39 protein-coding genes (2 of these 39 cut by a window edge) are annotated in these 57,671 nt (G+C 35.9%); 5 read left to right on the top strand and 34 right to left on the bottom strand.

Features of this window, described 5'->3' with window-relative positions; all coding sequences use genetic code 11:
* From K412_RS0115615 to K412_RS0115510, 20 genes are all read right to left on the bottom strand, one after another.
* A protein-coding gene (locus K412_RS0115615; RefSeq protein ID WP_024833971.1) for a DUF6382 domain-containing protein crosses the window boundary here: on the bottom strand, positions 1 to 769 show its 5' portion. 632 nt of this gene lie to the left of the window's left edge; only the first 769 of its 1,401 coding nucleotides appear in the window; the start codon lies at positions 767 to 769; its stop codon lies off the left edge, out of view.
* 35 nt (positions 770 to 804) lie between these two features.
* Positions 805 to 1,350: a prepilin peptidase gene (locus tag K412_RS0115610; protein ID WP_024833970.1), complete on the bottom strand. Its 546-nt coding sequence runs from the start codon at positions 1,348 to 1,350 to the stop codon at positions 805 to 807.
* Positions 1,334 to 2,356 (bottom strand): endonuclease toxin domain-containing protein, encoded by a 1,023-nt coding sequence (locus tag K412_RS0115605; protein ID WP_242835647.1) that lies wholly within the window; start codon positions 2,354 to 2,356, stop codon positions 1,334 to 1,336. The genes K412_RS0115610 and K412_RS0115605 overlap by 17 nt, the downstream gene beginning before the upstream one ends.
* A 51-nt stretch (positions 2,357 to 2,407) precedes the next feature.
* Positions 2,408 to 4,555, bottom strand: coding sequence for a DUF5702 domain-containing protein (locus K412_RS0115600; RefSeq protein WP_024833968.1), 2,148 nt, complete (start codon positions 4,553 to 4,555; stop codon positions 2,408 to 2,410).
* 10 nt (positions 4,556 to 4,565) lie between these two features.
* Positions 4,566 to 5,162 (bottom strand): TadE/TadG family type IV pilus assembly protein, encoded by a 597-nt coding sequence (locus K412_RS0115595; protein ID WP_024833967.1) that lies wholly within the window; start codon positions 5,160 to 5,162, stop codon positions 4,566 to 4,568.
* A gap of 10 nt (positions 5,163 to 5,172) precedes the next feature.
* Positions 5,173 to 5,382 (bottom strand): Flp1 family type IVb pilin, encoded by a 210-nt coding sequence (locus K412_RS0115590; RefSeq protein ID WP_024833966.1) that lies wholly within the window; start codon positions 5,380 to 5,382, stop codon positions 5,173 to 5,175.
* Positions 5,383 to 5,423: 41 nt separating this feature from the next.
* Positions 5,424 to 6,131 carry a type II secretion system F family protein gene (locus K412_RS0115585; protein WP_024833965.1) on the bottom strand — a complete coding sequence of 236 codons (708 nt, stop codon included), beginning with the start codon at positions 6,129 to 6,131 and terminating at the stop codon, positions 5,424 to 5,426.
* A gap of 53 nt (positions 6,132 to 6,184) precedes the next feature.
* Positions 6,185 to 6,943, bottom strand: coding sequence for an IS21-like element ISCth9 family helper ATPase IstB (gene istB / locus K412_RS0115580; protein WP_024831344.1), 759 nt, complete (start codon positions 6,941 to 6,943; stop codon positions 6,185 to 6,187).
* Positions 6,943 to 8,427 (bottom strand): IS21 family transposase, encoded by a 1,485-nt coding sequence (gene istA, locus K412_RS0115575; protein WP_024831343.1) that lies wholly within the window; start codon positions 8,425 to 8,427, stop codon positions 6,943 to 6,945. Before istA ends, istB begins: the two co-directional genes overlap by 1 nt.
* A 103-nt stretch (positions 8,428 to 8,530) precedes the next feature.
* Positions 8,531 to 8,737 (bottom strand): hypothetical protein, encoded by a 207-nt coding sequence (locus tag K412_RS0115570; RefSeq protein ID WP_024833964.1) that lies wholly within the window; start codon positions 8,735 to 8,737, stop codon positions 8,531 to 8,533.
* 6 nt (positions 8,738 to 8,743) lie between these two features.
* Positions 8,744 to 9,487, bottom strand: a complete 744-nt coding sequence (locus tag K412_RS0115565) for a type II secretion system F family protein (protein ID WP_024833963.1) — start codon at positions 9,485 to 9,487, stop codon at positions 8,744 to 8,746.
* An 11-nt stretch (positions 9,488 to 9,498) separates the two neighbouring features.
* Complete coding sequence (locus K412_RS0115560) at positions 9,499 to 10,734, bottom strand: TadA family conjugal transfer-associated ATPase (protein WP_024833962.1); 1,236 nt, start codon at positions 10,732 to 10,734, stop codon at positions 9,499 to 9,501.
* Complete coding sequence (locus tag K412_RS0115555) at positions 10,731 to 11,849, bottom strand: P-loop NTPase family protein (RefSeq protein ID WP_024833961.1); 1,119 nt, start codon at positions 11,847 to 11,849, stop codon at positions 10,731 to 10,733. The genes K412_RS0115560 and K412_RS0115555 overlap by 4 nt, the downstream gene beginning before the upstream one ends.
* 189 nt (positions 11,850 to 12,038) lie before the next feature.
* On the bottom strand, positions 12,039 to 13,523 hold the full coding sequence (locus K412_RS0115550; protein WP_242835645.1) for a dockerin type I repeat-containing protein: 1,485 nt from the start codon (positions 13,521 to 13,523) through the stop codon (positions 12,039 to 12,041).
* A gap of 506 nt (positions 13,524 to 14,029) precedes the next feature.
* Complete coding sequence (locus K412_RS0115535) at positions 14,030 to 14,830, bottom strand: DUF4097 family beta strand repeat-containing protein (RefSeq protein ID WP_024833959.1); 801 nt, start codon at positions 14,828 to 14,830, stop codon at positions 14,030 to 14,032.
* 250 nt (positions 14,831 to 15,080) lie between these two features.
* The gene (locus tag K412_RS21450; protein ID WP_024833958.1) at positions 15,081 to 25,664 is read right to left on the bottom strand and encodes an alpha/beta fold hydrolase; all 10,584 of its coding nucleotides are present in this window, start codon (positions 25,662 to 25,664) and stop codon (positions 15,081 to 15,083) included.
* Between the two features lie 65 nt (positions 25,665 to 25,729).
* Positions 25,730 to 27,085: a B12-binding domain-containing radical SAM protein gene (locus K412_RS0115525; RefSeq protein WP_024833957.1), complete on the bottom strand. Its 1,356-nt coding sequence runs from the start codon at positions 27,083 to 27,085 to the stop codon at positions 25,730 to 25,732.
* Positions 27,086 to 27,180: 95 nt separating this feature from the next.
* On the bottom strand, positions 27,181 to 27,603 hold the full coding sequence (locus K412_RS0115520; protein WP_024833956.1) for a YiiD C-terminal domain-containing protein: 423 nt from the start codon (positions 27,601 to 27,603) through the stop codon (positions 27,181 to 27,183).
* Between the two features lie 367 nt (positions 27,604 to 27,970).
* A complete protein-coding gene (locus K412_RS0115515; RefSeq protein ID WP_024833955.1) occupies positions 27,971 to 28,771 on the bottom strand; it encodes a sugar phosphate isomerase/epimerase family protein in 801 nt (266 codons plus the stop codon).
* A gap of 104 nt (positions 28,772 to 28,875) precedes the next feature.
* A complete protein-coding gene (locus K412_RS0115510) occupies positions 28,876 to 32,646 on the bottom strand; it encodes a phosphoribosylformylglycinamidine synthase (RefSeq protein ID WP_024833954.1) in 3,771 nt (1,256 codons plus the stop codon).
* A gap of 120 nt (positions 32,647 to 32,766) precedes the next feature.
* Between K412_RS0115510 and K412_RS0115505 the strand changes: the two genes are divergently transcribed.
* Positions 32,767 to 33,645, top strand: a complete 879-nt coding sequence (locus K412_RS0115505; RefSeq protein WP_024833953.1) for a LysR family transcriptional regulator — start codon at positions 32,767 to 32,769, stop codon at positions 33,643 to 33,645.
* Here the strand turns inward: K412_RS0115505 and K412_RS0115500 are convergent, their stop codons facing one another.
* Both K412_RS0115500 and K412_RS0115495 read right to left on the bottom strand, forming a co-directional pair.
* Positions 33,646 to 34,695: an HD-GYP domain-containing protein gene (locus K412_RS0115500; RefSeq protein ID WP_024833952.1), complete on the bottom strand. Its 1,050-nt coding sequence runs from the start codon at positions 34,693 to 34,695 to the stop codon at positions 33,646 to 33,648.
* A gap of 220 nt (positions 34,696 to 34,915) precedes the next feature.
* Entirely contained in the window at positions 34,916 to 36,160 is a 1,245-nt protein-coding gene (locus K412_RS0115495) for a methyl-accepting chemotaxis protein (protein WP_024833951.1), read from the bottom strand.
* Between the two features lie 346 nt (positions 36,161 to 36,506).
* Between K412_RS0115495 and K412_RS0115490 the strand changes: the two genes are divergently transcribed.
* Both K412_RS0115490 and K412_RS0115485 read left to right on the top strand, forming a co-directional pair.
* Positions 36,507 to 37,061, top strand: coding sequence for a helix-turn-helix domain-containing protein (locus K412_RS0115490; protein WP_024833950.1), 555 nt, complete (start codon positions 36,507 to 36,509; stop codon positions 37,059 to 37,061).
* Between the two features lie 19 nt (positions 37,062 to 37,080).
* A complete protein-coding gene (locus tag K412_RS0115485) occupies positions 37,081 to 38,742 on the top strand; it encodes an AMP-binding protein (protein ID WP_024833949.1) in 1,662 nt (553 codons plus the stop codon).
* Between the two features lie 66 nt (positions 38,743 to 38,808).
* Here K412_RS0115485 and htpG read toward each other — a convergent pair whose 3' ends face one another.
* From htpG to K412_RS0115455, 6 genes are all read right to left on the bottom strand, one after another.
* On the bottom strand, positions 38,809 to 40,701 hold the full coding sequence (gene htpG, locus K412_RS0115480) for a molecular chaperone HtpG (protein WP_024833948.1): 1,893 nt from the start codon (positions 40,699 to 40,701) through the stop codon (positions 38,809 to 38,811).
* Positions 40,702 to 40,826: 125 nt separating this feature from the next.
* Positions 40,827 to 42,215: a SpoVR family protein gene (locus tag K412_RS0115475; protein ID WP_024833947.1), complete on the bottom strand. Its 1,389-nt coding sequence runs from the start codon at positions 42,213 to 42,215 to the stop codon at positions 40,827 to 40,829.
* 34 nt (positions 42,216 to 42,249) lie between these two features.
* Positions 42,250 to 43,446: a sporulation protein YhbH gene (gene yhbH / locus K412_RS0115470; protein WP_024833946.1), complete on the bottom strand. Its 1,197-nt coding sequence runs from the start codon at positions 43,444 to 43,446 to the stop codon at positions 42,250 to 42,252.
* Between the two features lie 13 nt (positions 43,447 to 43,459).
* Positions 43,460 to 45,394, bottom strand: a complete 1,935-nt coding sequence (locus K412_RS0115465) for a PrkA family serine protein kinase (protein WP_024833945.1) — start codon at positions 45,392 to 45,394, stop codon at positions 43,460 to 43,462.
* 191 nt (positions 45,395 to 45,585) lie between these two features.
* Positions 45,586 to 47,313, bottom strand: a complete 1,728-nt coding sequence (locus K412_RS0115460) for a B12-binding domain-containing radical SAM protein (protein WP_024833944.1) — start codon at positions 47,311 to 47,313, stop codon at positions 45,586 to 45,588.
* A gap of 53 nt (positions 47,314 to 47,366) precedes the next feature.
* Positions 47,367 to 48,578, bottom strand: coding sequence for a D-alanyl-D-alanine carboxypeptidase family protein (locus K412_RS0115455; protein WP_479691918.1), 1,212 nt, complete (start codon positions 48,576 to 48,578; stop codon positions 47,367 to 47,369).
* A 233-nt stretch (positions 48,579 to 48,811) separates the two neighbouring features.
* Between K412_RS0115455 and K412_RS0115450 the strand changes: the two genes are divergently transcribed.
* Entirely contained in the window at positions 48,812 to 50,002 is a 1,191-nt protein-coding gene (locus K412_RS0115450) for an MGDG synthase family glycosyltransferase (RefSeq protein ID WP_024833942.1), read from the top strand.
* Between the two features lie 82 nt (positions 50,003 to 50,084).
* Here K412_RS0115450 and uraA read toward each other — a convergent pair whose 3' ends face one another.
* Positions 50,085 to 51,461: a uracil permease gene (gene uraA, locus K412_RS0115445; protein WP_024833941.1), complete on the bottom strand. Its 1,377-nt coding sequence runs from the start codon at positions 51,459 to 51,461 to the stop codon at positions 50,085 to 50,087.
* Positions 51,462 to 51,803: 342 nt separating this feature from the next.
* Here uraA and K412_RS0115440 point away from each other — a divergent pair, with 342 nt between their 5' ends.
* Positions 51,804 to 51,998: an alpha/beta-type small acid-soluble spore protein gene (locus K412_RS0115440; protein WP_012634928.1), complete on the top strand. Its 195-nt coding sequence runs from the start codon at positions 51,804 to 51,806 to the stop codon at positions 51,996 to 51,998.
* A 38-nt stretch (positions 51,999 to 52,036) separates the two neighbouring features.
* On the opposite strand, the gene murG is transcribed toward K412_RS0115440, so the two are convergent.
* From murG to K412_RS0115415, 5 genes are all read right to left on the bottom strand, one after another.
* Positions 52,037 to 53,131 carry an undecaprenyldiphospho-muramoylpentapeptide beta-N-acetylglucosaminyltransferase gene (gene murG, locus K412_RS0115435; protein ID WP_024833940.1) on the bottom strand — a complete coding sequence of 365 codons (1,095 nt, stop codon included), beginning with the start codon at positions 53,129 to 53,131 and terminating at the stop codon, positions 52,037 to 52,039.
* An 11-nt stretch (positions 53,132 to 53,142) separates the two neighbouring features.
* Complete coding sequence (ftsW, locus tag K412_RS0115430; protein ID WP_024833939.1) at positions 53,143 to 54,255, bottom strand: putative lipid II flippase FtsW; 1,113 nt, start codon at positions 54,253 to 54,255, stop codon at positions 53,143 to 53,145.
* A gap of 69 nt (positions 54,256 to 54,324) precedes the next feature.
* A complete protein-coding gene (mraY, locus tag K412_RS0115425; protein WP_024833938.1) occupies positions 54,325 to 55,308 on the bottom strand; it encodes a phospho-N-acetylmuramoyl-pentapeptide-transferase in 984 nt (327 codons plus the stop codon).
* A 31-nt stretch (positions 55,309 to 55,339) separates the two neighbouring features.
* Complete coding sequence (locus K412_RS0115420) at positions 55,340 to 56,719, bottom strand: UDP-N-acetylmuramoyl-tripeptide--D-alanyl-D-alanine ligase (protein ID WP_024833937.1); 1,380 nt, start codon at positions 56,717 to 56,719, stop codon at positions 55,340 to 55,342.
* Between the two features lies 1 nt (position 56,720).
* Positions 56,721 to 57,671: the 3' portion of a UDP-N-acetylmuramoyl-L-alanyl-D-glutamate--2,6-diaminopimelate ligase gene (locus tag K412_RS0115415; protein WP_024833936.1), read on the bottom strand. Its footprint extends 513 nt past the window's final position; only the last 951 of its 1,464 coding nucleotides appear in the window; its start codon lies off the right edge, out of view; the stop codon is at positions 56,721 to 56,723.

Raw genomic sequence — 57,671 nt, 5'->3', positions numbered from 1 at the left:
TTATTATTGAGGTAAGGTTTATTTTACTGAATAATTTCAATGGAGCTTTAGATTTTATGTTTACATCTACATTGGAAAATTCTTTGGTAGGTAAATTCGGTATTTTGACCTCACCTCTTTTAATTGGGGATTTTGGCTTTTCAACTGCTGTCTTATCTGCAATATCTGATATATCTATAATTTCATTTGATGTATTTTTTTTAATATCCTGACCCAGTAGGTTTTCCAATAATTCTTTCAGACGGATTATATTAAACATTTCACTTTTTATGTTTTCCAAAATTCTTTGTATATAATTATCGCAGTCTTCTTCTTGAAACTTAACTAGTTTTATAATCATATTTAGTAAAAACGTTTTAACATCATTTGTGTTATTTTCAAAAGGTAAATATGCAAAAAATAAGTTCATTGTTTCAGGGTCTACATAAATGTAATTTTCATCCAAAAGTATGTTATCAGTATTTAATAAATAATTCTTAATTCCTATTATACTTTTTGTAATCATTAGCATTGTTATCAAAAATTCGTAGCGGTTATACCTTTTACGGTTCATTATGTTAACAAGAGTACATTTTGAAGTAATATCATAAAAACAATTTGTTTGATTGCCAACAGAGTTTATATGAAAGTCCAAAAGTCCATGAATCCTGTTATTCAGTAGCATTTGGACCTGATAGTCTATTAATTTACTATTGTTTACAGAACTTAAAACCAGGTAATTAGCCGTTGAATCGTTATCATAATGAATGCCGTAATTTTGTTCAATCATATCAATCAATTTATATCACCCCGACAGTTTTTTATTTATAAATATTTTACATAACCTATTAAAATCAATAATACTGTTGCAGAAAGTATAAACGGAGCAAAAGGTATCTCCATTTTCTTATGAGCTTTACGACTTACAATAAAAATTGCAGAAAATATTCCTGCTAAAGTTACAGATGTAAAAAGTATGGAAATTAAAGTGCTTATTCCGGTATACAGTCCTGTTACAGTCATGATTGCAACATCTCCACCACCAATCTGATTTCGGGATATGACAGCCAAAAGCTTCATGATTATAAATGAAATAGTTAAAGCTGCCATTCCTTCTAAAATTCGCCCTGTCAAAGCCATAATACCAACACCTGTTAAAATTGCCGGAACAGTAATTTTAACAGGAATTGTCATGCTGTTTATATCCCAGAGTGCTGCCAAAAGCTGAACAACCAATAGTACTTCTATGGCAACTGCCACCTTGGACTTATTAATAAAGAATACTGTTACAATAGTCCCTAATATCCATATTACTGTGCAAATTATAGATGCTGCTAATTTTAATTTTTTTGTCTCAATTTGCCTTTCCATTATCCACCCCATTTTTTGAATTATTTTGTTTACCATATGCCTTTACAATTTTTAATCTTATCCCATTCTCTTCGGCAATATCTATACATTTATTCAAAGTTTGCAATTGAGCACTAGTAATATTTGTTTCTGGCACCACCAATATCAGTTCTTTCTTATATATTTGGCTACCGTCTATTGTGACAGAACCTCTTTTTCCTCCATTAAACTCTTGAAGTTTTTTGATATACCCCTTTACCTTACTTTGAAGATTATCTGTGTTATGGTAATATAGTTCATCAAGATTAAGGCTTTTAATACTAGTAGCTATTCCATTATCATATTTTGATATTACAGGAAAATTAAAAGGCAGATTTGCTCCTTGAAGTCTGCGTATTTCTCGACCTCTTTTGATATTTTCCAAATCCCATACGCATTGTTCATTTTCTTCACTATCACCTTTTAATGAACTTACGCCATCTTCCCCTGCCCAAACACAAGCAGAGGCAGTCTGAGTTATTTTAATCCCGGGCAGTAATTGTGTAAGAAACGGAAATTCCAACTCATATTCAGCAACAATATCTATACTTCTACCATCATCAAGGAATTTACTTTGAGTAAAGTCAATTCCCTCTAACCCATCAGTAAGATTTAAATTTTTAAGTTTTATATCTGCTCTATCTGACGAAGTACCAAGATATTCCCTTACAAGAATTTTAGTTATGGGAACCAGTACAGCCTGTGCCCGGAGGTAATCCTTCACATCCTTTCCAAATTCTCTGATATAATGTAAAAGCTCTGTATTTTCAAGTTCATCACTTACTTTTTCGGAATTAATGAATTTTTCTACTCCTCCAATCAAATCCTCTGCATTTGTACTATAATATATGAGGCTGTATACACTCATTTCATTACAAGCCCCTGATATAGCATGCTGAATTATCTCATGTGCAAAATATGCCTTTATTAAGAAAACAAATAAAATTACGACCATTATAAAAAATGGCAAACAAATAGCAGCTTCCACTGTAATGGCCCCTCTGTCCCCTATCCCTTTCCTCTTCAGACAAAGCCCCCCTTAGTATCCAAGATACATACTTTCACTAATATAAGTTCTACTAATATTTCTTCTGGTATCAGCAGTAAACATTGGAAATGCTAAAAATAGATTTTTTATTGAAACTTTAGTATCAGCTTTTATGAAAACTTTGCAATCATTTAAAAGAAAACCCGGATTTTTAACACTTGTGTTTAGCTTAACAATATCCTGTACTCTTGAAAGCTTTTTATCCTTATTCATAGCCACAAGAAATATTTTTAAGTAATCATGATAACTAAGGCACAAGGTATCATTGTCAGCTTTATTCACTTCTTTTTTTATAACAGCTCCGGAAATGTCCGTTATCCATTGATTATTTGTCTTAAACAATGGAACTTTTCCTCCTTTTTCAAGTAAGTTAATATCATACAAAGACTCAAAAGTAGCCCATGACAGAGTAAGCATTGTTTGAATAAACGGTGTTGACAGACCGGCACACCAAGAGCTTAATGCTGCTGCAAGAGCTGTAACCCTTGTAGATTTTGAATTGTCAGTATATATATGCAAGACATTTGCAATTAATCTTATTGCCATTATTTCTGATTTTGTTAACATTGAATTTACAGCTTCATCTCTATGACCGTTTATTATGTACTCTACCTCAAAAATTCTAAAAAATGATGTTCTTTTTGATTTATCTTTTGATCTTAAATTATAAGCATCTTTCTCAGTCTGACCTTTTAATATGGGTACACCATGTTTAAATGTTCCCATAATGTATTCGTTCAAGAAAAGTTCTTCAGATATTTTACTAACTATGTTACTAAAAAAATTATCTTTATCTGTAATATAGTTTAAATTATCTACTCCACAGCTTTCATCTTCAAAGTCCATGCTGTCCCATGTCCGAGCTTGCCCTTCTTCTTTGAAACCGGATTTTTGGGATGGAAGGTACTCTAGTTGGTCATATGGTATTTTTTTGAAATCTTTATCTATTTCAAATGCAACCTTTAGTGCTTTAGAAGCTATTTCTCGGTTGTCTTCATCTTTTGAATAAGCAGCTTGTTCTTTACCATATGTGTATTTTGCAATGTTTATTGTTGAGAATTTATCAAGGGATTTTAGAAGTTCATCCTCTTTATTCGTAGAGTTTATTATTTTATTGCAATTTTCAATATTTTGATAGAAACTCTCCAGCAGCATCTCTGAATTATCTTGTTCAACCATTCTTTTTATATAGTCAATGCTGTTTTTATAGGAATTTTGTAGTTCAAGTACTTCATCCTCACTTTTTTCCAGTTGTTTTGATTCCTGGTTAATCCTGTCCACAAGTACTTTTTTCTTAGTTATAATAGCATCCGCTTCTGAAACGGCATCTGAATTTAATGTTTTGAATTCACTAATACACTTAAGAATACTGTTTTTTATATTATCCTTTGCAATACTTATACTTTGGATTTCCTCCCGTATATTTTTGATTAAATTTTCTATATCTTGTTTTTGCTTTTTATCTGTTTCAACATTAAAAGCAATTTGGAGATTTTGTAAACTTTTATTTTTTTCATTTAGAAGTGTATTTTGACTTTCTAAATCATTTTTATAAATTGATAATTGGTTCGGTAAATTTAATTCATTTATTCTCTTTGTTTTGCTCTCAAGTAAAAGCTGAATTTCTCCTATTTCTGCTGCTTGCTTGTCTGTCTTTATTTTCTGAGTGTATATTTTTGAGCCTTTTGAAATATTGTCGATTCCCTTTACCTTTTCAATAAGTTCAGTGGCCAGTTTGTATGGTGCCCTGTACTTCATGAACTCAAGTATTTGCTTTTCAAACACGTCTTTATCCTCAAGACTGTATGTACTATCAAGATTAATATCATCTATAATAAAGTCGTACATAGAGTTACCTTCACCAACAATTCCAAGGTTTTTACTGAAATACTCTTCAAAAGTTTCCTCTAGTGAATCCTCATCAATATAAACTCCAAAAAGTCCATACTCATCTTTTAATTCATTCTTATAATTTGCAAGCACTGAGGAAAGGGCAGATTTATTTGACCTTTGCACATGTGAATGAGCAAGCCTGAGTCTGGCTCCATCAGTAAAAGTTCCAATAACCAGAAATACAGCAGACAAAACTATGCTTAAGAATATTGTTATTGTACCTTTAGTTTTATGATGTCCCACCATAACTTCTCCTTTAATTTTTCTTCAACAGTTTTTCGATTATATCTTCTATCTGTGAATCCTCTCCAATCCATTTGGTATCCCTGTTTTGAACACAATTATAGATATCTTTCACAATATCCATGTTTCTTATAAATTCTGCATTTTCATCCAATGGTGAATTAGACATAGCTTTAATATTTAGTACCGGAGATAACCCAAAAATATCAAACATATTACCTACTGGAAGCGGATATTTCTCATGAACTTCTATTTTTAGTTTTTTCATAAGAATTTTGTTATATATATTTACGGAAACTTTATTTTCAGTGGGAAAAATAGACTTGTCTAATATTTTGGTTACATAAGCACTAATGTCTGATACTTTTTTGTTCTTATTCGAATCATAAATTCTCCAATAAAGTTCATTTAATTTATATGAGCAGTAATTTTCTTCTGTCTGATTTACATAATACCTAGCTCCCTTTACTGCAGCTTCATCAGCTACACTTTGCACCTCCACATATTTATACATAATAACAAATATGTACACAAATGCAGCTAACATTAGAAAAACTACAGAAAAAATCAATGAAGTTTCAACAGTAATACTGCCTTTAGTATTTTTCATAATAATATACCTAACCTACAAGCTTAATATCAGCGCCATTCCTATTATTCTCAAGCTTGCTTGCATCCGGAAAAAGATTTTTTATTATACCATTTACAAAAGTAATCAGCTGCTTTCTAAAAAGCAGAGCAACACCCACAAGAACAGCGATTATAATAATAACTTCAACCGTTCCCATACCGTCTTCTTCTTTTATAAACCTTTTTAATTCTGCAATCATAGTAATCCTCCTTATTCGCAAATACAGTTTTAATTGATTTTCTAGAAATTTGATATACCCTGCATAGATATTAATGAAGGCGTAACTACAATGATAATTATTGCAAAAAACATAATCATCATTGGAAAAAGAAGCTTTGTAGAGGCCTCTTCACCAAGTCTTCTTACTGCATTTTTTCGTATTTCCCAGCTTTCATTTGACTGAAGCTTTAATGTCAATACAAGATCCTTCCCTCCTTTTTTAGTATTCTGAATAATTGTCGACATAACTCTAGATATTTCAGGTGCTTTTAGTCTTTTTGCAAATTCTCCAAACGCTTCTGATTCGCTTACACCTGTTTTAAGCTGGGAAACAGTTTTTTCTACTTCCTTATAAAAAGTGCAATCCTTTTTGCTGTCCAAAGAAATTTTTTCCCAGGCTTTTGATATTGTCAGTCCTGCATTAAGTAATAATGTAAGTTTATTTATGAAATTAGGAAACTCCAGCTGTATTTCCAGACGGCGTTTTTTTACCTGACGGCTAAGTCTGATATCATCCAGAAATATCAATATTCCGAATAAAAGAATTATGTATACATTAAATACAGCCTGATAATCAGATAAAATTCCTACAAGTAATTCACCGGGAACAATCAAAGTCAAAAGTACAACTTTCTTTGCGTGAAATATTCGTATATAAAATGCAGAATATTCCTGCCCATAAATTTCACTAATACTTCCTATTGTCCTTCTGTCATATGTTAATGTCAATCAAAATTTAGGCCACTTACCGGAGTAAAATCAGGCCACCATTTCATAAAAAATCAGTCATTATTTGCCTGCTTGGAAAGAGCCTGCTTAAACCTGTAGCTTTCACCATTGATGTTCAGTATGTGTGCATTATGGGTCAGGCGGTCAAGCAGGGCAGCTGTCATTTGTTCATCGCCTAACACCTCCGTCCATTTTGGAAATTCTAAGTTTGTAGTTATGATCAGGCTGCCTCTCTCATATCGGGAGGAGCAGAACTGGAACAATAATTCAGCTCCGACTTTATTGAAGGGCACATAGCCCAATTCGTCAAGGATCACTAATTGCGGCGCCAGCCATTGCTTTTCTAACTTGTTAAGACGATATTCCTGCTGTGCTGCAAGCAATTCATTTATCAAACCAGCTGCCGTATAGAATTTGACCTTCATACCCTGCCGACAAGCCTCGTAACCGAGCGCAGTTGCAATATGGGTTTTCCCTACTCCGGAGTTGCCTATCAAAATGACATTTTCTCTTCTTCGGATATATTCTCCCTGCATGAGTTTCAATACCCGTGGTTTGTTCAAAGAAGGTATGGCAAGGAAGTCAAAGCTTTCAATCGTTTTGATTACGGGGAAGCCCGCTTGTCGTATCCCTCTCTGAATCCGGTTGTTCTCCCGCTGGTGTACTTCCTGCTCCAGCACACACAGCAGATATTCTTCATAATCCAGATTGTTGTCTGCGGCTTCTCTTGCCAGGGATTCATAGGTTTTTGCCACCTGAGGCATTTTTAGCTTCTTCAAGTAAGTTTCAATAAGCATTTTATTGACCGGCATTATTGCCCACCTCCTGACATGAGAGCGCTGTATTTGCTGAGATCAGGAGGTATTACAACAACCTCGGGGATGCCCTGAAGCTTGTCTTTGCTGACAGGAGCCGTCTTAGGATTGCCTGAGACCAGCAGCTGTCCTAATATGTTAAATAAACCGTCATAACTGTATACATTGTATGCCATAGCTATTTCAATAGCTTCTGTCACCAGTGCCGTAGGGTAATCCCTGTGCAGCATAAGTATCTTTACGAATTCCCTGTTGCCTCTCGGACTTCTTGCATTTAAGCTTCGACGATACTGCTCATAAACGGGTGCCAGCATCTGAGGTTTATATACTTTTGTGTTGCCCAGGGCGCGTGATTTTTGCAGCAGCAGTTCCAGATAGTGATCAAGCTTTATCTGCTCCTGGTATCGTCCGTATATCCTTGGATGGCTTGCTATCATTGTCCCTTTGTATAGTATTTTTACTTCATCTGCTGTAGCTTTAACAGTGACTTTCTCTCCCACATATATCGTGGGAACAGAGTATCGGTTAGTTTCAAACTGTACCATAGAATAGCGGTTGACCTTTGCTTCTTTATACCTCGCGCCATCAAACCTTACTGTCGGTAATGGCCTCAAAGCAGCCCTTTCCGCCTCCCATTTCGGATTACTTTCCAAAATCTTTATGCATTCGTTGTGCAGATATTCATTCAACTCCTCAAAGGAATCAACCTCAGGGTAGGGTACGAAGAACCTTCGCACAGCCTCTTTGCCTGCATTCTCCACACCGCCTTTATCGCTTCCCTTTGCTGGCCGGCAGAATGAAGATTCATAAAGGTAATGGGTACGTAAGGCGATAAATTGCTCCTGTTCTTCTCTGTTGCTGCCTTCGAGTATCTTCTTCACTGCCGTTTTTAGATTGTCATATGCTATCTTGTATGGTACACCGTTCATAAACTCAAAGCATTTGATATGCCCATCAAAAAATGCTTCCTGTTTCTCAAAAGGGTATGCTCTTACGTAGAATCCGCCTGATCCTCTCAACTTCATTACAAACAAATGTGCCTTGGTTTCTTTGCCTTTCAGATAAAAGTATGCTTCTGTCCAGTCCACTTCTGCATAGGCCCCCAGTTCGAACTCCAATGGCAGGAAAGCTTCCTTTTGCTTTCTGTATTCCTTCCTCAGGTAATCCATTACAGTATTGTATCCGCCCAAGAAGCCTTCTTTTTTAAGTGTCTCAAATATTTTAGTCCCTGTGTGACGCTGCTTACGATGCCTTGTTTTATCGTCTTCTATTATTTGCTTGATCATTGGTATGTATGGGCCTAATACCGGATGGCTACGTTCTTTTGTCAACTTATATTTCGGCGGTTTTGGTTCATCCATGGAAATATATTTTGAGATCGTATCCCTGTGCATTCCAGTTCTGCGGCTTATTTCCCTGATACTTAGGTCTTCCATGAAGTACATTTTTCTGATATCCTCTAATTGTGCCATCTTAATCATATCCTTTCCTCCTGTACGATGATGCTGTCAACATAATCATACAGGAAATTTGATTAAGGTGGCCTAATTTTTTACCGGTATGTGGTACAATTTTAGAGTAGCACTAACAGTCATAAGCTGAATTAAATGAATATCTAAATCTATCTAATATATATAACCCAAAAGGCAGTAAACTTTTTAAAGGATGCTCCTTTGAATTTAAAACACCACAATATTTAGAATACTCTGAATAATTTTTAAATAATATTATGATAAACGCTATTATGTAAACAACTAAGGCAATTCCGCTTAAAATCCATAAAACTACCATAATACCTCACAATTTTATATTCATTATTTTATTTGAAATCAAATATGCAGATATAAGAAGAATCAAGCACAATGTTACTGATATCCGGCCTGTAACAGTAGTAAATACTGGCTTTATATACTCTGTTGCAGTTATTGACAAAACAAAAATCATTGCAATTGGCATAATATTTAGAATTTTCTGTTCAAATTTTCTGGATGAAAGTAATGTTTCAATTTCCTGTTTCATTTCAATTTTTTCACTTATTATTCTTGATGAATTCTTAATTGCTTCAATCAGATTTCCACCAGTCCGTTTACATATTATAATTACATCCGAGAAATTTTTTATGTCATCTATGTCAGAGCGGTCTGCAAAATCTGAAATTGCATCTTCGATACTCACATTCAGTGACAGTTTATTAATAATAATTTTTGATTCCTGGACTATATATGCATCATCGCTGGGATATAAAACATAGAGGTCTGAAAGAGCTCCTACAAAAGACTTTTCCAAGGGTTTTCCCGCTGACAAAGAAGATGATAGGGATATGAGTAAATCTTTGAATTGTAAATTAAGTTCTCTTTTTCTTTTATGTATTATCTGTTTTCTTTTGTATTTTAAATAAAATATACCTAATGGGCTTATTATAATTGAAATGATAACACTCCTGTAAAACATATAAGAAATAGCAAATACAACAGCTACAGCTGATAGTGCATATAATAATTTCATTTTCAATGGAATCGAATATTCATTATAGTTAACCAATTAAATTCCTCCTAAAAATCATCATAAATCCCCGAATTTATCATTTTATGTTTATTTATTAATGGATTTAATGTTCTTTTTAAGCTTCCAAACACATTATTAAGGTTTTGCTGCTCTTTTTGAATTGTTTCTTCAAATATAAAAAGCGGATTTAATTTTATCAATCCATCTTCTATTTCCAATACTTCTGAAATCTCCATTGTACGTCTGGAGCCGTCCCTTAGCCTTGAAAGAAATATGATTATATCTATCGCCGAAGCTATCTGTTTTCTCACAGCCTCAAGTGGCAAAGTTGCAGTACTTAGAATCATTGTTTCCAGTCGTGAAAACATATCTTGAGTAGAATTAGCATGCCCTGTGCTAAGTGATCCGTCATGTCCCGTATTCATTGCAGCTAGCATATCTATTGCTTCTTCACCCCTGACCTCTCCAACAATTATTCGATTTGGCCTCATTCTTAAGGCTGTTTTTATAAGGTTTTTGATGGTTATTTCTCCTCTTCCTTCTACATTGGCATTTCTGGTTTCAAGACTTACAAGATTTGCTATATTTGTTATTTGAAGTTCTGCAGAATCTTCTATAGTTATTATTCTTTCATCTGTGGGAATAAAGTTTGAAAGTGCATTGAGGAAGGTTGTCTTTCCCGAACCAGTACCACCTGCTACAAATATATTATATTTTGCCATAACCAGCATTTTTAGTGCCTCTGCAGCCTCACGAGTCAAGGATTCTAATTCAATCAGTCTTTCCATGTCAATGGGTTTCCCCGGGAATTTTCTTATAGTTACAATAGGGCCATTCAATGCAATAGGAGGAAGCACTACGTTAAGCCTTGAGCCATCCTTTAATCTTGCATCAACAATAGGATTTGATTCGTTAACTGTTCTGTTTACCGCTGTCACCATTATCTGTATAATGTCTTCCAACTTTTGCTGAGATTCAAAGGCAATTTCAAGACGTTTGATTTTTCCTTCCTTTTCAACAAATATATTGTTAGGACCATTAATCATTATTTCTGTTACCTGATTGTCCTCTAGAATGGGCTGTAATATATCAAGTCTGCGAAGAGAGTTAAAAACAGATTCTATTATTTGCTTTTTTTCAACGTTATTAAGAAAAACTTGTTTTGATTTATCCAATACAGTACGAACTACCAACTCATTAATTTCGTGATCTGTGAAATTCCTATTTAAGTCAATATTTTCATTAATTGTAGCTTTTATTTCATTGATGAGTTCCTGCTTCACACCGTACCCTCCATGTTATTTTTAATATATCTACCCGCTATTTCACTGTACGAGTTAAGTATCATTGCAGACCCCCCATTAAATTTGGAAAGATCATTTAGAGAAGGAAAATTGGAATCATAGACAATTTGAGACATGAGCTCCTGCTCAAGATAGAATTTGTCAGACAGGAGAGCCTGTTGAGATACTTTGTTTGCTATATATTTTATTTTATTTTTCAAATAAGCTTTATTTTTAAAGCTCTTTGAAAGTAAATCTATGCTGTCAATAAACAATCTTGTTTTATGTAAACAACTTTCTTCATTTGTTATAACATACAAAATTTCATCGGATTTTTCAAAAACTTTCATTGTATTTTCATTAAGTTGTGAATCCATATCTATCATGACAATGTCATAATATCCACAGTCCATAATAGCAGTAACAATAAAGTCAATATCTTCCGGCAGCATTTCTTTTATGTCAAATACATTATTTGTCTGACTAAAATAATGAACACCCGAATCATTTTCTTTGGAACAGATAACAGGAATTTTTGTTACAAGGTTTTTATCTTTTTCCTTTGCAAAATATATAATATCAGAAAATGAATATTGATTATTATTGTTAAAAAAGATACTGGTTGATTGGAATTGCTCCAGATTCAGATAAAAGACTGATAAACCGGTGAATGAACATATACTGCTAACTGCTAATGCCAATGAAGTTTTGCCTACATTTCCGGCAGCTGAAAAAACCGAAACCACTTTGGTATTCTTTCCTTGGTTACTATATGTCTTATTTCCTGTTGCTGTATGTATATTTATTACTTCAGCAGCAATTTGATTGACATCTTTGTATTTGAATATGTAATCGGTTTTTATTGTTGTTTCGGGATTTTTCAAAGAAGATAATAGAATTAAATTAATATTAGTATATTTTTTTATCTCACTGTAGTATTTTTCTGAAGAAAGTATAATATTGGGCTCAGTCTTTTTTATACTATTATTAATGTCGCTGAGGTCTTTACAGTAATATACCGCAAAGGTTTCTGAGTAACTATGAGTAAGAAAATTACATAAACTAATTGAATACTCATGGTCCTCATCAATAATTAAGATTTTTATGAGTGGCATGAAATATCTCCAAGATTTTAAATTTTTTAAAAGAAAATATAAAGACAAAAACTAATTAGAATTTACTAATATAACCATTATATAACATATTTTTCATTTGTCAATATTTTATTTTTTATTATTTAGAATATAAAAGACATGAAGAATATTCTAATCCTCATGTCTTTTATTTAAACTTAAATTATATAATTATTGGAGATTTGGTACAGTCCAATCAATCCATCTTGCCTTGTCAAAAGTATAAGTTTTGTCTGACCTGAATACATTAGTACTTACATTCTGTCCCAGCAGAAATTTCTGAATAAATGCGGTTACTTCTGGTTGCTGTGATGCAGGTAATACACAATGGCCATGTCCTCCTATTGATGAGTAACCCATATTATCCTGCACCCCGAGTGCCTGATAAATCATGCGTCCTGCTGTTGCCGTATTCCAGCAGCTTTGATTGCCCAACCACTCAAAATCAGGATTTTCTATTATTAGCAATCCACGCGGAGCACACAAAGCTTCTATTTCATGATGGTCATAAGGAAGTTTTGTTGTATTGTTAACAAATTGATTTAAAGCCTTTGCAAACCAAACGTTTTCACCGACAATTTGTGAAAGTGTCTGAACGTTCTGTCCAGCTGCCTTCTGAGCATCAGCTGTTCTCCAACCCGAAGCTCCCCCATTTCCTGATTCCTGAGGAATTGTGAGAGCTATTCTTTCATCAAATGCACCAATTGCAAGAGCGCCCTTTCCATTACGTGACCCTCCTGTTACACCTAATTTGGTCGGGTCTATATTTGCTGCAGGTGTTATTTCAAGTGCATCAATAAGGCGGTCAACACCCCAAGCCCATGCAATCAATGCTCCTGCATCATATGTACTTCCGTAAAGGTCAAAAAACTTTCCTTTTCCTCTTGAGCTTCCGTCAACCTGCTGTGCAATTTCATCAGCGGGGAAAGTAATTAACGCAACTCCCAGTTTAAGTATTTCACTGGTATTCAGATTATTCATGTTTACACCTATCATTGCTGGATACGGTGCCTTTCCTGTAGTAGGATACTGTATTGAGCATGCAAAGGATATTGTTTTTCCCCCTTGTTTGCATGTTATAGTAATCTTGTTGCTGCTATAGGAAGCAGTAACTGATTCTGGCTTATCTGGTTTTACTCCGTATTCATAAGCCTGAGCCAATTGACTTATTTCATATCGGCGCTGTTCCCACTGACTCTTTGAGGTAATACGAGTACCTTTTTTTAATCCGGTCTTATACATAAATGGATCTGGCAGTTTTGCATTGGCCTGCAGAGATGAAAATGCTGGAATTGTTATGGGTTCAAGAACAGGAGGATCTTCAACATCATGATCAGGCAAAGTTCCTTGACCCAACAAGTATTTTTTTATCATTGATAAATCAATTGAATCTACAGAGCCACTCATATCAACATCAGCAGCGTTTTTTCCCTGGTCACTCGGGAAAGTAGTGATTGTTCCAAGTAAGTACATTTTCAATAATGAAAGGTCTAAAGCATCAACAGTTCTATCTCCATTTACATCACCGTAAATAAAAGCCGGTGTAATAGCAGCTGATGTGTTTCTGATTCCTGCAGCTGCAAAAATACAAGCAAAAACTGATATACATACTAAAAGAGAAATTCCCTTTTTAATATTTTCACTACTAAACTTCATATCTTTTCCCCTCTTAAATTATATTTTTGATTTTCTATATATAAGTTTTTTCCGGAGTAACGTTTACAGCACTTTTTCATGAGTTACCTCCTCAAGGGTAATTTTAATTGAATAATTCAAATAAAATTTTTATTTACACTTTGTAGAATTAGGATGTCCGCGCCTGTATGTTGGCTGTCAAAAGAGAGCTTTTTGATTGTAATGAATGCTTAAATATTAGAATTTATATAATAATTACTGTAATTTGCTGTCTGTGTTTGTGATTTATTTACGAAGTGATTTTTTAGAATTTGAATACATCTTATAGATTGTTCTAGTCCCTTAAAATTTAATCCGCTTGTGAAAGGCCAGTAAATAAATTGCAGCGGCTTTCTTAGTTCTTCTTTTTTTCACCTCCTTATCCTTATATTTTGTTATCATGTAATAAACGTTCCTCCATTCCTTATTATACAATATTTAGGATTTTTTAGTAAATACTTTTTTAATTATTTTTACAAAAGGCTATATTAGTATCCCGTGACAGATATCTTTCCCATATCTGTTGCTGCTTTAACTTTTATGTTACCGTCAATTCCGGTAAACTGATTATTTTGCAGTGTACCATAGCTGTCTACTGTAACATCCTTATCCTTAGGAAAGCTTAATTCTACATTACCCACACCTGTCTTAACTACATACTCTGAATTATCCTGACACTCAGCCTTTGCTGATATATTGCCAGTTGTTATGTTTACTGTAGAATCTCCCAAAAGTTTTCCTGAACCAAGTCGAAAGTTCCCCGTATCACATTTCCAAATGAGCTTTCCATTCATTGCCTTGATTTCGGTATTAACAGAATCCACGTTACCTGTGATATTTCCCTCAAATTTGTCCCCTATTAAGATAGAGCCTATGTCTTGCTTAATTGATATATTTTTTATACTACGGGGAACAGTTAACTTTATTTCCGTATAAAAATCCTGAGGTTTTTTTATTTTTTCAGCGTAAGATACTGTAATAAATGTTGTTTTTTCTTCTTGACTTGAGTTAATAGAATATTTCTTCAAAAGTTTTTGAAGATCTTCATCGGATTTATTTCCGCGGACAACATGTTTTGCTTCATACTTAATTTCATTTTTATTCCAGCAGTATATTTGCAAATTACCTGAATCTAAATTTATATCAAGTGTTTTTATTGATTTATTTACTTTTACTGAGCCATTATTATAGCTATATGTAGTATGTTTAGGAAACACTTTATGCTCACTGCCACAGCTGCTTAAAATAATAAATGCAGCCATTACTAAACTTAAGGATATCCTTTTCATGTTATCACTCCTGCAAGTCATAGTGTTGCAAGAATCATAACATATTGCCATGCTTTAAAACAATTATTTCCTATTATTCTATTATATGGTATATAGATGAAAACTCAATTTCACCATGTTAACCTTTAGCAAATTTAAGTAAAGCTTCAATCAATACCAAACATAATACGATTTTGATAATCTGTATTAAGTGCAACTATTGATTGAAGCTTTTTCATAAATACATACAGTAATAAGTTGGTTTTACCTTTTATTCGCACTCAAGGTAATCCATAATTATCTTGTTAAATGACTTGTATAGCGTTATATGTGGAAAATGTCCTGCATTATCCAAGACCACGCGTTTTGATTCCTGTATATTTTTTGCGATAAAGTCCGCTTCACCGCTGTTAAATATAAGTCCTTGGAACTTATCATGAGCCCCGGTAATAATCAAGGTTGGAATCTTTATGTTTTTTATTGTATCGGTGGTTGAAAGCCGCTGAAGTGCATTCATATATGATATAGAAGCACTTGGATTCATATGCTGGCTTTTATAATAAATCCTGTTACACTCCTCTTCAGAAGACTCATTAATAACTTCCGCATACTTCATATCCTCTTTTCCTGATTGATTGAATACGCGTCTTGCTTCATCCATTGTCATATTTCTAAAGTCTTCTGACGTTCGGCTAAAACTGCTCACTAATATCATCTTTGAAAATTTATCTGGATAACGTACTGTAACATCCTGTGCCAACATTCCTCCAAAAGACGCACCTATAATCGGAATGGGATTTTTTATTTTGAGCTTTTCCAGTACATCCTTTAGTATAAGCGACAGTTTCTCCAGAGAAACATCTTCAATAGGTTTACTTTTCCCATGTCCAGGAATATTTACAATAATCAGTCTATATTTATTCCTAAGCTCCCTGATTTGATAGTACCACATGGCGCCTGTCATTCCGAAGGCAGATAGTAATAGAAGTGGCCTGCCTTCTCCAGTTTGAATCACTTCAACAGCCGAAGAAATCCCAGTATCCAAAAGCCGGCAGTCAATACTCTCGTCAAGCTCTTTTAAGAGATTATAATAGGCTTCCTTTCGTTTATGTACTTGATTTGAGCTGTTAGACTTTTGCGGCTTAATTAGCTTTTCAAAATTCTGTCTATCAGCCTGTACCGCAATTATATTAGCAGATGAAGCACCTAATACTGAGCTAAATATGTCCATGCCTGTTTCATTCTCCAGAGGTTTCATACCATAAACATTCGTAAACATTTCTTTTGTCTGCTGATCTACCTGCATACCTCCACTATCCCATAATGGCCAGTTTACAGACAATGTTCTGCCACTTCTTTGGCCTTTTTTGCAAAGTGACTCCCTCCACAATGCGAAACTATCAAGAAAGCTGTTTGCATAAGCATAGTCTGCCTGCCCGATATTTCCTACAACTGCTGATAGTGATGAAAAAAGTATGAAGTAATCAAGCTCAAGGCTTTCAGAAGCCTCATCCAGACAAATTGCTCCCTTTACTTTTGAGTCCAGTACTGTTTTGATTTCTTTAATACTTTTATTTTCAATAAGGTTGTCAACATTTACTCCGGCACAATGAAAAATCCCATGTATTGCCCCCCATCTATCAAGGGTTTCTTTGAAAACAAACTGCACCTGCTTAAAATCAGTAATATCTACTTTTCTATAAATAACCTCCGAGCCCGAAGCAATCATCTCGTTAACAGCACTTTCTTTTTCCCTGTCAAGCTCTGAACGTCCCAGTAAAACCAAGCGAACCTTCTTATTCCGTGTCAGATACCTAGCAAGTATCAAACCGATACCACCCACTCCTCCTGGGATTATATATACACCGTTTTCCCTGATACCCACTTTGCCGTTATCCTCATTAAGGTTGATTTCCCTGAAATCTTCCGTATAACGTTTTCCTTCAAGATACTCTACTTTTACACTGTCAAAATCGTTATACGCCAGTTCCTCACGAATAAGATTTTTAAGCCTTTGTATTGTATTTTCTTCACTGCCAGCCCATAATTCAGTATCCGTTTGAATTAATTTTATTCCAATCTTGCCGTTCTCCAGCCGCATACTTCTGAAAAGTCCAGAAAGTGCTGAATAGTATAATGCACTGTCAGTATTAGCTTTATAAATAGCAAGTATTGTAAAATGCTTTTTCATTTTAAGTGATTGCAAAGCTTTGCATAAGTAAAACAGAGGATAAACTCCCTGTAAATGTTTTTCTATCTTTTCCTCAGGCTTATTAAACAGTCCTACGTTTTCTTCCGAAAGTATATAGCAAAATGTATCCGGTAGGGTTTTATTACTTGCCTTTTCTTTAAGAAGCCTAATAAATTGTTCTTCGTCCTGAAAGTCCATGGTATTTATCCCATTATCATTCTGTATAAAGTCTTGGCCCTGTTTCACAATTTCAAAATGATTTTTTGGTAGATGTTCAAAATGAAAACTATCTGTGCAGTCAAAAATCAAAACATCATTGGTACCATCCTGCTTCTCTTCCAGTCTTTGCTCAGTCTTTTCCAAAGTTCTCTCAAAATACATAATTTCATATGTATCATTTATTTGCTGTATTTTACCTTCATCAGCTCTTTCAGTACTCAGTTGGTAATTGTTTTCCTCAAGAAAGGAACATAATTCCTCAATACTTGAATATTCAAACAGCAAAGTAGGATACAGGTTTTTCCCTATCCTCTTTTCAATATCATGCACCATTTGAAGCAAATCTGTAGAATCTAGTCCTAAATCATAGAAACTGGCTTTGGTATCCATACCTGATACAGGAATACCTGTGACAACTGAAACCATCTGCTTTATTTGATCTTTTATATTATCCGATATAGCAGTCACCTTCTCTTCCTGTGGAGCTGCAACACATGTAGAATCCGTGGTGGTATCAGGTTTCTCCAGTTTTATTATCAAATCCTTTTCACGAATTTTTTTAGTGGTGAACCCTTTGAAGGCTGCTATAATACGGCCTGTTTCATCGGCTATTTTCATTGCGGAATACATCAGGTCGTCGGAACTTTGCCTTGTATTACTCTTTTCAACATATACGTAACAGTTATTTTTTGTTTTGTCGTATCCCCTGAAGCCTTCAATGAAAACAGGTATATAGGTCTGCCTGCTATCACTAGGCATTTCCTCATACTGAAACATAAAGGATAAAATTGATGAAGCATCCAAAAATGCAGGGTGATAGTAGGACATGCTTGTATATTTTTGTGCCCGTGTATCTAATTCCAGTTCTGCAAGCAAATAGCCCTGCCCCATATATATCTTACCCAACGGCTTCATAAACTCAAAATGATTTATTCCTACGCTTCTCGTATGTTTGTAAGCTTCATCCACATCCAGAATCTCAATTGCTCCTGACTTCAAAGTATCAAGACTTATGCTTTCCATATTATCAGACAGCCTGAAAGACACATCACAAGTCAGATTCTCTTCCCACTCACCTTTTTCTCTGTCCAGCAGAAATATTCTTCTGCTTTTGGCTGTGACATTGAAGGAATCCTTCTTTTTAGTCAACTTTATTCTGATTTCCCGTTCAAACAATTCCGAGGTCGAAACCGGACTTTTAAACAGTATATTTTGAAGCTCCGCACCTGCAATATCCACTCCTTCAATCTCAAGGGCTCTATAAATAAAGTCTATAAATGTGACCCCAGGAAGGATTCTTACCCCATGAACACGATGGTCCCTTACAATATAATTATCTCTGTCTATAATTACTTCAAACTCTGATGAGTTATCTGTTCTGGTTTTCAGAGTCACCGTACACAGCCCATTAAGCTCCTGGGATACACCACACTGTTTTTTAGGCTTATCTATCCACAATTTCTCCTTTACATAAGTGACAGTATTGGTTTTACGCCATCTATCCGTCTTCTGATAATCATTTTCTGGATACATGTCACTTACGATAATGTGTGCATTTGTGCCTCCGAATCCAAAAGAGCTTATACCAGCTCTCCTGACACCGTCAACAGGAGACCACTGCTTTAGCTTGTCTGCAATATAAAACGGAGAATCTTCAAAATTAAATCTTGGATTAGGCACATTACAATTTATAGACGGAGCTATCTGCTTGTTCCATATGCACAGTATTACCTTAATAAAACCCGCAATTCCTGCCGCACTCAACAAATGTCCAATATTTGTTTTTACACTTCCTATTCCACAGAACTGTTTCTTCTGAGTGTATTTTCTAAAAACGGAAGTTAACGCCTTCAATTCAATGGGATCACCTATCATAGTTCCCGTTCCATGTGCTTCGATATAGGATATTGTTTCAGGGTCTACCCCGGCCTTTTTAATAGCAGCATCAATTACTTCCATCTGGGCCTCAAAATTCGGTGTAGTAATCCCCATTGTATTTCCGTCATTATTCACCGACGCTGCATCAATAACGGCATAAATCCTATCTCTGTTAGCAAGGGCTTTCTCAAGGGGTTTAAGCAGTACTGCTCCGCAGCCCTCTCCCAGAACAAAACCATTTGCATCCTTGTCAAATGTATGGCATTTTCCATCGGGAGAAAGGGCTCCTGCCTGACTTAGTGAAATAAATACTCTTTCGTCAAGTAAAATGTCAACTCCCCCTGCAATACACATATCAGTTTCACCCGATAAAAGGCTCTGACATGCAAGATAAATGCTTACAAGTGAAGATGAGCAAGCAGTATCAACAACCATACTGGGCCCTTTAAGGTTCATAAAGTGAGAAACATGTGCTGCAATGAAATTTTGTCCCACAGCAACTACGGTGTCTTTGGTGGGTTTCTCAATTCTATTGCCATAGTTGGAAATCCTCGATCCTACAAAAACACCCACATTTTTGTCCGAAAGCTCCTTTTTTTCGTATCCTGCGTCCAGTACAACCTCAACACTTGCTTCTAGAAAAAGCCTTATAAGCGGATCGGTTTGCCTTGCAGCATCTTTGTTAATGCCAAAATACGTAGAATCAAACTCCTCTATTTTGTCGATAAATCCGCCCCATTTACTGTTGCTTTTTCCTTCGCGACTCTCTTCTCTGAAATTCTCATCTATGTCCCATCTATCGGGTGGAATTTCGGTGATACTGTCCTTTCCCGATTTTAAATTACTCCAGAACTCATCCTTGTTTTCGGCTCCCGGAAAGCGGCATGAAACCCCCACAACTGCAATTTTTTTGGGACTAGCCCCACTAAGGTTCTCATCAGTGTATTCCTCCAGACTACAACAAGCTTCCTCCACAAACTCTGTGCTCGCTTCAGCCTTAGAGAACTCAGGGTTTTCAGCACATATATTATTCAAATAACCGGCCATTGCATTTATGCTGGGATATTCCCAAAATACCGAAGGCTCAAGGATAATATCAAACCTTTTTTCAATTTTTTTAACCAATTCTGCCAATATAATGGAATCAACACCTAATTGTGCAAAATCCTCATGCTCCCCAAGCTTCTCAGGGGGTATTTTCAGTTCTTCCGAAAACAATGTCTTTAACAGGGAAACCCATGTATCTGAGCTTTCCTTAATATGTACAATCTTGTTATTTTCCTTCTTTTCTTGAGGTATACTTTTTTTAGCATATAGTAAAGTTTCCTGTTCAAATTTATCGCTGTTGACCCTCATTACGACAGTTGACCACTGTCTGGAATCCTCAAGTAATAAATCCCATATCTTTACTCCCATATCAGGGGATATCCTGGACAGTCCGTAACTTTCATACTTCTCCATGCCCCGGGCACCCATACCTATCTCACTCCATCCCGGCCAATTAATGGATTTATAGTAGTGATATCCCTCTCTAATCCGGCAATTTACAAAAGTATCCATATAATAATTAGCAGCTGAATAATCACTTATTCCTGTAGCTAAGCCTGGAATAACTGCCGATACCGATGAAAATACAACAAAGAAACTTGGCTTATCTTCTTTGAATTCATTGTGTAAAATCTTCAATGCATCAACCTTAGGTTCAAGCACCTCTTGAATGTCAACTGCACTTTTATGAATAAAAGCAGGGTGATCGTTAATGGTGAGTCCTGCACAATGAATGATTCCTCCGACACTTCCCCACTGGCTTCGAACTTGTTCAAAATATTCTCTGATTTTGTCTGCCTCTGTTAAAGAGCCAGAATACACCTTGATTTCAGCACCTTTTTTTTCAAGTTCTGTTATTTCTTTTATTTTACTGATTAATTCTCTGTCCGCTTCTTGTGAAGTAAGTATTTTTTCCCATTGATTCCTCTCAGGAATTTGTTTTCTTCCCATTAAAACAAGCTTTCGTATGCCGTTTCTAACCAAATGTGAGGCCAATACCAATCCTATTCCACCCGTTCCGCCGGTTATTACAACGGCTCTATCCGTGTCATATTTGTAATTGGAATGCTTCACCGATAATTCAGAATTGGAATATTTTCCCACCGTCTTTAAAAAAGGAATCCTCCTTTTTCCTTCACGATAACATACTTCACTTATGTTATCAGTGAAATCCACTTCTCTCAAGTATACCTCGTTGAGGCGTGGCAAATACCCAGGAGTCAAATCTATGGTCTTGGCATATACTTTTCCGTATTCTGCTGACAACATTTTTATGAAGCCTGAAACAAGAGTACCATTAATGCATATACCATCCTGCTGCACCTGCTGCCTGTTCATAGTAAAATGTAATATTTTCAGTACTATATTAGAATATTTTCCTAATATGGCTTGGTAAAGAGCTATTCTCTTAAGTTCTTTTTCGGTATTTTCAGGATAATCGCCAATATCGGATAAGTCTACGATAACAGCATGTTCATCCAGCGAAATTTGCTCAATACTTCTTATAGAATCGTCCTGATGTATGAATGTAATTTTGCTATTACGTATAGAAGTAATTTTCTGTATCCATGGCATTGAAGTATCATTAATAATAAATAGTACGTGCCTTATTTCTGTATTATATGCGGTAATATTTTTCTCTGTTTCCTTCCATACCTTTTTCAGCAGCAAAATATCTTTCTTCTCCTTTTCAGGCCTTGCTTTTATTTTGCTATCCTCAATCCAATAGCGTTCTCTCCTGAAAGGATAGGTTGGTAAAGCAACCTTACTTGGATGTTCTTCAGCATACAATCCCAACCAGTCCATATCCATTCCAGAAACCCATAGCTGCAAAATAGCTTTAAAATTTCTATTTTTCACAAGAAGTTTTATGTACTCTTTCCCTTCCTCATGAATAAGAAAATGATCCCGGGATAAGTTATTTCCTGAGCAATTTCCTGTAAACAATCTATTAAAAGTTTCCCCTAGTAAATATTTATTCAGAGAAATATATAAATCCTGAATGTCATAAGCGATAATTCCTAATCTCTCAGGCATATGTACTCTTCCGACTTTCAGAGTATATGCGATTTCTGAAAGGCCTATTTCAAAGTTTGTGTTTTTTACAAGCATTCGGAGATAGTCCCGTAAAGCACTAGCATAAGCAATTAGGCTTTCTCTGTCGTTTGCTGAAAGAAGCACAATTTCACCTTCAGCTGATAAAACACCTCTCGGTTTAGCAACTCCCCTATATTCCTCAAGTACAACATGTGCATTGCTTCCCCCAAAACCAAAGGAGCTTACACCTGCTATTCTTTTTTTTGCAGGATTCCAATCTATAACATCTGTCGGTATGACAAAGTCAGTATTTTCCAAACTAATTAATGGATTTATCTCCTTTAGATGTAAATGGGGCGGAATTTTTTCATAATGCAGTGACAAGGTTGTCTTTATTAAACCTGCAATTCCCGCCGCTGCTTCAAGATGCCCAATGTTGGTTTTTACAGAGCCGATATAGCAAGCCTCTCTATTTTTATCTTCAACGGCAAGTACGTTTTTAAGCGCCTGAAATTCAATTGGGTCACCTAAGGCTGTGCCTGTCCCATGTGCCTCAATATAATTCACATCGCCAGGCAGTACCCCTGCATTATCCAACGCCTTTCTAATAACCTTTTGCTGAACCGGACCATTAGGAACGGTAAGTCCGCTGCTTTTACCATTGTGGTTAATTGCTGTCCCTTTTATAACAGCATATATTGTATCATTATCTTTTACAGCCTTTTCCAAAGGCTTCAATATAACTACGCCACAGCCTTCTCCCCTAACATACCCGTTTGCACTTTTATCAAAGGTTTTGCATCTTCCATCCTCAGATAACATTCCCGCCTGCTGAAAAGCAATATTGACGGCATCCGTCAGAATCAGGTTTACCCCCCCTGCAACAGCTACATCACATTCACCATCCCGCAGGCTCCTGCAGGCATAATGAACTGCCACAAGAGAAGATGAACATGCCGTATCAATAGCAAGACTCGGTCCAGTAAAATTAAACATATATGATATTCTGTTTGCAGCCACAGAGAATGCATTTCCTGTCCCATAATAAGCGTTCAGGCTTTCCACTGATTTCTCCTGAATCTCAGCATATTCAGAATTGGATATACCAATGAAAACCCCTGTACAATCATCTTTCAAATTCTTAATATTTATCCCTGCATGTTCAAATGCTTCCCAACATACCTCCAGAAGAATCCTTTGCTGGGGATCCATACTTTCTGCTTCCCTTGGTGAAATCCCGAAAAAAAGTGGATCAAACATATCAATGTTTTCGATAAAACCTCCCCATTTAGGTAAACTTAACGAAGAAGTTCCATGGGTATACTCTATAACTCTTTGGCTTGGCACTTCGGTTATAGCATCAGTACCGTTTACAAGCATATTCCAGAATTCACCAGGGCTGGACGCTCCAGGAAAACGACATCCCATCCCCACAATTGCAATATCCTGCCTTCTTACCAGGAGGCTGTCAGCTATACGTGGTTCATCCTTTTCTACCTCCGAATTATCTTGGACCAAATGAATAGACAAACTTTTTATGTTTCCATAATCATATATTAAAGTCGGTGTTATTTCCTTTCCCAGCCACTCAGATAAATCTGAAGCTATCTTCACTATATTGATGGAGTCCAATTCAAAACTCGAAAATGGGTCATCCAATCCAATTCGCTTTTTATCCAGATTCCTCTCTTCCGCTATTCTATTGACTAGCCAATCTTGTATACTTTCAGGGCTTTTGACTGAAATATCATTTTCAGGTTTGGAGCTATTTCCTGCAATAATATTTTCAATCAGATTTATATTCTCTGTAAATGCACCTTCTTTAAACTGCTCAGCCAGCTTATACCTTTGAAACTTACCGCTTGTCGTTTTTGGAATCTCTCGTACAGGAACAACATACTTTACAACAAGGCCTATTTTTTCATTAACGATTCTTTTAACCTGCTTAGCAATAACTGCAAAGTCCTCAATTTTCTTTTTATACCAAATACATATTAGTATTTCTTCACTGTTGCTGTTATTATCATAAACTCCACATGCAGCTACCTTCCCAATATCAACTCCTGGAACCATCATGGCGATTCTCTCGATATCGTGAGGATAATAGTTCTGCCCTCTAATAAAAATAATATCTTTTGCCCTTCCTGTAATTACAAGCTGTCCACGTTCATCCATAAAGCCCAAATCACCGGTATTCACCCAACCGTCTTCTGTAATAAGAGAATTGGTTGCTTTTTGGTTATTATAATAACCACCGGTAACATTTTTCCCGCTTATATGTACATTACCCACTGTCATTGGCTCTAGCTGTTTATTCTGATCGTCACAGATTCGAATAAAGCAATGCTTAATACTGTATCCCTCTATAGCCAGTTCTACGGCATCCTTATCAGATTTATCATCTAGTTTTCTAACTTTTTCTCCTATACCTAAGGAATGTCTGTCAACAATTATTTTTTGATAATCCTTGCCATAGGGAGGAAAAGCCACACCAAGACTAGCCTCTGCTAACCCATAAACAGTTAGCATTGCTTCATGCTTTAGTCCATATTTTCCTAATGTACTTAAAAATCTCTCACATAAATCTATTGAAATTGGCTCTGCCCCGTTGAATAGAATCCGAACATGTGATAAATCCCAGTCCTTTGCATTTTCTTCCTTAAAGGAATTCAAGAAAAATCCATATCCGAAATTAGGTGAAGAAATGATGTTAGCCTTATGTTCATGTACTTTTTTCATCCATAGAGATGGACGTCTGATAAAAACGGAAATAGGTATTATGAAATGATTTATTCCCACACAAAGGGGCCACAGGTGAAATCCAATCATGCCCATGTCGTGAGTCAGAGGCATCCACGTCAAAAATGAATCCTTTTTTGTTACTCCTGCAGAAAAAATCATACCATCAATATTTGTTAAAAGATTTTCATGTGTTAAGACAACACCTTTTGGATCACCCGTAGAGCCGGAAGAAAATTGTATAAATGCTATTTCATTGGCATTAGAATGATAAACCCTTCCCTCTCCTTCTTCCTGGTGGATCTGCTCTATATTTATGCTCTTGTTCTCCATTATTTCAAAATCATTATCTCTTCCTGTACTTTCAGCAAATTGCTTAAGAGTGGAAAAAACCTTGTTATCTGATATAATGTAAGGATTATTGAGAATGTTCCATATTTTGAACAATTTTGTCCTGTGCTCATGATTATTTCCTACAGATACAGGAATGGGGATTATTCCCCCTAAAATACATCCCCAAAAAACATTTAAATATGTAATATTGTCGTTTATCTGAAAAATCAGTTCATCACCTTTTTTTATCCCTTTTTTCTGTAAGTTATATAGAATGTTCAGAGCCTTTTTATATAGTTCCTTGTAAGAAATAAATATTTCGTTATCATCGCCGTATATATGTGTAACACCTTTGTTTTCCTCATCCTTTAAGATTTCCAGCATATATGCAAGATTCCTGCGCGTATCCATATGTTTAATAACCCCCCACATAAGTCAGAATCCTAATTGTCAGTCCTTTAATAATGCTGAAGGACCTATACCGTTTCCCGGGTTTTCATTTCATTTGGATAACGGATTGGATTATACTTTTTGCTGTATTCTTTCATTATTTTATATCCACGCCTTGTACCAAGATTAATTTTTAAAACAAAAATGCTGTTGAAAAATTGGCCCATAAGTACTTTTCTGAAACACCTTTTAAACAGGGCCCACACAGATACATTTTTTGCATATAGCCAGCGATATCCTTTGTATAATTCATCCTGTGTCATTTTCAGAGGTATGAAGTTTACACCATCCAATATGTAGTTATCGTAGTCATGAGAGGTTATCCTGTCCTCTTTTATCCATCGCTCTCTTAGCTGCGTTCCTGCATATGGGTAAGGAATATTGAACTGTATACTATCAAATTTCATTTTATTAATGAACTTATGCATCCTTTTAAATGTATCCGGGCCGTCATTATCCAGTCCTATAACAAATGCACCCTGAATAAGAATCCCGTTTTTATGTGCTCTTTTAATAAGCGCCCTGTATTCTTCTGGCTTGTTCTGGGTTTTGTTGGATTTTTTCAAACTATCTTCATTAATCGATTCAAATCCTATGAAAAGCAGTATACAGCCGCTTTTGGAAGCAAGCTCCAAGAATCCTTCTCTGCTTGCAGTTTTTACTCCGGTTTGGCTTGCCCACTTTATCTTGAGAGCAGCAAGTTTTTCAAACAACTCTTGAGCATACTTTGGATTTGCACCAATATGATCATCTACTATAAAAATCGGCTTGGATCTGTCAAGAGTCTTAACTTCCTCTATGACTTCATCAATTGGACGGTAACGATATTTGTTTCCCCAAAATTTAGACGCTGAGCAGAACTCGCAGTTGAAAGGACATCCTCGTGTTGTCTGAACATACTGATAAACAGTGTATCTTTCAGGATGCTTGATAAGATCGAACCTAGGTCTTGGCAATCCCTTCATATCAAAGAATTTATCCGCCTTATATATTTTCTTAAGCTTTCCCTGTTCTGCATCCTTTACAATATCCCCCCAGGTCAATTCGGCTTCTCCTATGGAAACAGCATCACAATGCTCCAGCGCCTCTTCTGGCATTGCAGATACATGAATTCCACCCATTACTACCATAACACCTCTTTTGCGGAATTCATCTGCTACTTCATATCCTCTCTTTATCGCTGAGGTAGTTCCTGTAATACCAACTAAATCGACTTTTTCGTCAAAATCTATGTCATCAAAAAGCTCGTCTACAATAGATACTTCATGCTCTTTGGGAATAAGAGCTGCAACTGCACAAAGCGACCAAGGGGGCAGTTTGAATCGTGTTCCAATTCCTTTAATAAGCTTGTGGACTTTAGGTTGAATCAAAAGAATTTTCATTTTTCTACACTCCTTTTTGGTGATTGATTCTTTTGGTATTACTCCTTTACCGGGCACAGTTGTTTTATGTAAATATTTAATTATGATACTGCGTGCTATTCCACTACCTCTATATACCAGGTAAATTTCGATACCATTGTCATGTTATTATTCTCGTCATGCAACTGAACTAAAATTTCCAGCATTGTGCGGCCTTTGGTTTTCAGATTTTTCTTGGCTTTTTCCAGTTCATCCTCATTGACATTTGCACTTGAATATACCACACCTTTTGCTGGCTTTCTGTACTTGGTTTCCACTGAGCGAACTACAGGAATAACTTTATTTTCCTCATACTCCTTCAGTATTTTTTGAAGATACTGTCCGCTTGTTGCCTCCGCAAGAGCAAACTGGGCACTGGCATGGACAGTTCCAATGTGATTCAGATATATGGATTCATCAGCTATTTCTAATAAACACCCTTCTTTTTCAGAAGTTCTTATTCTTATATGTTTATTAAAAGGTATGCTAATTATATCCATATTATCCTCCATAAGAATATTTACCCCTGAAACAAAGATTTGCTTCAAATGTTTTCATAATTATACACTATTACCTCTTTATTGTAAACATTCTTTATTCTACTTATATTGTCTTATTTTTACACTTTTTGATATTTTACGTTTTATATTTCAAACAGAAGTTCTTTTAACTCTACTTTTTCGTAGCTATCGATTGATAACAATACTGAAATTCAGAACCCTTGGGAGTTCAAATGTGAGTAGTATAGAAAATGTTTGTCTAATTGTCCTTGTACAAAAAGGTACCCTTGAGAAGAATCAAATGAGCAAAATTATAGCCTGCCGAAAAATATCGGCAGGCTTATTTTTGTTGCAATTTTATATAATGCTATATAATGCTTTTCATGTACCCTGCAAAGTGAGCAAATACTATTCCCGGTTCCTCTAAATCAAGGCACCATCTTTTTACCCATTCAAGAGAGACATACCCGTCATAGCCGTTTTCTTTGAGTAGTTCAACAGCGGCCTTCACAGGAATATCACCATAACCGGTCATCTTGTATTTAACAGTACCATCAACGACTATTGAATCCTTGATGTGTATAAAACATATATACTCCTTCAAATTACCGTATGTGTATTCTAACTGCTCATTAAAAAACCTAATAGGATGATGTATATCCCAAAGTACTCCAACACTGTCAGAGTTGACTTTATCAAGCAGTGCTTTCATAACCTTTGAATCGGCAAATACTCCGTTGGTTTCCACTAATAGTTTTACGCCTTTGCTCTTTGCCTCAGTTGCAAGATTTTTAAGGTTTTCTGCAACAAAATCAATGTCTATTTCAGAAGGCTGCGGCTGAGCATCTCCTAAAACCCTTACATATGGAGTACCCAGTTTTTGGGCTAAATCAATATAATCAATACCTTCTTTTATATGTTTATCTATGTTAGCCTTGTCAAATAAAAAACACGCTGAAGTCAAACAAGGTATTTCTAGACCTATTTTTGACAATTTCTTTTTTGTAAGTTCTATATTATCCTTTGAAAAATGTTTTACTTTAGGTACATACAGTTCATTGCCGATACCCCTTACTTCAATACCGTCAAAACCTATATCTTTTGCAGTTGAAAGCATATCCTCCCAACTCCATCCTGGACAGCCCAATGTGGAAAACGAAATCTTCATAAATTGCCACCTCCGAATATAACCCTTTTTTTCATGATAACATGTTTTCTTTGGACTGTCATCAGTTTTGCCATTATTTTGTACCAGACAAAAGTATTCAACTATTAGCCAAAATACTCGATTCCGGCCTGGAAAATCTTCTGGTCTTTTTCACCAGGTACATTTTTGTACAGATTTGCTCCTATTCTTTCAGAATGTCCCATTTTACCGAAAACTCTGCCATCGGGGCTTGTAATACCTTCTATGGCATTTATTGAGCCGTTAGGATTATATGATATATCATAAGTGGGCTTTCCATTAAGGTCAACATACTGGGTCGCTATTTGTCCGTTTGCTTCTAGTGCAGTTAGAACATCATTGCTTGCAGTAAACCTTCCTTCCCCATGAGATATTGCTACTGTATGAATATCACCAACCTTTACTTTGTTAAGCCATGGGGAAAGGTTTGATGCTATTCTTGTTTTAACCAAGCTGGATTGGTGTCGTCCTATTGTATTAAAGGTCAGTGTAGGACATGTCTCATCAATTTCTCTTATTTCACCAAATGGAAGGAGTCCTAACTTAATAAGTGCCTGGAATCCATTACAAATACCTAAAACCAATCCATCTCTGTTTTTCAGAAGTTTCATGACAGCTTCACTGATAACAGGATTTCTGAAAGCTGTAGCAATAAACTTACCTGATCCTTCTGGTTCGTCACCAGCACTGAAACCTCCGGGAATCATGATTATCTGAGAATTATCTATCAGTGTTTCCATTCTCTTTATAGACTCTTCAATGTCATTATGAGTCATGTTCTTTATTACCAGTGTTTCTACGATTCCTCCTGCATTTTCAAATACCTTTTTAGTATCGTATTCACAGTTTGTTCCCGGAAATACAGGAATAAATACTCTTGGCTTTGCAATCTTTACAGAAGGTTTTAGTTTTGCTTTTGCTTCATAGCTATATGCAACTACATTTTTCTGTTCCTCTGTTACCTTCGTAGGGAATACCTTTTCTAAAGGTTTCTGCCACTTATCTGCAAGTTCATCAAGTTTAAGTATAGTACTGTTTATGTTAAGTTCCGAATTATCAGTAGTATTTCCTAATACAGTGTATCTTAAGCCTTCCAATACTTTTGTTATTTCTATATTTTCAGGTATCTCAAGTATTATAGAACCGTAGAAGGGTTTAAACAGAAGTGAAACATCTGTCATTCCTTCAAGTTTAAATCCTATCATATTACCAAATGCCATTTTGCTAATTATTTCTGCAATACCGCCTGATCTTACAGAGCTTGCAGACAAAATGGACTTTTCTGTGGCAAGTTTATTTACACGCCTGTAAACTTTGTCAAGCTCATCAAAATCAGGAAGCATATTATCGTCAAGCTTTACTTTTAGAAGTACTACCTTACTTCCTGCAGCTTTGAATTCGTTTGAAACTACATTTTCAACATTAACTGTATTTACAGCAAAAGAGACCAATGTGGGTGGAACATCCATATCCATAAAACTTCCAGACATACTGTCCTTTCCACCAATAGCTGCCGTTCCCAGTTTCATCTGGGCATAATATGCACCAAGCAATGCACTTAATGGTTTTCCCCAACGCTTTGCATCTTTTCCTGGCTTTTCAAAATATTCTTGTAGAGTAAGTCTTGCTGTACTGTAGTCACCGCCCATAGCAACTATTTTTGCAATTGATTCTACAACAGCATATACTGCCCCATGGAAAGGACTCCATTTTGAAATGTCAGGATTGTATCCAAAGGACATAAGTGTTCCGGTTGTTGTATCACCTTCCATAAGTGGCAGCTTTGCAGCCATACCTTCTGCAGGAGTAAGCTGCGTTTTTCCGCCGAAAGGCATAAGTACAGTATTTGCACCTATTGTGGAATCAAATCTTTCAACCAATCCTTTTTGACTACATCTGTTAAGATTTTGCAGATTATTAATCCAGTATTCTTTTAAACTGTCTATCTTTATTTCATTACATTCATCAAAATATGTTATTTCACTTGGTGCTGAAACCTCTATGTCTATTCGTTGCTTTGCACCGTTTGAATTCAAGAATTCACGGCTTAAGTCTACTATTTGCTTTCCTCTCCATGACATTTTAAGTCTTGGTTCCGCTTTTACTTCCGCAACAACAACTGCTTCAAGATTTTCTTCGGCTGCATGGCTTATAAATTTTTCCACATCGCAAGCTGCAACAACAACTGCCATACGCTCCTGGGACTCTGAAATTGCCAACTCTGTGCCATCCAATCCTTCGTATTTCTTTGGAACAGCATCAAGATTTATTTCAAGTCCGTCTGCTAATTCTCCAATTGCAACAGACACTCCTCCTGCACCGAAGTCATTGCATCTCTTTATTAATGTGCTTACATCAGGGTTTCTAAATAAACGCTGTATTTTTCTCTCTGTAGGAGGATTACCCTTCTGAACCTCAGCACCACATGTCATGAGAGATTCTTCAGTATGTGCCTTAGATGAACCAGTTGCTCCTCCGCAGCCATCTCTACCCGTTCTTCCACCAAGCAGGATTATCTTATCTCCTGCTTCTGGCTGCATCCTTACAACATTTTTTCTTGGTGCTGCACCTATTACTGCACCTATTTCCATTCTCTTTGCAACATAGCCCTCGTCGTATATTTCGGCTACCTGTCCGGTGGCAAGGCCTATTTGATTACCGTAGGAACTGTATCCTGCAGCTGCTCCAGTTGTGATTTTCTTCTGTGGAAGCTTTCCTTGTATAGTATCTTCAAGCTTTGCTCTAGGGTCACCGCTGCCGGTTACTCTCATTGCTTGGTATACATAAACTCTTCCTGACAATGGGTCTCTGATAGCGCCTCCCAGACATGTTGCAGCTCCACCAAAAGGCTCAATTTCTGTAGGATGATTGTGTGTCTCATTTTTAAACATTACAAGCCACTCTTCATTTTTTCCGTTTATATCTGCATTAACAACTATACTACAAGCATTTATTTCATCTGAAAGGTCAAGGTCCTTTAGTTTTCCTTGTTTTCTAAGTGTTTTCATTGCCATAAGAGCTACATCCATAAGGCATACGTCTTTGTCATTACGCTCCTTATAAATATCCTCTCTTTTTTCCATATAGTCTTTGTAGGTTTCCTCAATAATTTCAGTAAATCTGCCTTTTTCAAACTTTACACTGTCAATACAGGTAAGAAAAGTTGTATGTCTGCAGTGATCCGACCAGTAAGTGTCTATCATTCTCATTTCTGTTACTGAAGGGTCACGTTTCTCAGTATTCTTAAAGTAGCTCTGGCAGAAAACAATATCGTCAAAAGACATTGCAAAGCCCATTTCTCTTAAAAGCTCGGAAAGTTGCTTTTCATCCATAGATATAAATCCATCTATAGTAGCAACATCTTCTGGCTGCTCAACCTGAGATTTAAGAGTTTCGGGTTTTGCCATATTTGCTTCCCTGCTTTCAACAGGATTTATATAGTATTTTTTTATTGAATTGAATTCTTCTTCTGAAATATTGCCTTCTAAGACAATTACTCTTGCAGTGTTTATATCAGGTCTGTCACCTTGTGTCAAAAGTTGCACGCATTGCGTAGCAGAATCAGCTCTTTGGTCGTATTGTCCAGGAAGATACTCAACTGCAAAAGCTCTGCAATTTGAAGGAATTTCATATTCCTCATCAAAGGCCAAATCAACTGTTGGCTCAGAAAAGATAGTATTTCTTGCCAACTGATACTCAGAATCGCTAATGCCTTCCACATCATACCTGTTTATTATCTTTAAAGAATCCAATGCCTTTATTCCCAGCGTTTCTCTTAAATCCTTTAAAAGTCCCTGTGCTTCAACGTCATAAGGATGTTTCTTTACAACAAATAACCTTTTTACAGTACTCTGCATTTGACAGTCCTCCTAAATATTTATATAAATTCTTTTGAATAATCTTTCTAAGTATAATTATAGTATGATAAAATATATTAGTAAAATTAATATATTTAATATATTATATTAGGAGTACTTATGGATATAAATTTTGAATTGTATAAAATATTTTATCAATGTGCTGAAAACAAAAGCTTTTCGGAGGCAGCACGCAAACTATATATAACACAGTCTGCTGTAAGTCAGTCTATAAAGAGCCTTGAAAAGCAGCTTGGTGTAACCTTGTTCCTCAGAAAGTCAAGAAATATCCAGTTGACAAATGAAGGTGAACTTCTTTTTAGTTATGTTTCACAAGCTTATAATTTTTTGAAAACTGCCGAAGAAAAGATTCAGGAATTTGAAGGCCTTACTGCCGGCGAAATCCGAATAGGAGTAAGCGATTCAATATGTAAATATTTCATAATGCCATATATAAAAAAGTTCGGGCAAATGTACCCAAATATTATGGTTAAGGTTATAAACAGAACTACTCCCCAACTATTGGATGTGTTAAAAGGGGGCCTAATAGACATTGCCATTTCTACGCTGCCAGTTAATCAGGATATATTTAATGCTGCTCATTTTATTTCAGTTCAAGATATTTTTGTAGCATCAGATAAGTTTAAAGAAATTAAAGAGCGGGAAATATCTTTGCAAGAATTAAACAGTTATCCTCTTGTATTACTACAGTCAGATAGCTCAACCAGAAAATCTGTTGATCGTTTCTTCCAAAGCCAAGGACTTACTTGCACCCCCGAAATAGAACTGGAAAGTCTTGACCTTCTGGTTGAATTCGCAAAAATAGGCACAGGAATCGCTTGTGTATTGAAGGAAAGTGCTTTGGATGCAATTAAATCGGGGGAACTATTCAAAATAAAAATGAAAGAACCCCTACCTCCAAGAAGTATAGGGGTTGTCACCATGAAAAACGTGGTATTATCCAAAGCAGTGAAAACTTTTATAAGTGAACTGATATAACTATAGCAATTCCCTTATAAGTGCTTCTTTTTCCTTTGCAAAGTCAACAAAATCCTCATTTATTTTTACAACCGGAGCATAGGCACAAGAACTTGGAACGTAAACTACTTCCCCAATCTCACCGTTGTCAAGCTTTACCTTTGAACCAACATAATACCTTGGCATATTATCAAACATTACACCCATTACCATAGGGTCAACAATATCATACCCTATTTTTTCCATTTCCTTGAATGCTGAGAACGGTGTCTGCTTTTCTTTGTATGCTCTTTCAGAGGTTATTGCATCAAATATATCTGCAGCCGTAATTATTTTCGCATAAAGGTTCTTTTTATTACCTTGAATTCCAATTGGATACCCTGTACCATCTTCCTTTTCGTGGTGCAGTAAAACTGCTCTTTTTATTTCCAATGATATTTCTGGAATGTTTTTAATAATATCATATCCGTAAATAGGATGTCTTTTTATAATCTCAAATTCGCTTTCACTAAGGGGTCCCTTTTTATTTATAATTTCAGTAGATATTTTAGACTTACCTATATCATGCAAGAGACCTGCCATAGCAAGATCCTTAATTTGCATTTTGTTCAGGTTCATCCACTTACCCAATAGCATTGCATAAAATGCAACATTTACAGAATGTGAATATGTATATTGATCAGCTACCTTAATTGAATTAATACATTCTATTATTGAGTTTACGTCTCCCAGCCTATCATAAATATTATCTGTAATGGTTTTTACGTTATCAATATCCAGTTCCTTACCAATAGCCAGGTTACGTAATATTGCCTTGGTAGCATTAACATCTTCAATATATTCTTTCTGGCTGTCACTAATGCTCATATCTGAAAGATATTCGTTACCAAGAATTGAATGAGATCTGTAAATGGTTACTCTTTCGACTCTAAATGCCTTTAGTTTCTTTAAAATATGCTCTGATATCAGCGTATCAGCCGGAACTATCATGTTTCCTCCACGGGTATAAACATCATCAGCCAAAATACTATCCAAAATTTCATTACTTACTTTTACATATTCTCTTTCCACATTAGCACCTACTTCTATTTATATTGTATAGGGGTATTTATATATAATTCTAAGTTTGGGAACCTATATATATTATACTATCATTTTACAAAATAGTCAGCTAATTTTTTTAACCACTATTTACAGTAGTTTGAGCCGGTAAATATTTCCCAAAAAAAGCCGCTCTGACAATTATTATGGTTAACTTTTATCAGATGCGGCTTTTCAATTGTATTCTAGCTTATAGTGTGAACTTTGATACCTGATCCTTCAGCTTCTTGGAAGCAACAAGATTATCTTGAGTGGAAACTTTGACATTTGCAAAGTGTTCAACAACCTCTGCTGTTTTAGCTGTAATAACTTCAACTCCCTCTGCACTTTCATTTACACTGGAAGTAACCTGTTCCAAAGCAGTAACAATATTGGCAATGGAATTGTTCATAGCCTTTGCAGAGTCATTAAATTCATTCATTATTTTGCTGAACTGTGCTGAATCGTTATAGTACTGCTCACCTGTATTAATTAGCTTTTTATAATCGTTCAATACTTCCTTATCCACAAACTCCAAAAGCACTCCTGCACTTTCAGTCAACGCACCTACTGATTCATTTACAGTCTTTACTATATTTTTAATATCAGCTGCAGTTTTAGAAGACTGGTCTGCAAGCTTTCTTATCTCGTCTGCTACTACAGCAAAACCTTTTCCAGCTTCTCCAGCTCTTGCCGCTTCTATAGCCGCATTAAGCGAAAGTAAATTTGTCTGTTCCGTTATCTGTAGTATAGCCTGAGCTAGCTGGTCAATGTGAGAAACCTCCCCAGCTTTATCAATTGCCCCCTGAAGCTGCTGTTTAACTTCAAGGTATACATTATTTGCATTCTCTGCAGATAATACAGCACTTTCTTTTATTTCACTTGCCTTAATGCTGACTTCACTTGCTGTTTGTGCCCCTTCCTCTGAGTTTTGAGCAATAAGATTAATATTTTTCTTTATTTCCTGCGTACTAAAATTAATCTGATGAGATGTAGCTGCTGATTCCTGCATTGACGCAGATATATGCTCTGTAGTTGCTAATGTATCGTCTGCCTTTTCTTTCAAAGTTTCAGTCATTCTCTCTACTTGCTGAGAATTTTCAATAACTTTTTCAGATGCATCAGTCATAAGTCCAAGGATTTCTCTCAACGAACCTCTCATAGTTGAAAGGTTTCTTGCAAGAAATCCTATTTCGTCCTTTCTGCCCTTTATCTGGTTATATGTCTTGTCATGTGATAAATCAAAATTTGCAGTTCGTTCAACAACTCGTGAAAGCACTTTAATAGGTATGGTAAGAGAAAAAGTAAGCCATACTCCTACCGCAACGGCAAATATGCAAAATATTGCCGCAATTATATAAACAGGAAAATCGTAAATACTATATAAGGCAGTCCCACCGCCGACAATAATTATGCAACCGATTACAATACACAATATCTTTTTGCCTATAGACATGTCTTCCGCCCCCAGTTAAGTTAATTAAGTAAGTAAAATTAAAACACAAATTCATAGTAACATATTATTAAAATAAATTCCATATAATAAAAAATACTTTTGCTATTCAAATATATGGATATTTGTATAAAAAAGCAGAAAACATTAAAAATTTATAGTCAAAAGGTTCTTTACGATATATATTTACCAAGTTAAATGTGCTAATATAGCTTAATAGTCGCTGTATGCTGTATTAAATTTAGTACATATATATCTTCAGCTTTTTTACAATTATTCACTGTTTTTATGATATTATTTTGTTGTAAGACTATTTATTTAACTACATAAAACATAGGAAGGTGATTATATGTCTGAGCAAATCAGATTAATTGCTTCACGAATAAAAGAGTTAAGAGAAATATCTGAAATTAGTGTTGAAGCACTTGCAGCAGAGCTTAATATTTCAGAAGAAGCATATAGGTCATACGAAAGCGGTGAAACTGATATTCCCGTAAGCTTTCTTTATCAAATAGCAAATAAATTTAATGTTGAACTTTCAGCAATAATTACGGGAGATGCTCCAAAACTCCACACTTATCAGCTTGTCAGAGATGGAAAAGGTGTAAATGTTGAAAGACGTGAACATTATAAATATCACAGTCTTGCTTACAATTTTGTTGGGAAAAAGGCTGAGCCTTTTATTGTAACAGTAGAGCCAGAAGCTGCCGATTCACCTGTACACTTTAATTCACATAAAGGACAGGAATTCAACTATATTATTGAAGGAACTCTTAAAATAATTATTAACGGTCATGAACTTATTATGAATGAAGGTGACTCCGTTTACTTTGATTCTTCTGCAAGTCACGGAATGAAAGCAATGAATGGTAAGAAAGCCAGATTTTTGGCAATTATTTTTTAGGTATCAGGGGGAATAAGTAATGTTGGAAAAATACTTATCTCGGGTAGACTTTACATCTTATGAGGATTTTTACGAGAACTTTAAAATAAATGTACCTGAGAACTTTAATTTTGCCTATGACGTTGTTGATGAATATGCAAAAACAACACCGGATAAGGTAGCAATTGTATGGTGTGATAAATCTGGAGCAGAAGCGACATTCACATTCGGTCAGTTAAAAGAGTATAGCGATAAGACAGCCAACTTTTTTAAGTCATTGGGTATTAAAAGAGGCGACCCAGTAATGCTCATATTAAAAAGGCGATACGAGTTCTGGTTCTGTATTTTAGCTTTACATAAACTGGGTGCCATTACAATTCCGGCAACTCATCTTCTTACTTCAAAAGATATAGTCTATAGGGCTAATGCAGCAGACATAAAAATGATTGTTTGTGTTAATGAGCCCGAAGTCATAAAACATATAGAAGATTCCGAAAGTAAAACACCAACAGTAAAATATAAGGCATTGATTAACGGCAGCAAGGATGGCTGGCTGGATTTCTCATCCGGTGTTGAAAATGCTTCCAGTGAATTCCAAAGGCCTCAGGGAGATTTTGGTTCCCACAATAGCGACATATCATTGTTGTACTTTACATCTGGTACTACAGGTATGCCAAAGATGGTTCAGCACGATTATGAATATCCTTTGGGACATATCCTTACTGCTAAATACTGGCAGAATGTTTCTGAAGACGGTCTTCACCTGACAGTTGCTGATACAGGCTGGGCTAAAGCTGTATGGGGGAAAATTTATGGTCAATGGCTTTCAGGGTGTGCTGTATTTGTATATGACTTTGATAAATTTGTTCCAAAGGAACTTCTTGAGGTTATTTCAAAGCACCGTGTTACTTCTTTTTGTGCTCCTCCTACAATTTACAGATTTTTCATCAAGGAAGATCTTTCAAAGTATGATTTAAGCAGTCTGAAGTATTGTACTGTTGCAGGAGAACCTCTCAATCCAGAGGTATACAGTCAATTTTACAAGGCTACTGGCATAAAGTTAATGGAAGCCTTCGGCCAAACAGAGTTAACTGTCACAGTAGGTACTTTCCCATGGATGGAGCCAAAGCCTGGGTCAATGGGTAAGCCATCTCCTGGATATGATATAGATCTTCTTGATGACAACGGAAATCCATGTCAGGATGGTGAAGAAGGCCAGATTGTTGTTAGAACTACCAGAAAGAAACCTGCCGGTATGTTCGGCGGTTACTATAGAGATGAAGCTCTTACTAATAAAGTATGGCATGATGGTGTTTATTATACAGGTGATGTGGCTTGGCGTGATGAAGACGGTTATTTCTGGTTTGTAGGCAGAGCTGATGATGTAATTAAGAGCTCAGGTTACAGAATCGGGCCTTTCGAAGTGGAAAGTGCTTTACTTGAGCATCCAGCAGTTCTGGAATGTGCTATAACTGCTGTTCCAGATCCTATCAGAGGTCAGATTGTAAAAGCTACCGTCATATTAGCTAAGAACTATACTCCAAGTGACGAACTGGTAAAGGAACTACAGGACCATGTAAAGAGGGTTACAGCACCTTATAAATACCCGAGAATCATTGAGTTTGTAGATGAGCTTCCAAAAACTATAAGCGGAAAAATCAGACGTGTTGAAATAAGACAGACTGATAAAGATAATAAATAAAAGTTATACTAAAAACCCCGGATGGCATTTAATCGCCATTCGGGGTTTTTGTTAAGTATTTTTTGATTAAAGAACTTTCATCAATATTTCATTACTTCTTTGTATAAATTTGGCCATAGCATCCGGCTCCAAAGTCTGATGACTCATCATGGCCAAATCATATATATGTTCGCTTACCAGCTTCACATCTTCTTTTCTTTCATCCTTTTCCTTTAAGTCAATCAATGCCTTTACTAGTTTGTTTGAAGAGTTCAGTACAAGAGTCTGTTCTTTTGGGAACATATGACCCATATCCATTCCACCGAACATTTTGCTCATTTCCTGCATTCTTCTGGATTGCTCCGACAACAGTACTACAGCCGGTATAGTTTCATTTTTCAAGGATTCAACCTGTATTTTAAGTTTTTCATCATTTACTGTTTCCTTGAATAAATTCTCCAAATATTTAACATCATCTTCAGGAATACCTGTGTTTTCCTGCTTCATGCTTGAAGAAATATCAGCATCAATTCTGTTAAACTGCAGTCCCGTAACTTTACTCTCAAGCAGAGACATAAAGTGGTTGTCAATCATGTTTGTAAGTATTACCGCTTCCATTCCGTTTTCATTAAATAGCTTGATATACTGTGCCTGCTGATTTTCATCAGAAACGTAAAATACTTTGTTTTCGTGATTGTCCTTGTTGTTTTCAAGATATTCCTTAAGGGTAGTATATCCTCCCTTTGTTGATTTGAAAATAAGTATATCCTTAACTCTATCATAGAATTTTTCTTCACGTATACAGCCGTATTTAACGAATGGATTTATGTCATCCCAGTATTTGTTATAGTTTTCACGTTCATTCTCAAATAACGATGTAAGCTTGTCTGCAACCTTCTTTGTTATATGTGTGGAAATCTTATTTACATAACCATCGTTTTGTAAGAAGCTTCTTGAAACATTCAACGGCAAATCAGGACAATCCAGTACACCCTTTAGCAACAGCAGGAATTCAGGAATTACTTCCTTTATATTGTCAGCCACAAATACCTGATTGTAGTAAAGCTTTATCTGCCCCTCCATTGTCTCAAATTCGTGTTTTAACTTAGGGAAATAAAGTATTCCTTTCAAGTTAAATGGATAATCCATATTTAAATGTATCCAGAAAAGTGGTTCATTAAAATCATGGAACACTTTTGTGTAGAACTGTTTATATTCTTCGTCTGTACAGTCCCTTGGATTTTTAAGCCAAAGAGGCTTTGTATCATTTAAAGGCTCCGGCTTTTTAGGTTCTGCCTCTGCCTTGTCATCAGCTTCTTTAGTTTCCTCTTTCTTCTCTTCTGCTTTTGCTGCATCTTCAAGATATAATTCGTAAGGCAGAAATGCAAAATACTTTTCAAGAGTTTTTCTCATTGTGTATTCATCTGCAAACTCCAAACTGTCATCAGCCAGATACAAGGTTATTGTTGTTCCTCTCTCATTTCTATCGGAGTCTGACATTTCAAATTCTGTTCCTCCGTCACTTACCCACCTTACAGCAGCAGCATCTTTCTGATATGAAAGTGTATCAATCTGGACACGCTGTGATACCATAAATGCCGAATAAAATCCCAGACCGAAGTGACCTATAATTTGACCGTCGTCTGACTTGTCCTTATATTTTTCAAGAAAATCGACTGCTCCTGAAAAAGCAATCTGATTTATATATTTTTTTACCTCTTCCGCAGTCATTCCCAATCCGTTGTCTATTACTTTTATGGTCTTATCATTTTTATTGACAATGACCTTTATTTCAAATTTATTATCTTCTGGTAGTTCTGCTTCTCCCATTGCATCAAGTTTTTTCATTTTGCTAATGGCATCGCTTGCATTTGACACAAGTTCCCTTATAAATATGTCCTTTTCAGAGTATAACCACTTTTTAATTATAGGGAATATGTTTTCTGTATTTATTGAAATATTTCCGCTTTCGTGTTTCATTATATTACCTCCACTTCATTTTTTTACACTATTAATAATATAACTCGAATAGTATAAAGTTTCAAGTATTTTTTAGCACTCAACAAGTAAGAGTGCTAACAATTTTTTTTAAATATGTTTATATATCAAGTATATAGGGATATTCTTTTCATTTCATCACATGCTATATTTTTCTTCTTTTCTTCCAAATGTGTGCTCAATACGACTTTACCCTTCCATAAATCCACAAGATGTTTAAGGGTCTCATAAGCGTAGCTCAATTCCAGTTCCCGACCATCAAACTCGTGTTCAAGGAATAGCGTGTTCTCCTTTGGGCTCCATTCAGTGACTTTTATTACTGGAATACTCCCTACCCCTACTGTATTACATAAAGTATCCCGTACCTTTTTCCAGCCCTCTTCATCTGAAACCTCAGAAATCATATAATCGTTTCCTGTGGTTATATATTCAAAAAGATTCATTTCATCACACAATTCCTGTGTAAGGTATCTTCTTATAAAAGATTGATCTCTCTCATTTTCCCTTACCTCAAATATCTTATCTTTACCCTGAGTATTATACAGGTTTTCAATGATTTTAAAGCCTATAAAATACGGATTTATACTTGATTTTAAAGGTCTGACTACCTCATTATGTTTTCTTAAGAATTCGAAATGAAGACTCTGAGGAAGTTCAAGTTTGCTTAATATAGTATAGTGCCAAAAACTTGCCCAACCCTCATTCATAATTTTTGTCTCAATCTGTGGGATAAAGTATCGGGCTTCTTCTCTTACAATAGAAAGTATATCTTTTTCCCAGTCCAGCAAACGACCATATTCTGTAATAAATTTCAGTATATCCTCCTGAGGCTCCTCCGGTATCTTTATTTCTTGATTGCTAGCTTCAGAGTCATCCTGCCTTTTATTTTCGGAGTACCTATCAAGGTTGGGAAAATCAGATTTATGTTCTGCTAATGCGGATTTTGATTCCTCTTTTTTCTTTTTATTATTGCAAAAGTCAATTATCCTTTCCGTTTGCAGTTTTACAGCATGTGCTGCATTAAGTATTTTTTCAACTTTTGTATAGCCGATGCTTGGATCCGATATATAATCACGTATCCGGTTAGCATGGTTTTTAAAGGTCTCTACTGCATACTCAGCCTTGGTTCCTTTTTTGAAAAGTCTGTTATTTTTGAAAAAATCATTATGTGCATATACATGGGCTATTGTAAGTATTTGAACAAGAAGTGAATTATCTTTCATTAGGTAGGCTATACACGGGTTTGAGTTAATAACCATTTCATACGGAAGTCCTGTAAGATTATATTTATGTAGGGTTTTAATCCTCTCATAGGATTTTCCGTAACTCCAATGGGGATAGTGGGATGGCATTCCTACATATGATTCATAGCCTATCATATCTTCATAGTTTATTATTTCAAATTCCTGATTATAGAAGTTAAGGCCACTTTCCACCGCTATTTCTTCTATGCGCTCATTCCAGTATTCCAGTTCCTTTAAACTAAAATCCGCCATAGCTTTTTTCCTCCCAACTTATTAAATAATCAATCTAATCCATAATCGCCTTCTCGTCCCTATCACTAGCTTTATCCAGGAGCTTTTTAAGTGCCGGCAGGACATCCTCTTTTTTGTTGATATTAATAGCTGCAAAGTTATTACTTTTTATATTAGTCTGAAATTCATTTTTTATGGTACTGCCTATATTATAATAACCTGGTACTATCTCTCCATAGCCAAACAAATTGCAAACCTCACAAAGCTTTTTAGCACTTTCTACAGCTCTTTTATTATCTTCTGACCAGTTGTCTCCATCGCTGCAATGAAAAGCATAAATGTTCCAGTTGCTTGGACTGTATCTGTCGGCAATAATTTCCAATGCTTTGTCATATCCGCTGCTGATATAGGTTCCACCAGATTCACCCCGGTGAAAAAACTCTCTTTCGTTTACTTCCTTTGCAGTTGTTGTGTGAGCTATGAAAACAACATCCACGTTTGCATACTTCAATCGTAGGAATTGATACAAAAGGAAATAAAAGCTTCTTGCCAGATATTTTTTTGTTTGATCCATTGAACCTGAAACATCCATAATGCACAGCACAACTGCATTATAATCCCTTTTGTTATCCTCTTTAATTCTGTAATATCTTAAATCTTCCTGTATAAACGGAAACCTTTCTTGGCCTTCCTGCTTATCATATGTAGTATTCTCTCCATCTTCAGACCTTTTGGAGGCCTGCCTGCGCTTTATTTTCTCAATTACTGAGCGTTTCTTTGCAAGTCTCGGAGGGATGCCTTTGTGTTGGTAACCAAGCTTTCTGTAGCTTTTTTCCTCCAACCTGGATAGCTGCTTTTTATCAATATCGGGAAGGTTCATGTCATCAAAAAGGTATTTTATTACCTCCTCAATGGTTATCTCTGTTTCATAAACCTCTTCTCCCTCCTGATTCCCGGCCCCTCCCTTGCCCTTTCCTTCCTGTGCCTCTCCTTGAAATTTATCGCCCCTTTTTTCATTACCGTCTCCTGCACCTACGCCAGGCTTGGATTTTCCATATATAAATTGAAACTCCTTTATTCCTTTTATTGGAATCTTAATTTTTTTATCCTTACTTTTACCTATTATGCTTTGTTCTGCTATAATATTGCCAAGATTTTTCTTTATGGATTCCTCAACAAGCTCTCTGTGTCTTCTTCTGTCTTCGGCTGACCTATCTTTGCCGATATTGCTGCAGTCTCTGAAAATAGCCATATTTTCCCTCCAATTAATCCTTCCACAGATTGTTAGCAGCATATTTCAATATGACATTGCAGCAGTGGTCACAATAGCCGTTCTTTTTCATTTCCTCTACCATTGTGTTGTATTTCTGGGTCTGTTCCTTATCCCTTACTTTTGCCTGTGTTATAATCCTGCTCAAATCTCTTACGGATGCAGTCAGCTTTTTCTCTATTGCCTCCTTCAAAGGCTCATAGCTTGTATAATCCAAACTTCCCCCATTTCGCATAACAAAGAACATATACGCAGTAACATCCGACCTGAATCCTTTTACCGCAGTATCAGAAATACCTATCTGTTCTTCAATAGAACGCATGAATTTTTCATCGGGCTCAAGTTCCTCACCTGTGTTCTTATCCTTTATTTTAGTCTTGTTGACAAAGGCTTCTGCATGGTCAAGATAATTGTTAAAAAGACTCTCGGCCTGTTCTCTATAGCCATGAATAAACGCCTTTGTAACTTCTTTTTCCATAATTTTATTGTATTCCTTCTTTACAGAATCATATATAAGCCTTAAGTAACGTTCTTTTTCCTCATCTCCGATTCCCAGTTCCTTGACAGATTTAATTAATGCCTCCATAACCGCAATTGGATTTATGCAATCATTCTCAGATTCAGATAATGCAGTATCCAGAGCTTTCATTATAAATCTGGTTGATATACCCGTCATACCCTCTCTGGGTGCCTCCTCACGAAGCTCAAATATATCTATTTTACGAGTCATTCCTTTTTCCAGAATTTCCTCACCGTTGTATATTTTTAGCTTAGTAAGAGGGTCTACCTTGTTTGATGGGCTTAATCTGGTCAGTATAGCAAACATGGATGCTATTTCTATAGTATGAGGTGCTATATGTGCCTTAAATTTGCTCTTAGAAAGCATTTTTTCATATATTTTTATTTCCTCGTTTAATTCAAGGCAGTAAGGTACCTCAATTCTTACAATTCTGTCTAGAATCGCCTCATTTGTATGGTCTGACTTGAATTTATTCCATTCTGCTTCATTGGAATGAGCCAATATAACTCCGTCAAAATATATCATTGCACCTTTTCCCGGCGATGGAATGGATTTTTCCTGTGTTGCAGTTATCATAGTGTGCAGATATTCCGTTTCATTTTTGAATACCTCTATGAATTCCACAATACCTCTGTTTCCTGCATTAAAAGCACCATTTAAAGATAATACTCTTGGGTCATCTTCTGAATAAAGGTCTATTTTCGATATATCAACGCTTCCGGTTAATATTGAAGTATCCTGATTGTTAGGGTCTACCGGAGGCACAACACCTATACCTTTTCTTGACCTTATGGAAAAGCCTGTTAATTCAACGGGAAACTTTTCATATTCTCCGTTATAATCATTCTTTAAGCGGTATCTGCAAATAGGGCATAAATCGCCTTCGATTTTTACATTTAATTTTTCTTCAAAATCTTTTCTAAGGTGTTTTGGAATTAAATGAAGTGGTTCTTCCCTCATTGGGCAATCTTTTAAGGAATATATGGGCGGAGCAGCTTCCAGAGCCTTTTTAAGTGCTTCCATTAGTGATGATTTACCTGCCCCTACAGGCCCTACCAAATACAAAACCTGTCTAGCCTCTTCTCCGGCCATGGCAGCAGAGTGGAAATACCTTACAATCTTCATTATTGTTTTATCAATTCCAAAAAAATCTTCTTCAAAGAACTTGTATTTTTTTATTATATCGTTCCCGTATATTCTTCTTAGCCTTGGGTTTTCCTCAGTTTTTACAGCTTCAACCCCTTTTGAGCTGATAATCTCATACAATCTTTGATGAGACAGCATGGCAACCTCCGGATTGGATTTAACTATTTGTAAATAATCCAGAAATGTTCCATTAAATTGCTTGCGTATGTGTTCCTCTCTGTCTTTTTTAATTAGTTCCCTAAAATCAAATTCCGGTTTGGTCATTTAAGCCCCTCCCTTTTATGCCGTGGTAGCTAGTAGTAATTTAAAATATTTCTCATTGTTAAAATATATGTGGTCATTTTAAAAATATTATTAAATACAAACTTTTGTATGTACCAGTTTATAAACACCAAAAATAGAACCCTTAATGTCGTCATCTTCGACATTAAGGGTTCTAAAACTTATTGTGGCTTTTATGTTTTTACCGAAATACTCCTGTACTTCCCTGAAACTTCATCTTTTGATGAATAGTCTAATAAAAGCACTTCATCAGATGGGTATAATAAATTTAACTTGATAAAGAATACTTTTTTCAAAATATTTTTTGCTTGAATACCTTTGTATTGAGGAAGATATCTATCAATAAACTCCTCATTTCTAAGCATAGAATGAATATCACCGGAAGATAGATAATCATCTTCTCTTTTCAGACAATCCGGAATTGCACCAGAACTGTCAGTGCTGAGAAAATCAAGTACCATGTATTGCCTGAACTGTTCAAAGCTTAAATTATCTTGGCAAACCCCTTTGTAAAAGTTATACAGAATTTGAATATTTTCTCTATACGATACGGGTCTGTCCAAATATCCCTTATCCCTGCAATAATGTGCCAACTTTTCATACAAAATAAATGAATCCCAAGTAAAGCAACTCTTTTCAATAAAGTTCAGTGAATTGCCAAACCTACCGGAATTGTAATATCTCTCGAAAGTCTCCTCAATGTCTTTTAAAAGTAGGATTTCGTCATATGAAATATACTTATTTTTCAAAACCTCATATGGTGCATAATCTCTGAAATAGAAACCATGCTTTTGGGACTCTAATCGTATTCTGGAGCCTTTAAGCATTTTTAGAAAGCCCAGTTGAAGTTGATGAGGTTTTAAGTTATAGACATAAATAAAAGATTTTTTAAAACCTTCAAAATCCTCATAAGGTAAACCTGCTATCAGGTCAAGATGCAAATGAATATTTCCTATACCAAGGATTTTTTTCACATTTTCTGTTAACACATCTATATCCGTTACTCTGTCAATTTCCTTTAAGGTTTGAGTGTTTATAGTCTGAATTCCTATTTCAAGTTGAATCCTGCCTTTTGGGGCTTTACTAAGTATATCCAGCATCTCACTGTCAAAAAGGTCAGCAGCTGCCTCAAAGTGAAAAACTGTTTCACAATTTAAGGATATTAAGAATTTTAATATCTCTTTTGCCCTTCCCTTATGGCAGTTAAATGTCCTGTCAACAAATTTTATAAGTCTTGGTTTATACTCAAGAATTCTTAAAATATCACTTTTTACACGTAACATACTAAAGAATCTAATTCCGTTGAAGGTAGATGAAATACAATAGGAGCAAGAAAATGGGCAGCCTCTAGATGATTCATAATAAACTATTCTGTTCAATGTAGTTTTCATTAACTCGTTATTGTATGGGGAAGGAACTTTATCAAGCTCTTTTACCAGATTAAAGCCCTTATTAAATATTACAGAGCAGCTACTCCTGTAAGCTATTCCTTGTAAGTTCTTATACTGCTCCGTACCGGCATACAAGTCCTTTATCAAAACTGGAAATACGTCCTCTCCTTCGCCGGATATAATAAAATCAAGCTCTGAATTTTCTGCCATGATTTGCTCAGAATCATAAGAGACCTCAGGCCCCCCCAGAATTATGCGACAGTCCGGCAACAGCTTTTTAAGCTCTTTTGTTATTGAAAGAACAATTCCAATATTCCATATATAGCAGGAAAACGCTATGATGTCGGGCTTTTCCCTGTAGATTTCAGAAAGAACATTGTCCCTAATATCATTTATGGTAAATTCACGGACAGTTATATTATCAAACTCATTTATGCTTGCTTTCAGATACCATATTGCAAGACAGGTATGAATATATTTTGAATTTATGCCTACCAGCAATGTTTTCATCTAAATTCCCTCTTCATAGGTAAAAGTAAAAATACCTTAATATTATCCCATCTTTAGCGTTGATGTACAAGTCTTGCCCATGTTTTAAATATCTGATCGAAATAGTAGTAAAAGTCCTTTCTTTTTATATTTTCCATGGCTTTGACATCAGTAGATGCCAGCACTTTACCGTCAAGTACGTAGTTAATGGTACCTATACTACTTCCCTTTTGTATAGGAGCTTCTAACGTTTTAGGAATATTATATTCCACTTTAATCCTGTCTACTTCGTCCTTTTTTAATGGAATTGATATGTCTTTATCAGAATAAATTCCAACCGCTTTATTTAACCCTTTATGTATGTTCACATTTGTTATCTGCTGCCCCTCCTTTAGATAGTCATATAACTTATAGTTGTCATATGCATAATCCAGTAATATCTTACTGCTCTGAGCTCTAGTAGACCTACTAGAGCAATTTAATACTACAGATATAATTTTCCATCCGTTATGTGTGGCAGAGGTTACAAGGCATCTTCCTGCCTGACCGGTATAACCTGTTTTTACTCCGTCTGCTCCTGGATAAAGGCTTAGCATCTCATTTGTGTTATTAATAGGTTTTCCTTCAAAGGAGGAGGATTTTCTGCTTACTATATCACAGAACTTCTCATTCTTTAAAGCATATTGTGTAATCAACGCAAGATCATATGGAGTTGAATAATGCTGCGGATCATCCAATCCATGAGGCGTTACAAAGTTTGTATTGGTTGCTCCTATTTCAGCGGCTTTTCTATTCATCATTTCAGCAAATGCTTCAACAGAACCTCCTACATGCTCTGCTATTGCAATAGCCGCATCGTTTCCCGATCTTAGCATCATTGCATTGAGAAGGTTCCCAAGTTTATAGGTTTTTCCCTCTTTAAGTCCAACTCTAGAGCCCCATATAGATGCTGCATTTTTACTGACAATAACATCTTCATCATCTTTTCCATTTTCAATAGCAACTATTGCGGTCATGATTTTTGTTGTACTTGCTATTGAACTTCTCTTATATGCATTTTTTTCATACAAAACCCTGCCGCTTTGTGCATCCATTACAATTGCTGCGCCAGCCGAAACTCGAGGCAGCTGATTTCCTGCAGCCTCCCAACTCTCATTTTTAATTATATCGGTAATGGGCCCATCATCATTTGCATCATCTGCTTTTACCATATTAGTACATAACAGGTTTGATAAAATAATCATAACTGTCACAACTATTTTTGCAGTTTTTTTCAAAAACCTCACATCCCCGGAATTTTATTAAGCGGACAAATATCAAGCGTTATAAATATATGAAAAGTGTAATGCGATTATAACGTTTGGATATATTAATTATATGAAAATAAATCAAACTTTTATTTTTTATTATCGTACAATTAAAGGAGTTGAAAATAGCTGTCAATTTACTAAAAGACTGTAATATTATATAATTAGTCTGGTAAATGATACATAATCTTTATTGGAGGCAATGAAAAAACATGAAAAATGTTGTAATAATATCTTCAGATTATACGGGACATGGCCATAAAAGTATCAGCGAAGCTTTACAAGAGCAATTTTGCATGCATGAAGATGTCTGCTTAAATATAATAGATGGATTTGAACTTGGCGGCAATATGTGGATAAAGGTAGGTAAGTCCTATGGTATGGTAACAAGAAATGCAAAGGAAATATGGAAGCTTGCATGGAAGATTTCCAAAAGAAATCCATCCTTTATTCATGAGTTTACAGAACTAACAATTAGAGAAAATTTTATAAAGTTATTAAGGAAACTAAAACCCGATTTAATTTTAAGTGTACATCCGGTTTTTAATACACCTATAATTAACATACTTAAAGAATATAGAATCAATATACCTTTTGTCACTTTTGTAGCTGATTTGGTAAGTATATCACCCATGTGGGCCGATTCAAGAGCCGACTGTATAATCTGCCCTACAGAAGAAGCAAAGCAAAGATGTATGGGGTTCGGTGTTCCTGCACACAAATTAGAAGTTATAGGTTTCCCTGTCAGGTCTAGATTTACAAAGCACATCTCTCAGGAAATCCAAAATAATGATTATACTTTGGATAGACCGCTGGAATGTCTTATTATGAGCGGCGGAGAAGGTTCAGGAGACATGAATAATGTTGCCAGAATTCTTCTGGAGAATTTTAACTGTAATATACGTATAATTGCAGGGAGAAACGAATCTATGAAAGAAAAGTTGGAAAAAACCCTTTCTCAGCAATTTCCGGGAAGAGTTGAAGTATATGGCTATGTGACCAATATTCAGGATTTTATGCTCAAATCAGATATCGCTTTTACCAGAGGCAGCCCAAACGTTATGATGGAAGCAGTTGCCTGCAATGTACCACTTATTATAACAGGTGCATTACCCGGACAAGAACAAGAAAATCCTGATTTTGCAGTTAATAACAAACTCGGTATATATTGTGATGATTTATCATCTTTGGCTGCAGTTGTATCCGGTTTACTGGCTGATAATGCAAAAGGACTTAATGAGATAAAGCAGGCACAACGGAGTTATTTTGACCATGCTTCAGCAGAGAAAATCGTTAATCATGTTCTGAATCTTATAAAAAATGATGTTTTTATATACCCATCCGAACTAAGACGAAGAAAGAAATTTCTTACATTGAGACTTCAATCCCGTAAAAGTTCCTGAGTATAAATATTTTTGTAAAGTCAAAAAAGCTTGTTCAGTTTGAATTTATCAACCTGAACAAGCTTTTTAATATTATTTAATATTAGTCATTTGTCAACTTTAATTTTTCAAGAACATAGAATATTGTGCTTATTACTATTCCTACTAAAGTAGCAAGAACCATTCCCTTTAGCTCTACATTTCCAGGAAGCTTTATTGCTGTTCCGCTGATACCTATTACAAATACTACTGCAGTAAGTATAAGGTTCTTTGATTTGCTGTAGTCAATTTTTGCTTCAACTATCATTCTTATACCTGAAGATGCAATTATACCAAACAACAGCAGACTAATACCACCCATTACAGGGTCAGGGATACTTGATATTATTCCTGAGAGCTTTCCAACAAAAGCGATTATTATAGAGATAACTCCTGCTCCTCCAATAACCCAAACACTGTATACTCGTGTTATAGCCATTACTCCCATGTTTTCACCATAGGTTGTTGTTGGACATGAACCGCATAAACCCGAAAGCATTGTTGATAATCCGTCTCCCAGTAATGATCTGTGAAGTCCTGGGTCTTTTGTTAAGTCTTTTCCAACAATATTGCTTGTTACAAAAAGATGTCCTATATGCTCTGACATAACTACCAGTGCCGCAGGTGCAAGTATTAAGATAGCATTAAAGTCGAATGAAGGAAGTTCAAATGTAGGAATACTGAACCAATTTGCAGATGTTATAGAATCAGTATTTACATACTCCATAGCTGCTGCCAAACCATAACCAGCAACCACGGCAATCAGAACAGGTATTACTGAAAGAAATCCTCTGAAACAAAGGTTTCCTATTATAACTATTGCTAGAGTTACCAGTGAGATAATTATTGCTTTGGTGTCAAATACACCTTTATCATTTGGCAGCAAACCTGCCATGCCAGCAGCACTACCAGAAAGCTCAAGTCCTATAAGTGCTACTATAGGGCCCATTGCAGCAGGCGGAAGTACTATATCAAGCCAACTTGTACCGACTTTGCCTATTATAAGAGCTACTATCGCAAATATCAAACCACATACTATATACCCGCCCAGTGCCTTTGAAAAATTGTCGTTATAATTTGTTGAACTTGCAATTATTGAAGCAGTAGGTGAAAGAAAGGCAAAACTGGAGCCAAGGAATGCAGGAGCTTTTCCTTTGCAAAGCAACAAGTAAATTAATGTTCCAATACCATTAAGTAAAAGTACAAGTGCCGGGTCTATAACCTGCACATTGTTGTACTGAGCCAGTTGGTCCGGTGTCATATTGTCTAGTGTTGTGTGAAGAACGTTTTTCAGAAAATCACTTTTTGCATACCCATTAAATAAAAATGGTACTAATACAGATGCTCCGAACATTGCAAAAAGATGCTGTAAACTGAGAGGTATTGCCTTTAGAAAAGGAACTTTTTGGTCAACTTGTATTACCGGTCTTTCGTTTTTCATTGTATAAATCCCCTCCATAAATTTTGTAATCAACTCGCATATTTTTATCTGATAATTCTAATCATATCCAATATACGAAATTTGATTTATGAAAATAAAAAAACCTTACTGACTAGGCGCAGCAAGGTAGGGTCTCTATCCATAAAAATACACTTTTCCCATATATACCTTACTAGCCTCTCTGGACTAATTTAAAAGTTTTTTTATCCGAAAATGATTCTATCATATTATTCAACAATAGTCTACATTTTTTTATCTAAATTTATTTAACCAAAAGCCATTTTTTACTTATTATATTTTGAACTTTATGTGCCATAATAAGCACTAAGGAGGTGATTTATTATGGCTAACAACAGAAGTGGTGGAAGAAGCAGTGGAGCTTTTGACAACATGAAGTACGAAGTTGCAAGAGAAGTTGGTGTCAACTTGAAGGAAGGTTATAATGGTGATATCACTTCCAGAGAAGCAGGAAAGATCGGTGGTACTATTGTAAAAAAGGTTTTTTCTTCTTTTAGAGAACAAAACCCGCAAGCTTAAAGTAAGAAAAACAGCAGGAGTTTAACTCCTGCTGTTTTTTATATTATCTCCTTGATAAGGTGATAAATTTTTTCAACTGAATCTGTAACACTGTTTTTTGAAGCATTTTTTGACATTTTTTTTAAAACATCTTTATTTGATATCAAACTGCAAATTTGCTTATAGAGCAAGTCAGCATTTAGTTCCCCTTCAAGAATTACAACTGCTCCGCCGTCTCTCTCCAGTGACCTTGCATTATGCTCCTGGTGATTTGCAGTTACATAAGGTGACGGAATCAAAATTGAAGGTATCCCCATAGCCTGAAGCTCACTTATTGTTATAGCACCTGCTCTGCAAATCATCAAATCACTTGCTGTATATACTTGGTCTACGTTATATATGTAAGGTACTACTTTCACCATATCCTTATACTTTTCATCAACTTTAATAGTTGCGCTTATTTCATCAAACTGAGCTTCTCCTGTAGCAAAAATCAGATTAAATTCACCCTTGAAATAGTTGTTGAGCATATCAGCAATTGTTTCGTTGATTTTCCTTGCTCCTCTGCTGCCTCCCATGGCAACTATCAAAGGTTTTCCCTCAACAATATCCAAATCGGATATAACATTTTCTCTGCGGGATTTAAGCAGTTCTTCCCTTACTGGATTACCAGTGAGAACCAGTTTCTTCTTATTCTTGAAGTATTTTTCTGCATCCTTGAAGCTTATAGCTACGTAATTAACATATCTTTCAAGGAGCCTGTTGGTTACACCCGGAAAAGCATTTGATTCATGTATTAATGTAGGTATTCCTTTTTTAGCTGCCATATACAATACAGGCCCACATACATATCCTCCGGTACCAATTACAACATCCGGATTAATTTTTTTTAGAAGTCTTGATGCCTGAAAGAAACTCTGTATCAATTCCTTTATGGCAATTAGAGTATCCATAGAAAGCTTCCTTTTGAAACCCCTGACAGTGATTGTTTCCAGTGGAAAGCCTTCTCTTGGAACCAATTTGGTTTCCAGCCCTTTTATTGTACCTACAAATGTTATGTCAGCATCTGCATCCTTTTGCTTTATATACTTTGCAATTGCCAGTCCGGGATTTATATGTCCTCCCGTTCCTCCTCCTGCTATTAAAACCTTCAAATGATCTCACCTCAGAATCGTTCATAATTTGAATATCTTGATATATTCAGCAGTATACCAACTCCAAACATAAGAAATATCAGTGATGTTCCTCCATAACTAAAGAAAGGAAGTGATATACCTGTCGGTGGTATGGAATTTGTTACAACTGCAACGTTAAACAGAAATTGCAGACCTATAAGGCAGGTTATACCTGTGGCCATGAGACTTCCAAAGGTGTCAGGCGCATTCATGGCAACTTTAATACCTCTCCAGATAAATATGAGGAACAAAAGTATTACCACAAGTGCCCCCATAAATCCAAGCTCCTCTGAAAAAACTGCAAAAATATAATCATTATAAGGCTCGGGAATCCAAAGGTACTTCTGCATACTTTGTCCCAGTCCTCTTCCAAAGATTCCTCCTGAACCGATAGCCAACAAAGATTGAACAGTCTGCCACCCCTGATCCTTGTAATAATCAAAGGGATGGAGCCATGCTAAAACTCTGTTAAATCGATACGGAGCGGCAAGGATAGCCCCCACAACTCCGATTATAACGGGTGCAGCCATAGCAACAAAATGTGATATCTTTGCTCCCGCACAGAAAAGTAATATAAATGAAGTAATTACGATTATAAGAGTACCACTCAAATGTGGTTCTATAACAACCAATCCTGCAACAAACCCAACTAAGATAAGGTATGGTAACAGTCCTTTAGTAAACGACTGTAAAACATCTTTTCTTTTTGACAGGCTGAAAGACAAAAACATAATAATTCCCAGTTTAGCCAACTCAGAGGGCTGAATTGTTTTTGAACCCACTCCAAGCCAACGCTGTGCCCCATTTCTATTTTGCCCTACTCCCGGGATTAATACCAATATAAGTAAACCAATACTTATCATAAGAATAATAGGCGATATCTTGCCCCATTTACGATAATCAATATTCGTAGTCCCTACCATAACAGCAATACTCAATGCCATGTAAAGCAGCTGCGGTCTTAGCAGCATAAATGACTCCCCAGTCTTCTGTGTAGAAAAGTAATAACTGGAGCTGAATACCATTATGGTTCCTAATGAAAGTAACAAAATTACTGCTGCAAATATCCAAAAATCAAAAGGCTTTGTGTTCTTGTTCCTCATTTTATTCCTCCAGCCTTGTACCGTGTATATTTTGATTATATGTAAAAAATATGTTATTAATTCCCATTATCAAAACAAGTCTGAACCAATTACAATCAGTGACGCAATTGCAAGTAATACTGTTGCTATGATAAACACTGCTACAACCTTAGTTTCTTTCCAACCTTTTAGCTCAAAATGGTGGTGAATTGGTGCCATTTTAAAAATACGTTTTCCGGTTAGTTTAAAGGATGCAACCTGAAGAATTACCGATATTGCTTCTATCAGGTAAATGCCTCCTACAAGAAATAATATAAGAGGCATTCTCATCATAACTGCTATGGATGTCAATGCTCCACCCAACGCAAGGCTTCCTGTATCACCCATGAAAACCTTTGCCGGATGAATATTAAAGGCCAAAAAACCAAGGCAGCCTCCTGCAATAGCAGCAGAAAATACTTTTATATACCCCCACTCACCGTTTGTAAGAGAAACAATTGTAAAAAATATAGCTACAACCAGCGTAACTCCAGCACAAAGTCCATCCAAGCCATCTGTAAGATTTACAGCATTAGTAAAGAAGTACATAAATAATACTATAAATATAAAGTAAATCCAGGGTTGTATAATTATATTTGTAAAGGGAATTACTATTGAGCTTCCGGCTTCAGTATACCTCATGACATAAAAGGCAAAGGAAACACATACAATCAATTGAAAGAAAGTTTTCTGACTTGCAAAAAGTCCGTCCTTCCTCTTTTTTACAACCTTTATAAAATCATCAATAAATCCAACAGCAGCAAATCCCAAAGTTGACATCAGTACAGGTACTATCTGGGGATAGCTTTGATAAAAGTATATTGATGTAAGGGTTAACGGGATAATAAAAATAAGCCCTCCAATTGTCGGCGTTCCCATTTTTTTTAAATGAGTCTGCGGTCCATCGTCTCTTACTGTCTGACCAAATTTTAATCTCCGCAAGAAAGGAAGTAGTATCGGTCCTGCAATCAAAGCAAGCACAAAGGCTGCCGCAAACGCTATTATATGTTCAGATGTCAAAGAAAAAGTAAGCAAAACAATTTCCCCCTGTTTATTTATATGGCAATCATTCTGACTTCATTATTCCGTCAGCGATTTCTTCCATTTTCATTCCTCTTGAGCCTTTTATCAATATGTAATCTCCGGGCATTACTATTCCTAAAATATATTTAAGTGCTTCCTTGTTGCTTTCAAAATGGCGCAATTTAATCTCACTATTGCCTAAGTCAGCTACTGCCTGAGATATCATTCTGGAATCCTGTCCTACAGTAATCAGAAAGTTTATTTTTTTATTTTTTATAAACTCTCCAACTGAGTAGTGTAAATCTCTTGACATATCCCCCATTTCGAACATATCTCCTAAAACAGCAATACTTCTTGAGCCCGAAGATATTTCTTCTAGAACGTTAATTGCTGCCTGCATGGACTGAGGACTTGCATTGTAAGCATCATTTATAATTTTTATGCCATTATGATTTATTATACTTTGTCTCATATTTCCCGGACTGAACTGATTAATTCCATTAATAATCATTTCCATTGGAATCTTCATTTCAATTCCTGCTGCAATGGCAGCAAGTGCATTGTATACATTATGTATACCTGGAACAGGAATTTCAACATCAAAATTACGTCCGTTTACTGTTATTTCAAAGGTAGTTCCTTGTTCTCCCATAGTTTGATAGTTTAAAGCCGTGTAATCGCTGCCACTCTTCATTCCGTAGAAAACAGTCCTAAAAGGAAGCTTTCCTTTCAAAGACGTAAGTAACGGATCATCTCCATTTAGTATAACTAATCCATCCTTATCAAGTCCTTCAAGGATTTCCAGTTTTGCCTTTAGAATTCCTTCTTGGGATTCAAGCTTCTCAATATGTGAAACACCTATGTTTGTTATTATTGCAATACGAGGTTTGGCAATAGCAGTAAGTCGGCTGATTTCGCCAAAACCGCTCATTCCCATCTCTATTACAGCTGCTTCATGGCTGTTATCAATATTCAAAACAGTCAGAGGAAGTCCTATTTCATTATTGAAATTACCCTGAGTCTTTAAAACACAGTACTTTTGAGACAGCACACATGACACCATGTCTTTTGTACTAGTTTTACCTACACTTCCTGTTATTCCCACTACAGGTATATCAAATTTTTTGCGATGCCATGCTGCTAAATCCCGTAGGGCCCTGGCGGTATCCTCTACTAAAACCGCTGAGCAGCCTGCCACCATCGGTATTTTTTTTGAAGTCAAGCAAACCGAGGCACCAGCCCTGAAGCACTGCTCTATATAATCGTGGCCGTCAAATTTTTCTCCAATCAACGGTATAAATAAACTATTATTAGTTACCTTTCTGGAGTCTGTGGTTACACCGTAAAAAATCATACCAGGTTCTCCCCAGAGAAGTTTACCTGCTACTGCTTCTGTCAGCTCAGCACAGTCAAAAGAAATCATGCTATTCACTCCTTCCGAGTTCTACCAGCACCTCATTTACTACCTCGCGTTCATCAAAGTGTATTGTTTTTTCGGCAAATTGCTGGTAGGTTTCATGTCCCTTGCCTGCCAAAATAATTATATCTCCATCCTGAGCATTTTCAAGTGCAAATTTTATTGCCTGTCTTCTATCAGTTATTTTAATATATTTTCCTTTTGTTTTTTTAATGCCTTCTTCTATGTCTTCTATTATCAGTTCAGGGTTTTCAGTTCTTGGATTATCAGAAGTTATTATTGTAAAGTCAGCTATATTTCCCGAAATTTCACCCATCGCTGGTCTCTTTCCCTTATCTCTATCCCCTCCGCACCCAAAAAGGCTGACAACCCTTCCATGTGCAAACTCTTTAACTGTTTTTAGTACTTGTTCAAGGCTGTCAGGAGTATGTGCGTAATCTATTAGAACAGAATAGTTACCACCCGTTTTTACAGATTCCATTCTGCCCGGAACCGTAACCTTTGTCAGTCCTTTTTTTACATGCTCCAATGTAATACCAGGAATTAGGCAACAAGAGCCTATAGCCGCCAATGCATTGTATATATTAAACTCTCCTTGAAGATCTGTCTCAATATTAATGCTGCCCCATGGAGAATTGAGTTTAAAGTACGTGTGCCCTGTTTTCTTTACTATATCAGAAGCCCATATATCCGCTTTGTCGCTCAAACCATATGTTAGCACCTTGCATTCAGCTAATTCCGCAATTTTTCTGCCATATTCACTGTCTATATTAATAACGGCTTTACGGCACATTTTAAACAGCTTTGCTTTTGCATTAAAATATTCCTCAAGGGTTGCATGTTCCCTTGGCCCAATATGATCCCTTGAAAAATTTGTAAATACGCCAATGTCAAAATCACATTTTGCTACCCTGTGAAGTTCCAATCCCTGAGAGGATACCTCCATTACAGCACTGTC

The sequence above is a fragment of the Ruminiclostridium josui JCM 17888 genome, assembly GCF_000526495.1.
Lineage (GTDB): Bacteria > Bacillota > Clostridia > Acetivibrionales > DSM-1351 > Ruminiclostridium > Ruminiclostridium josui.
Note: the sequence above shows the minus strand (reverse complement) of the source record. Positions and strands in the feature narration are given on the sequence as shown.

Excerpts from the sequence above, each read along its gene's own strand:
- K412_RS0115590 (WP_024833966.1), bottom strand. The coding sequence starts at position 5,382 with ATGATTGCAGAATTAAAAAGGTTTATAAAAGAAGAAGACGGTATGGGA.
- K412_RS0115570 (WP_024833964.1), bottom strand. The coding sequence starts at position 8,737 with ATGGTAGTTTTATGGATTTTAAGCGGAATTGCCTTAGTTGTTTACATA.
- K412_RS0115485 (WP_024833949.1), top strand. The coding sequence starts at position 37,081 with ATGTTGGAAAAATACTTATCTCGGGTAGACTTTACATCTTATGAGGAT.
- htpG (WP_024833948.1), bottom strand. The coding sequence starts at position 40,701 with ATGAAACACGAAAGCGGAAATATTTCAATAAATACAGAAAACATATTC.
- K412_RS0115460 (WP_024833944.1), bottom strand. The coding sequence starts at position 47,313 with ATGAAAACATTGCTGGTAGGCATAAATTCAAAATATATTCATACCTGT.
- istB (WP_024831344.1), bottom strand. The coding sequence starts at position 6,943 with ATGCCGGTCAATAAAATGCTTATTGAAACTTACTTGAAGAAGCTAAAA.
- K412_RS0115510 (WP_024833954.1), bottom strand. The coding sequence starts at position 32,646 with ATGCAGAGTACTGTAAAAAGGTTATTTGTTGTAAAGAAACATCCTTAT.
- K412_RS0115420 (WP_024833937.1), bottom strand. The coding sequence starts at position 56,719 with ATGATTTCTTTTGACTGTGCTGAGCTGACAGAAGCAGTAGCAGGTAAA.
- K412_RS0115610 (WP_024833970.1), bottom strand. The coding sequence starts at position 1,350 with ATGGAAAGGCAAATTGAGACAAAAAAATTAAAATTAGCAGCATCTATA.
- K412_RS0115515 (WP_024833955.1), bottom strand. The coding sequence starts at position 28,771 with ATGAAGATTTCGTTTTCCACATTGGGCTGTCCAGGATGGAGTTGGGAG.
- K412_RS0115595 (WP_024833967.1), bottom strand. The coding sequence starts at position 5,162 with ATGAAAAATACTAAAGGCAGTATTACTGTTGAAACTTCATTGATTTTT.
- K412_RS21450 (WP_024833958.1), bottom strand. The coding sequence starts at position 25,664 with ATGGATACGCGCAGGAATCTTGCATATATGCTGGAAATCTTAAAGGAT.
- yhbH (WP_024833946.1), bottom strand. The coding sequence starts at position 43,446 with ATGGCTATTTTCAGAGACTGCAGCAATATCGGCAAAGATAGGTCAGCC.
- K412_RS0115450 (WP_024833942.1), top strand. The coding sequence starts at position 48,812 with ATGAAAAATGTTGTAATAATATCTTCAGATTATACGGGACATGGCCAT.
- uraA (WP_024833941.1), bottom strand. The coding sequence starts at position 51,461 with ATGAAAAACGAAAGACCGGTAATACAAGTTGACCAAAAAGTTCCTTTT.
- K412_RS0115440 (WP_012634928.1), top strand. The coding sequence starts at position 51,804 with ATGGCTAACAACAGAAGTGGTGGAAGAAGCAGTGGAGCTTTTGACAAC.
- K412_RS0115505 (WP_024833953.1), top strand. The coding sequence starts at position 32,767 with ATGGATATAAATTTTGAATTGTATAAAATATTTTATCAATGTGCTGAA.
- ftsW (WP_024833939.1), bottom strand. The coding sequence starts at position 54,255 with ATGAGGAACAAGAACACAAAGCCTTTTGATTTTTGGATATTTGCAGCA.
- K412_RS0115555 (WP_024833961.1), bottom strand. The coding sequence starts at position 11,849 with ATGCCACTCATAAAAATCTTAATTATTGATGAGGACCATGAGTATTCA.
- istA (WP_024831343.1), bottom strand. The coding sequence starts at position 8,427 with ATGATTAAGATGGCACAATTAGAGGATATCAGAAAAATGTACTTCATG.
- K412_RS0115535 (WP_024833959.1), bottom strand. The coding sequence starts at position 14,830 with ATGAAAAGGATATCCTTAAGTTTAGTAATGGCTGCATTTATTATTTTA.
- K412_RS0115475 (WP_024833947.1), bottom strand. The coding sequence starts at position 42,215 with ATGGCGGATTTTAGTTTAAAGGAACTGGAATACTGGAATGAGCGCATA.
- K412_RS0115550 (WP_242835645.1), bottom strand. The coding sequence starts at position 13,523 with ATGAAGTTTAGTAGTGAAAATATTAAAAAGGGAATTTCTCTTTTAGTA.
- K412_RS0115520 (WP_024833956.1), bottom strand. The coding sequence starts at position 27,603 with ATGGATATAATTAGCATACCTTTTAATAAACATATAAGAATAAGAACT.
- K412_RS0115525 (WP_024833957.1), bottom strand. The coding sequence starts at position 27,085 with ATGAAAATTCTTTTGATTCAACCTAAAGTCCACAAGCTTATTAAAGGA.
- K412_RS0115490 (WP_024833950.1), top strand. The coding sequence starts at position 36,507 with ATGTCTGAGCAAATCAGATTAATTGCTTCACGAATAAAAGAGTTAAGA.
- K412_RS0115600 (WP_024833968.1), bottom strand. The coding sequence starts at position 4,555 with ATGGTGGGACATCATAAAACTAAAGGTACAATAACAATATTCTTAAGC.
- K412_RS0115495 (WP_024833951.1), bottom strand. The coding sequence starts at position 36,160 with ATGTCTATAGGCAAAAAGATATTGTGTATTGTAATCGGTTGCATAATT.
- K412_RS0115465 (WP_024833945.1), bottom strand. The coding sequence starts at position 45,394 with ATGACCAAACCGGAATTTGATTTTAGGGAACTAATTAAAAAAGACAGA.